We start from the raw sequence: 57,671 nt of genomic DNA, 5'->3' as shown, positions 1-57,671 counted from the left end.
GTAAATGTGTTGTAATACATCGTGACAGATGTACCAACAGCAGTTAATGTTACTGCACTTAAAATAGCAATTGTCGCAAGGGATTTTGCATTTCCTTTAATGCGGTATAACAACTGGGACGTTGTTATCATATTCATTCCATTATAAAAGGAAGATTTATTATTTCTTGTGCGTTTTAAAACGCCAACTGTAAAGAACATAAATAATAAATACGTACCAAGTACGGTTGCGAGTAAAATATAAAATGCAATCATCATGAAGTCTGCATATTTAATAGCTTTCGTAAACATAAGTGATAAAAAATACCCAGAACCAATTAAAAATACAGCGATAAATGCCATAACGATAGACCCTTTTGGCATTTGCTCTACTTCACGCTCAGCGCGGAATAGCTCAATGAGTTTAAATCGATAAATTAATCGATACCCTTGCAGCGATGTGTATAAAATAATCACAAAGAACACAACTGCTGTATTAATAATCGCCGCCAGCGGCACTTCAAAATGAACTTGTAAATCGAGCCCCATTAAACTTACTAGTAATTCAAGAAATAGCTTAGACAATAAGCTACCAATCACAATACCAATGATTAAAGACATTAACCCCATTAACATATTTTCATAAAACAGCATTTTTCCAATTTGGCGTTTCCGAATTCCTAGTAAAGAATATAACCCAACTTCTTTTTTTCGTTTACGTGTAAAGAAGCCGTTGGAATAAATAATAAATACCGCTACGAAAACAATGAGCATTACACTAGAGACTTGGAATGCCCCGCTAATTTTCTTTGATCCTTCTGCGGCTTTTTCTATTTGTGTGTTGTATTGAAGTGCTGCAAATGTAAAATAAATGACGATACTAAAAATCATCGACATAAAATATAAAGCATAATCCTTAAAGTTACGCTTTATATTGCGAAGGGCAAGACTAGATAACGTCATCTACTATACCTCCAGAAATGATAGACATTACGTCTAGTACTTCTTGGAAAAATTGCTTACGCGTTAATTCTCCTTTGTGCAGTTCTTTATATAACTCACCATCTTTAATGAAAATAACACGCTGACAATAACTTGCAGCAAATGCATCATGCGTGACCATTAAAATTGTCGCTTGATCATATTCATTTAATGCTTTCAAGCTCTCCAATAAGTCAGTTGCAGACTTAGAATCCAACGCACCTGTCGGCTCATCGCCAAAGATCATACTTGGATTTGTAACAATAGCGCGAGAAGCTGCGCAGCGCTGCTTCTGTCCGCCAGATACTTGGTATGGATATTGGTCTAAAATATGATCAATACCAAATTTTTTTGCGATTTCAAGAACACGGCGATCAATTTCACCTGCTTTTACTTTTGATAACGCTAGTGGAAGCGCAATATTTTCTTTCACTGTTAATGTATCTAATAAATTATAATCTTGGAAAATAAAACCTAAATGATCGCGGCGAAATAACGCTAGTTTATCATCATTCATTTTCACAATATCATTTCCATCAATTAAAATTTCACCGCTTGTTGCGTTATCAATGGTAGAAAGAACATTTAATAACGTTGTTTTCCCCGATCCAGACGGTCCCATAATTCCAACGAACTCGCCCTCTTTCACTTGTAAGTGAATTCCTTTTAACGCTTCATATTTATTTCCGCCGGTGTCATATACCTTTTTAATATTATTCGCTTCTAACATTGTCTTCATATACTATACTCCTCACTTTATCCTACCTCATCATTACTGTTGCCACGATCGAATTCCTCTACACAAACAGAACTGTTATGTAGGTCATAATATCTCTATAAAAACTATATTAGAATTTCTTTCACGAAGTACTTTGTTACTATAACACCGCCACTAATGCCCCACTATCTATTTCTCTTACATGAACATTACATTTATGTAAGATTAAAGAAAGCCGCTCTTCCATTTGGAAGAACGGCTTTTTCTAACCTTATGCTTGTTGCTTTGCTGGTCTCTCATATTTGCACTTTGAGGCTGATTAAATACAAAGTAAATTGCTTCCGCAACCGTATTTGGTTCTAAACCACTAGAAATTGATTCTTTTTCTTTATATTTTCATCTCTTTCTTATAAGCAAAATAAGAATATAACATGGTGATTACCACTCCAACCAAAACGACAGTCAGTACAATCGATGTTCTCCAAGCAGCAGGGGCAAAAACACTGATACACATGATAATCCCTAAAATAATAAATAATTTCCCGCTAAAACGATGTGTTTTGCGCCATACTTCTTCATTGCTTAATGTCCATGGAGTACGAATGCCAACAAAGAAATTCGGCTTACATTGTGGTAAATAGTTGCCTATCACTAAAAATAAAATACCAACAATCAATTCTGAAAAACGATTTATTGGTAAATCATAGCCTAATCCAGTTGCAATAACATCCATGTTCCCAATAAACAATACAACGAGGATACTATACGTGATCATATTAAAACCTTTCGAGAATTTTTTATAATTCTCTTTCTTCGGATCAATATTTGGAACAACATTGAGTAATATATAAGTTCCAATCATAATCCCAACCACCGATAACATTCCAGTTAATTTAGAAGAATAACCATCTGGAGTGCCGCCGCTCCAATGCGTAGCGATTGTATTAGGAAGGTGGGGCCAAGAGATAATCCAAGCAAATATTGTTATGCTAATAAGTATAATGGCAAAAATGTGTTTCTTCATTTCATTTCTTCCCTTCTACCATACTTTTATGATTTACCTTCTAATCCAGTTTCTCTTTTATAAATAGAATATGATTTTACCGTCGGAATAATAGCGCCTAATAACACAATACCCGTCCCAATACATATATTAATAGGATCTTTCAAAAGTGCTGCAGCATATATAAAGAAGCCTGTAATTACCATTGTTTTCGAAGCAAATCGATGGGTTTTGCGCCATACTTCTGCATTCTCTAATGTCCAAGACGTGCGAATCCCAATTAAATAATTTGGTTTCGTTTGCTGCATATAGTTCCCTAATATAATAGATAGCGTACCTAGTGCAAAATTGACCATTACGGAACCTTTCACATCATAGCCTACTGAATGAAGTATACCTAATATATTAGAGCCAAATATGGTGATGAAAATCATATAATTAATCTTTGAAAGAGCCTTAGCAAAGTATTTATACTCTCCCCTTGTTAAGTCAATTCTTCTTATCAAAATCCAGAAAATATAGAAAAATATCATACTCCCCATTGAAAAAGACATGGCACTTACTTTAGAAAAATATCCGTCTACTTCTCCTTCTACATTGTAATGCCTTGGAATTTGCTCTGGTAAATGCGGCCAAGCAATATACCATCCTATTGCAATTGTAAAAATTAAGAGCCATGGAACGATATGCTTCCTCACTTCCCATCTCCCCCTCTATCCGTAAACGTAAAAACCCAAGTTAATAAATCTTGAAACACAGTCGTGTTTAATGAATACACTACAAACTGGCCTCTTTTTTCATCTTGAATGAGATCTGCGTTTTTGAGTGCATTTAAGTGATGCGATATACTCGGCTTTGTCATATTAAAATGCTCTGCAATTTCTCCAGCTGTTAAGTCTCCTTCTTTTAAGAGATCTAAAATTTTGCGCCTTGTCGGATCTGCCAACGCTTTAAATGCTTGGTTCAATATCCTTCTTCCTTTCATCAATTAGACATTTAGATATTTATCTAAATGTTAAATTTATCTTTCGAATTTGTCAATTTTATCCACAGTGTATAATAGGCATGATTTTGACATAATGAAAACGGAGAAAACACATGTTACACTATACATATACAAAGTAAGAGGAGGAGTTTCCATATGTACAAAATTTTAATTGTAGAAGACGATCCGAATATTTCATCTTTACTACAATCCCACATTCAAAAATACGGTTACGAAGCAGTTGTTGCTGATAACTTTGATGATATTATGATTTCATTTAACAATGTAAAACCACACCTTGTTTTATTAGATGTAAATTTACCGAAGTTTGATGGTTTCTACTGGTGCCGTCAAATTCGTCACGAATCCACTTGCCCAATTGTTTTCATTTCAGCTCGCGCTGGTGAAATGGAGCAAATTATGGCGATTGAAAGCGGTGCTGATGATTATATTACAAAGCCATTCCACTATGATGTAGTAATGGCAAAGATTAAAGGGCAATTGCGCCGCATTTACGGTGACTATGCACCAAGTATGTCAGAACGTATTGTTGAAGTGGAAGGATTAAAACTATATCCCGAACGACCAGAGCTTCATTTTAGAAATGAGCAAGTATTACTAACAAAGAAAGAAGCAATTCTAGCAGAAATGCTCCTTTCAAAATATCCTCGTACAGCAAGCCGAGAAGACTTATTATCTGCACTTTGGGATGATGAAAGCTTTGTCGAGGAAAATACATTAAACGTAAATATTACGCGCCTTCGGAAAAAATTCACTGAACTTGGAATTGAAAATGCTATTGAAACAGTACGCGGTTTAGGTTATCGCTTTAACACAACTTGGAGTGAATAGATCATGAAGTTATTTTTACGTGATCACGTTAGTTTTTTACTTCTTTATATTGTAAACTTTGTCGTCATCTTCGCTTTGTATGATGCCGTTGATGGATTTCAAAACAATAAATTTTATTTTATTGTGCTAAGTATGTATCTATTCATCTGTTTTCTTACTTACCGCTACGTTCGGAATCGCAGATTGTATAAAAGATTAAGTGAACCACCTGAAAGAATGGAAGATGCATTCATCGAACGAGCAAATGCTCCTATGCCGCATGGCGTAAATGAACTTGTTCGTACACAATATCGTCTATTTCAGAAAGAATTGCAAACATATGAAGTCAAACAGCAAGAACATCAAATGTTTATTAATCAATGGGTTCATCAAATGAAGACACCTGTTTCTGTTATGCAGCTGATGGCACTTGAAATGGAAGACGAACACCTTATTCCAAAATTTAAAAAAGAACTAGAAAGATTAAATCAAGGGCTGGATATGGCATTATATATGGCCCGGTTAACGAACTTCCATGAAGATTTCCACGTGGAAACCATTTCATTAAAAGATGCGGTAACGAAAAATATAAACAGCTTAAAAGAACTGTTTATTAGAAGCGGTGTCTTTCCTGTTCTAGAAGTACATTCTGATTTAATGGTTGCTTCTGATGCAAAGTGGTTAAAATTTATTATTTATCAATTAATGACAAATGCTGTGCGCTATTCAGGAGAAAGAGGAAAAAAAGTATTTTTATCTGCTTCCCAAAGCGGAAAAGATATTGTTTTTGAAGTTCGGGATGAAGGTGTCGGTATTCCAGAAGAAGATATTCGCCGTGTGTTTGAACCGTTTTATACTGGAAAAAATGGGCGCGCATTTGGAGAATCTACTGGTATGGGGTTATATATTGTTAGCAAAATTTGTTCTTATTTAGGTCATTCTGTCAAACTAGACTCTGAAGTTGGAAAAGGGACAAGTATCAAAATTATTTTCCATAACGCCGTAATGAACAAAGCAAAAGAGTATGAAGGGTAACCCTCTTTTTCCCATTCATTCGTTCACTATATGTGCAAAAGTAATCACAGCATATGAAATTGTAATAAAGTGAAACTTCCATCAGTGGTCCTCCACCTATCTTCTGTAGAAAAGCGGAAGCGGCTCGCCCAAAGCAGAGAGGCGCTTTTGCCTCGTCTGAGGGAGCGAAACGACCGGAGATTCTAGCCGCAAGAGCTGGACAACGCTTCTCTCCCAATCTTGAAGTAAGGGTCTTACTGCCCGCGAATAGTGGGATGAAAGATAAGCATAGTTAGAAAGGTGATTTATATATGGACGAAGTACTACACATAAAAAATGTATCGAAAGTATATGAGGGAAAAGTCCCTCATACTGCTCTAAAAAATATTAATTTACATGTGGTTAAAGGCGAATTTGTTGCTATTATGGGTCCGTCAGGGAGCGGCAAATCAACTTTATTAAATGTCATTTCAACAATCGATTCTCCTACATCAGGAGAAGTATTTATGAATGGAAAACAACCGCATACGTTTCGCAATGAAAAATTAGCTGTGTTTCGCCGGCAAGAATTAGGATTTGTATTTCAAAGCTTTAATTTATTAGATACGTTAACAATTGGAGAAAACATCATTCTGCCATTAACGTTAGATAATGTCCCGCTTTCTGAAATGGATGAAAAACTAGATATAATTTCAAACAAACTCGGAATCAATCACATTTTAAATAAACGAATTTTTGAAATTTCAGGAGGACAAGCACAGCGTACAGCAATAGCCCGTGCTGTTATTCATCAACCAGCTCTATTGCTTGCTGATGAACCGACAGGAAACTTAGATTCTAAAGCAGCTATCGATGTAATGGAGCTATTTACAAAGTTAAATACAGAGGAACGAGCTACTATTTTAATGGTGACACATGACCCATTTGCAGCTAGTTATTGCAGTCGTGTTATTTTTATTAAAGATGGTGAACTTTACAATGAACTGCACCGCGGTCTACACCGTGAAAGGTTCTATCAAGAAATATTAGATGTATTAGCATTGCTAGGAGGAAGACGTGGATGAAGTTTTGGCAATTTGCATTTAGAAATGTCGTCCGTAATTCAAGAGCTTATTTTGCTTATTTTTTAAGTAGTTCTTTTTCCATTACGGTCTTCTTTTCATTTGCTGTGTATCGGTATCATCCGCGCCTGCAAAATATACAAAACTATAAAGATACCGGACCTCTTATGAATTTAGTTGGCTTTACCCAATTTGTAATTGTAATGTTTTCTTTTTTCTTTTTGTTGTACTCCGTCGGAGCGTTTTTAAAAGTACGTAATAAGCAGTTTGGCATTTTAACGATTTTAGGTATTTCAAACAGACAACTGAAACGACTTATTTTTTTAGAAAATATGCTGATTGGATTGCTTTCTATTTTTATAGGCATTCAGGTTGGTCTTGTGTTTTCTAACTTTTTCTTATTAATCACCTCAAAGATTTCAGGTGTTAACGGCCTTTATTTATATTGGCCATCAGAAGCAATTTGGACAACTATAACAATATTTCTCATCCTTTTTATTATTGTATCAGTCTTTACACCTGCTTTAATTCGAACAAGGAAAGTAACTCGCCTTCTAAAAGGAGGAACTCGTACAAAGAAGGAGAAACGGCCTTCCATTGTCATTTCAATTTTTAGTTTACTGTGTATACTTTCAGGCTATATTTTTGCTGCTTACCCACAAAGTTATATAACAACAAGAAGCTTAACAAATGGAAGTGGTATACTCATCATTTTAACTATTATTCCTCTTGTTACAGTTGGGACATACTTTTTCTTTTCGCAAGCTAGTTTCCTGTTCATTTGGATATTAAAAAAGAGACGACGCTTTTATATGAAGAAAACAAATATGCTTTGGATATCCGATTTGGCATCAAGAGTTCGTGTCAATATTAATATGCTTTTCATTGTAACCGTGTTATCTGCAATTGCTTTTACCATTATTACACCATTATACGCCCTTAATAAACACACAAAGGCTTCTATAATTGAGACATTTCCTTTTCCATTTACTTATGCATCTTACGAAGGAAATCCATTCGAAACGAAGCATATTACAACACTCGAAAATGAATTAATGAAAGACAAATTTACATATCAAAAACATAAATCAGTTGTATATAAAGATAAGGCAGCTAATGAAGATATTTGGATTATGAAACAAAGCGACTATAATATTCTTGCTAAATTTCTAAATCGTTCTCAAATTCAACTAGCTAACAACGAAACATATGTGCTTCCAAGATATTCGCCCGTAACATTAGAATTGTTAACAAACCCTTTTCTTAAACAAGAAAATATTACGTTACAATCTAATAAAAAACAATTTCATATAAAAGAAATAGCAAAGAAGCCACTTGCACCGCAACATGCTTGGGTATATCTTATCGTACTGTCGGATGAAGCTGTAAACAACGAAATTCCACACCTCGAACCAATTACGCTTTATAATTTCCAGGTGGATAATTGGGAAAATACGCTTCCGCTGACAAAACGCATTCTAAGTATGACCACTGTTGATGAACATAGTTTACATCCAAAGCAGGATCAGCAAGCAATGCAGGACAAGAAAAGCCCTTTTAATATTTATACAGCCAGCGATGAATTATATGCAGAGAAGCGATGGAATGTTGCTTACCTCTTCACCGGTACATTTCTTGGAATTATTTTCTTCATCGGAGCAGGAAGCGTTCTGTACTTCCGTATGTATACTGATTTGACGAGAGAAGCAGAAAAATATAAGACGATTACAAAAATTGGATTAATGAAGTCTGAAATGATACGTTCAGCAACAATTCAATTAGCAATACTATTTTTCGTTCCTTATACGATTGCTTCTATTCATACGATATTTGCAATTAAATTTATACAAAGTACACTCTCTTTCTCTTTAACAGCAGAAGCCATTTTAGTATTAAGCCTCTTTGGAATCGTCGAAGTCATTTTCTTTTTCCTAATTCGCTCATTTTACATTCAAAAGTTATCACAACATATTAAACTGTGAATAAAATAGCCTTGTGCTCTGCACAAGGCTATTTTCAATAGTTTTTAACTTATTAGCAGCAAAAACCACCATAACCGCCATAGCCAAAGCCGCCGCCGTAGCCACCGCCGTAGCCGTAGCCACCGCCACAGAAGCAGCTAGCACCAATGATGATTAATAAAATAAACAATACGATTAAAATCGCAAAGCCATTGCCGTGATGACGATGCCCATGTCCATGTCCATGTTCACAACTTTCACCCATTGCTCTTTTCCTCCTTTAATAAAAGTCCTTCATTTGTGGGATCCTTTCAATTGGATTCCATTTATCCTATGTTTCGAATGAGAATAAGAGCTTGTTTTTTTCAAAATCAGGCTTGTTCTCATATTGTATGTCATGATGTTCCAAATAAGATTGGTTTCATAATCGCTCCTGCATTACTTCCATCAGTGGGAGTCTTACTGCCCACGAATGGCGGGATAAAATAAAAAAAGCTAATCATCTACTTATGTAAATGATCAGCTTTTTACTCTTTTAAAAGGCTATATTTTTATTTTATTTTTAATTGTTTCAACAGCTCTTTAATTTCTGTTAATTCACCTTCTATACGGTGAAGATGACTTTGCATATCATCAATCTCCTGCTCAGCTTTATAATTGATCGCAAAGTCAATAACAGATTCATGTTTGTCACGTGCTGCTTGCCGGTTTTGGCTCATCATAATAACAGGAGCTTGAAATGCTGCTATAAAAGATAAACATAAGTTCAATAAAATGAATGGCGGCTCGTCAAAATGTGCTCCTTTTGTGATAGATAGGCTATTCCAAATAATCCATCCAGCAAGAAAACATGCAAACCAGATAATGAATCTCCAGCTACCCCCGAATTGGGCAATTTTATCAGCTATTCGGTCTGCCCATTTTGTACGCTGTGTGTAGTCACTGTCAAGTTGACGAAGAATTTCTGACTCGTAGCGATCTACAAGCCGATCAATACGCGTTAAATTTTCTTGGTTTAAGTCAATATCAAAACCTTGGATTTTCGTAGCTTCTTGTTTTTTTCCTGTAATTTGCTTCCAGATATTTTGTACCATTGTACAAACCTCCTCTCTTATAGAGGAAGTCATCTTTCCAAAGTTTATATAAAGCGGTAACTATTTTTACGTAGTAATCCGCTTCGGATATTCAGTTGTATGACTTCCTCTGACGCCGGTCCTATGTCCGGCTCTCCTATGCTAGGATTACTCATAAAACAGTTCCACCTCACTTTTTTCTTGAAATCCTTTCTCATTATATGCTATCTGATTCCCTATGACTATGTCATTATTTAGAAAATGCACTTTATTATCTTACATTTTTATAAAAATTTATCTCTCTATTTGCGGGCAGTAAGACCCCACCTCAAGATTAAGAGAGAAACAAGGAAGATAGGTAGGGGATAACCCCTGGCATGCGCCCGATTGGTAAGGGCTTTCCATCAGTGAGGGACCACTGATGGAAAATTTACTTTATATGAACAACATTTCATGCACATAACCCAAGTCACCAGTAACTTATATACTTCAATCCTGTTTTGTATCAGCGCTCTTATCATTGAATAAATGAAACATACATTGATGATAATCTGTTATTAATGTACTTAACTTCTCTTTATGCTTATCTTTAAGGTGTCTACCTAATTTCCAAGGTACTTTTTCTTTATATTTTAGGTCTTCCGTAGCATCTGCTTGCTGTATTTCTTTAAACTGCATATTCTCTTTGTTCATTATTAAAATTCTCCCTTATTATAAATTTCAAATGAACAAATTCTAATGTTACTGTATCCAAACAGCCCAATTCACACCTTTTGTAATATTTTTTGATAGATACTTATATGGTTTTTTCTTTTACTAAAATATTCTCATTTGAAAAGTAAAATCCCTTTGATATATCATATGCATGTATGTTTTATATAGCGCACTATTATCTAAAGTAAATGAAAAGATCCCCTTATTGCGGGTAGTACCAGCAAAGCTGTCACCACCCGCAATAAGGAAATATCAAGATCACAATAAGTATTTAATTTTAATACTTCAAACACACATACCCCCATCCTGTTTTAGATGGGGGTAAAATAAAGTTGTTATATTTTTTATAAAGGATGCTTTAACAATAAAGTCATTTAAAAACCTAAGTTTTCTTCCACAATCACGCCCGATTGCGGAAGAACGAAGGTATAAGATTAGATATCAAAAGCTTCTTTAGAAATTATTTTGCCAAAATACGCATTAACACTTCCACATCCGGCAACCCATACTCTTCATCCCCCTGTTCTTGAGTGAGAAGACTGATGACGATGGTAAAATACCAGGTAAGCAGCTTTCGTGGTTCTCCTGGGGAAAATTCACCAGATTTTTGCCCTTTAATGAAGACTGGGACCAGCAGATCGATTAGACCATTCGTAGGAAGATGTTCAAAGATCTGGGTAACCTTTTCTGGGACATCATCATCCTTACGAGCCCGCTCAATGAGCATAAAGGCATATTTACTATTTTCATCAAGCATATTTTCAGTTAAGTTTCTGATTTGTTCAAAGGGTGTTCCAGGCAAGTATTGAACATGCTCGAGTTCCCTTCTTGCTTCTTCCATCAATTCTTGTATGAGTGTGATGAACAATTCTTTTTTAGAATTGAAATAGCGGTAAATGAGTCCTTCGCTAATACTAGCTTCCTTAGCAATCAAGCTCATTTTTGTTCCTGTGTACCCTCGGCGGGCAAACACTTTAAGTGCTGCTTGCTTTATCTCTTCCCTGCGTTCGTCACGGATTTGATCAAGCTGCTGTCTGTTTAATGGAGACAATCGTTCCAACCTCCGAATCTTTGAAAAATATTATATTCATTGTACCATCAAACTGGTAAAATTATTGTTTCTACAATTAGGAGATAGACGCGGGTGCCAGAGGACATACTCTCTCGATCAACTCCTCAAGGAACTGATCGGCACGGGCAAAACAAGCAAGATGGCCTGCGTTCTTGATTAGAACAAATTCCTTGTAGGGAGCTTCAATCTCGTCGTAATATGCTTTAGCCAGCTCAGTAGGTGTTAAAATATCTTTATCTCCTTGAAAGATAAAGACTGGCACCTCAAATCGCAGTCCGAGTTTTTTTAAGTCAAAGGCCATTAATTCATCAAATAGCTGGTCAAGGGAAAAATTCATACCTTTAAAGATATCTATCATATCTTTAATTTTGTGTTCCGGGGATGAAAGCATTGAGGGCAAAAACAGGTCTGTAATCATGTTGGGAACATCTTTTATAGCTTTAACCTTCAATCGATTTATCATGTCGTAGTCTTTACGACTCCACTGGGATATATCCGAACCCATTTTTTCAAGCAATTGAACCCCCTTCGTATTACCTGCTGTACGAAGAGCGTTGACTGTTAACTCGTATAAAAGATCTTGTTTTTGTGGATTTGAGGCATTCTGATCTGTGCCGACATAGGCATAAAAAAGATCTGGTCTAAGCTTTGCCATCATGATACCAATCAGGCTGCCTACAGAGCTTCCGATGAGAATTACTTTTCGATGACCGAGTTTATCGCGCAAGTATTCTGCTACCTCTATCCCATCCTGCGCGAGACGGTCGAAAGTGATGGTTCCGCTGCCGTTTTTACCGTTCTTTCCGAAAGTCTTTCCTGCTCCACGCTGATCCCACTGAACGATAATAAAGTGCTTCTCCCAAGAACGCAGCAGCGGACTAAAGATGGAATAGGTCGAAGCCGGACCGCCATGAATCAATAACAAAACGGGGTTGTTCCGATTTTCGCCACGAATCATGATCCATTGATCGATACCGCCAATTTTAACGTAACAGCCTTCTACTATGCTGTTCGCTGTGCTGATTTGAAGTTCTTTGGCATTCTTGCTCTGATTACGCTTCCGCAGAACGATTTCCCGTAGGATATTTGTTTGGCTCATTTGAACATGCCCTCTTCCCTCTTTTGATGAATGAGTGAGTGACTCACTCATTATCATATTGAGGTATTTTATGGAAATAGTCAATAGTAAATTTTCATCAAAATATCTGATAAGATTTCTTTATAGATTCTTCACCACAGAAAATTTAATTCAACATTGTCCTTGCATGTTAGTATCCTTACTCCGTTAAATGACCCGATTGTGGAATAGAATGACTGGAATTTTTAACTTTATTATCAACAGTTAATATCAAAAGTTTATCGCTACTTTTTATATTGTAGTATGCATATTAAACTGTATTTTCAATATCTAAATAACAAATCTAATATGCATGAAAAAAGAGGACATATGCTCATATATTGAACATAATATCCTCTTATTAGTTTAGTCTATTTAAGGTATCCAAAGGAGAGCCTTTTTCTCTTTCAAAATCTTCATATCCGCTGCGCAAACAACCTGCCTTCTCGTAAAATATGGCGCTTCAGTTCGCTATTCGACAATGTATTCAAATGAACCGCATCTACTTTTCCTGCTCCGTCCAGCTCTTCCATCAGTTGAAACCAAAGCCACTGAAACTCACCTATTGAAATATTTGTTGTCTCAATGGCTATATCATAATCTGAAGAAGGAATTGCCTCTTTTCTTGCATGAGATCCGAAGATGTACGCCACTTTTACAAATGGTGTTTCCAATAAACGATTTTGTATATGACGCAGCTCCTTTTCATGCTTTTGCATATGCTCACCTCTCACATACAATGCATTGTTTCGTTATCTCTTCTAGTCTTGCCCGGTTTATGCTATACCCAAACCCAGCTTGCGCTGGAATTGTAATTTTTCCATTTTGCAGCGTTACTTCTGGCGAGATAATATCTTGTTCCCAATGCCTGTTCGAAGCTGAAATATCGCCTGGAATTGTGAAGTTTGGAAGAGATGCGAGCGCAATATTTTGTGCACGTGAAATTCCCATTTCTACCATGCCTCCGCACCAAACAGGCACACTGTGCTGCTGACAATAATCGTGAATGCAAATCGATTCTGTTAATCCGCCAACTCGCCCTGGCTTTATATTGATAATACGGCAGCTCCCAAGTGTAATCGCCACTCTTGCATCTTCTAAGCAATGAATACTTTCATCTAAACAAATCGGTGTTTCCATTTGCTTTTGCAAACGGGCATGATCAAGAAAATCGTTATCTGCTAGCGGCTGTTCGATCATCATTAAATCAAACTCATCCAATCTCTGCAATTGCTTCATATCATCTAACGTATACGCAGAATTCGCATCTACCATTAGTGGAATAGCAGGAAACGCTCTTCGTATTTCATGAAGCATCGCATAATCATTATCTGGTTTAATTTTCACTTTAAAACGTTTATACCCTTCCTCAGCATATGCTTCAATACGTTTTAGCATATTTGGAATTGTATCAAGGCCAATGACAACGCCAACCTCGATCTCTCGTTTTATACCGCCAAGCAGCGCGGCAAGCGATTGATTCTCGCGCTTTGCATACAAATCCCATAATGCACCCTCTATACCTGCTTTGGCCATATTATTACGTTTTATATGCTGAAAAAGAGATGTGATATCAGAAGGGTGCGAAATATCATGTTCAAATAGCACTGGCAACAAAAAATCTTGCAGCATATGAAACGCTGTTATCACTGTCTCTTCTGTATACCACGGCTCAGAAAAAGCAACCACTTCTCCCCATCCGTTTCGTCCTTCTTCATCTATTAGTTCAATTACAATACTTTCACGCTTTTCATACGTTCCGTAACTTGCAGCAAACGGAATAACGAGCGGCATTTCTGTTACGTAAAGTATTGCCTTTGTAATATGCATTTACATTTCCTCCAACAGTTGACGCAGTTCGCGGCGCAGTAATTTCTTTGAAGCATTGCGCGGCAGTTGAGAAAGAAAATGAATGCCTTTTGGCACTTTATACCGTGCGAGTTTATCTTCACAAAAAGCGAGTAGTTCTTCTGCTGTTACCTCTTCTGATTTTACAACGAATGCGACAGGAACTTGTCCCCATCTCTCATCACTTGCTCCAACGACTCCTACTTCCAAAACAGCGGGATGTGCAAGCAATACTTCCTCAATTTGTGCTGGATATATGTTCTCTCCGCCAGAAATAATTAAATCGCTGCGGCGATCTAGCACATAAAGAAAGCCATCTTCATCGAAATAACCAATATCACCAGTATGCAGCCATCCATCTTGCATGCTCTCTCTCGTTGCCTCTTCACGCTTAAAGTAACCACCCGTTACATTCGGTCCCTTCACAACAATTTCGCCGGCAGTTCCTACCGCAGCTTCTCTTCCATCTTGTTCAATGCGAAGCTGACATGGAAATAATGGTTTTCCAGCCGAGCCAACTTTCGTTAACATATAATCAGCAGCCAATGTACAAATTTGCGAAGATGTTTCTGTCATACCATAAGTTTGATACACTGGAATCCCTTTTGCGACACATGTTTCTAACAAAGGCCTTGGAGCTGGTCCCCCGCCAAGTAATACGCAGCGAAGAGACTGTGAATATGTCCCCTCTTGGAGCCTTTCTAATAAATCTGTCAGCATTTTAGATACGACCGAAATCATTGTTACTCCTCTTGTTTGCAGCGCTTCATGAATAAAATCCGGATCATACTTTGGAACAAGTAACACCCTCATACCGTACATCATATTCTTCATTAAAAGCGATAACCCGCCTACATGAAAAAACGGTAAACACGCTAACCAACAATCATCATCACGAAGACCTAAATTAAGTGAAGAACCAACAGCACTCCACCAATGATTCCCGTACGTAAGCATCACGCCTTTTGGTTTTCCTGTTGTACCTGACGTATAAATAATTGTCATTGTATCTTCCAAAGCAAATTCCTTCTGCACAGTCGCTGTTTGTTTTGGCAACGCTGCAACTTCTGTAAATAAGTATACGGGTACTCGCTCTGCCTCGAAATCTTCATCCGTAAGCAAACAAGAAACTTCTGCATCCTCCATTTGCCAAAGTAGCTCTTCTCTTGAAAGACGTGTATTCAGTAAAACGGCTACTGCCCCCATATAAGAAAGGGCATGAATCGTTATTATCATCTCCATACTATTTTTCATCAGAACAGCCACTTTTGCCCCTTTTTGCACTTGTAAACAAGCAAGATGTTCACAAAGTGAAAGAACTTTCTCATGAAGTTGTAAAAACGTATATGTACCTTCTTTCATTTCAATTGCGATGCGCTCCGGTGTTAAAAAAGCTCTTTGCATAAGCCAATTAGGCATTCTCTCCATATCATATTCTCCTTTCACAGAATAGAAGACTAACATAAGCTTCTTTTACTTCTGACCTATTTCTTTACTTGTAACTAGTGGTACTTTATTTCCATCTTATCTATCTCTGGCTTTTATATCAAATAGGAACTCTTCTTCTAGCTATGTTTCATATGCTGCAACAAATGATTCTACATTACTTTCTTGAATGGCGAGCAAATGCTTAATACATAAAGTAAAACTTTTTTATCCCCTACCTATCTTCTGTAGAAAAGCGGAAGCGGCTCGCCCAGAATCGCAGGACGTTGGAGCCCCCGACAGAGAGGCGCTTTTTTCCTCGTCCAAGGGGGCGAAACGACCGGAGATTCTAGCCGCTAGAGCTGGACAACGCCTCTCTCTGAATCCCAAGTTGAAAGTCTTACTGACCGTTAATTGGGAACGTATGTATAAAATTGTCGAAAAAAGAAAAAAAATCAGTTTTTTTGTTGTTTTTTTATGATTCTACTGTTATTATAAATGTAATCATATAGATGTTGGGAATGTTTCTCCTAAAATAGACTGAATTTTCAGACCTCTGCACCGACATTGTGTGATTGTAAGCTCCCTCCCCGTTTTATTTTATGCCCTGCAAAAAGAACCTTTTTAAGGTTCTTTTTGTAATTAGATTAAAAAAGAAAATTCTAAAATGATTTCTATAGATGAATTGAACTACTCCCACCTATCTCTTTATTAGTTCTATTCTCGTACATGTTTCCAATTTAATAACTTATTTTATCGGTATCCATACCTCTTCTTTTGCGTTTACATCGTCAGGACGATAATGATCATCCATAACTTCAAAATGCTCCCTTACATCTAAACTATAACTCGAATTCGGTAACCATTCTTGAAAAATATACTGGAAAGTACTCATATCAGATGCCATTCCTTGGTGGATAAAAACAGCATATAAGCCGCCTGTTAAGGTATGGCTGGATAATTCCGAAAAAGTCTCCGTTTCAAAATCTTCCACTTCAACAGCAGCCCACTTTTCATAAGCATAGTTTATATCATTCATATTTAAAGGAGTATGTAACGCCTTTATAGAAAAGAAACAAGAGTTACTTCTATGAGGAATACGATTTCTTAACGGCATAAATGTTTTCCATATTTCTCTTGTGACTTGGGAATCTGTTGCAAAAGTTGTTTCTCTCTTAATCCCAACAATTTTTTTGGATGGAATACTTATTATTTTAGGTTCCATTCTTTTATTTCCACTCCTCATTAATATTCACTATGAATTACTTCAGTTTAAATCTGAAATTCTATCTATGATATTAACAAAGTAGTTTTATCTTTTTCAAATTAAAACGAATACTGGTACTCAATCATCTATAATTCCCGTAAAATAATTGAAATACACTATGTATAGAGGTGAGATTATGAATTCTTCTTCGTTTTACTCTATTGTGATCATAGTTGCTGCGTTGGTCTTATGGCGTAGAACTAGGGCAATGTATCGTCCGATTAAAGGAAACGGCATCCGTCTTCTTTTACCCGTATTATTTCTATTATTACCTAGTTTTTTCATAATCCTGAATCCAAATGTACATGCTGCTGCCTGGGAATGGGTTTGTGCAGCTATCTTTGGGTTCCTTTTGTCAATTCCACTTATTTGGACCACTAACTATGAACTCCGATCCGATCAGCATATTTATGCTGTAAGAAACAAGAGCTTTATCATTGCCTTTCTCATCGTATTTATTATCCGATTTTTACTTCGTGATTATTTAAAATGGCTAGGTCCAGGGACAATAGCAGCACTATTTATAACTGTAGCGCTAGGATATATCTTACCTTGGAGAATTATTTCTTTCATCAAATTTCGTCAACTATACAAAAGTCGAATCCGAACTAACGACAACATTGACTTCCGATAACATTGATTATGTGAATGAAAAGTTCCTTCAGTTCTTCTGAAGGAACTTTTAAAGGTTTTGTGATACATTGGTTTTATATTAACAAAAGGTGCTTTCATATACAGAAAGCACCTTTTTAGTCTAAAATATTTTTTTTACAGAACACCAGAGCCATCTTCTCTACTTTACATTTACTTGAACGAAAGCGAGAGAATATCCCGAATAGCCTATATCGCTTCATTCCTCACTGATGGTTAGTTGAACCAATCGGGCTTTTACTGGCAGTTATCCCTTACCTACCGTCCAGCTTAGCTGGGCACGCAACAAAAAAAGCCAATCGACTATATAGTGGCGAATTAGCTCCTTCTCTTTAAATAGACTTTTTCAGTGCCCTTAGATTTATAGGATTCTTTTGTTCTTTTCACTTTATTAACGCAGTAACGATAGTTTTATAGATAAACTATCGTTAATTTCTAGTGATTTAAATTGTTCATGATTTTGGCGAATGGCTCCAATATTATTTACAAATTGTCCTTTCGCTTGTATTAATCGCTGCTTTTTTAATTGCAGAGCCACTAAGTGGCTCTGCTGCTGACTAATACTACTAAGTAAACTTGCTTTCTGACTAGTAAGTTGAGATAGTTCCATTAATATCCCCCCTGAATAACTGGTACTTTAATTTTTGTTGCATATCGATCTTTTACAAAATATCCTTCAAAAGGATTTAACCTCGTACTACTTAAATCTTTATTGGATACATCAAACACCATTTGTCCAGATGATTTTCTCAATAAGATAACGTTAGATTGTGCTTTGACTGCTTTAGAAGCTAAATCGTAGCGACTATCAATTGCATCCACATCACAACCAATGACAAAATGAATTCCCATATACGCACCATTTGTAATTAATTCAGATAAGCTAAATAATTCGGTGTCCCCTAAGCTACTAACAATGTCATTTAAGTCTGCAATTACGATAACAATTGGCTTGAACCTTTTAATAAAGTCTGCTGGATTCATTGTTTCATTAGAGGCTTCTTGCTCCTCTTTAAATGCAACTTCCCTTGACCTATAAGCATTTGCAACTTGTTTAATCGTTTTTTCTATTCCTACTTTTTCAGCTACATATAAAGCTGCTTTTTCTTTAAAGTTTGAAAACGTCTGTGCTCTTGTATCTACAAGACCGACATCATATCTCTCACTTTCAATTAATTGTTGCATAAATTGAGAAATTACATTTTCAATTTCTTCTTTTTTAATTCCCGCTACAACAACGTTAGAAGCTTCTACTAAATCTAATTCCATTGGTGTAACATTCTCAGTCTCGACTCCAAAGGAAAGTTTTCCAGTTTCAATAATTTCTCTCGTTTCTGGCCATGCAATAAATTCTTTGTATTCGAATACTTCTGGTACCATCGGAATAGGTTTCGGTTTTTTACCACTCCAATAAGCCTCCATTTCTCGGCCTTCAGCTTGTATATGCTGAATTAAGTTCAGCACATCTTCACCTTCCGCTGGCATACAAGTTTGGAATACTGTTGGATCTTCTATTTTCACTAAACCGCGGCCAGCGATTTCTTCAATTTTCAAGTCAGTACGCCCTACAATTGCTCTCGCTTCTGTTTCGTCTATCATGTAAAGAGCAATTTGCAATTTAATATTCGCATTTATTTGTACTCGTAATGCACTTTGGCGTGTAGCAGTTAACATGAGGTGAATACCTACTGCTGAGCCTTCGCGAACAACTTGGGTAATAAGGCGTTCGAAATCCTCTACAAATCCTGCATCTTTCACTGCATCATAATTATCTAACGTGATTAATATTGTCGGTAATATTTCATTACTAGCTCGTTCATACATTTCAAGACTAGCGACACCGTATTTACTTAATAATCGTTTTCTCTCTTTCAACGTCTCTTCTATACGACGAAGAAATTTCTCACATTTTTCTTCTTGGTCTAATGTCACCATGTCTGCTACATGAGGTAATGCTCTTAACGGCATTAATCCATTTGTACCAAAATCAAGCAAATACACATGCAAATGCTCTGGACTATGCTGACGCGCCGCATCCATAATGACTGATTGTACGAAAGTTGATTTTCCATAACCTGGACTTGAGAATACTGCAACGTGACCGTCTTTGCTTATGTCTAATGTGAGCGGCGTTTGCGCTTGTAGTTCAGGTTGGTCTAGTAAACCAACAGTTGCTTGTAATGGTTTCTTTTCCTGTTTCCACGCTTCTTTAAAATTCACTGGATGCAAGTCTTGCAGGAATATTTTCTCCGGAAGCGGTGGTAACCACGGTCTTGGTAATGCTTCAATTTGTTTTTCTTCTGCGTAATCATGGATATAATCAATTACTGCATCAAGTTCTGTCGGTACAGTAGCGATTTCTTTACTGCTGCTAAGTCCACTCAAATCCTCACTCAAAATCTCATATTGCCCTAAATCATTAATCGCATAAATCGTTGCGTCTAAATACTCTTGATCATCTTTATTCTCTATGTAATCAGCGCCGCTCCATGCGGATTGGAATAATTCATAGATTTCGTTATTTCCGACTTGTAAGTAGGCACGGCCTGGCAGCGTGATTTCTGCGGCGTCTGGTGTCTTTAAAATTTCGTTACTGTCGGATGTGTTTTGTACTTTTAGTGCTAATTTAAATTTCGAGTTACTCCAAATTTGATCATCGACAACCCCGCTTGGTTTTTGCGTTGCGAGGATTAAGTGAATTCCTAGAGAACGACCGATACGCGCTGTTGATACTAACTCTTTCATAAAGTCAGGCTGCTCTGCCTTTAGCTCTGCGAATTCATCACTAATTAAGAACAGGTGCGGCATTGGTTCTTTCGCTTTTCCTTGTTTGTATAGTTTTTGATATTGGTTAATATGGTTTACATCATGTTCCCCAAATAAGCGCTGGCGCTTTTGTAATTCTGCTTTAATCGATGCGAGGGCACGCATACTTTGTGCACCGTCTAAGTTCGTAATGGTTCCTAGCAAGTGCGGTAAGTCCTTGAATAAGTTCGCCATTCCGCCGCCCTTATAGTCAATAAGTAGAAATGCTACTTCATACGGATGGAAATTAACCGCAAGGGATAAAATGTATGATTGAATAATCTCTGACTTACCAGAACCTGTCGTACCTGCGACTAATCCGTGTGGTCCATGTGCTTTTTCATGTAAATTTAAATTTACAATATCTTCTTTACCGCGTAATCCGAGTGGTACAGCTAATGATTTGTGGGCTGCATTTTTTTCCCACCTTGCTGTAATGTTTAATTCTTGAATTTTCTCGACACCATACATTTCTAAGAAAGTTACACTTTCTGGAATACTATTTTTCAAGTTTTGTAGGTGGTTCAGCGGTGCTAATGCACGAGATACATCTTCTAAGTTAAAGTCTTTTGGAAAATGATCGAGTGCGAATTGATGGTTAACAAGTTCACCTCTTTCTAAGATGATATTCCCTTTCTTGGAATCTCTTATATCGATGACTGTCTTCACATGTTCTGGTAGACTTTGCATGACATCCTGTACGAAGACAAGTGATACCCCTAATTCTGTTGGATCTTCATTAAAAAATTCCATTACAATGTGATCTAAGATTAGTTTTTCATCTGTAATGAGTACAACATAGTGCGGGGCAAAATATAATTTTTCATTAGAAGAACCTTTTTCTTCTATTTTCATTTTGCGGTCCTTTAATATTTGATACAGACTGTTTAGTACTTGGTCACGGCTGCGTTCATGGTATACAAAACCACGTACGTTAATATCGCGTACACTTGCATGTGGCAGCCAGCGCATCCACTCCCATTTATTCTTTTCTTCTTCGGGGAACAATGTAATAAACTGCAAATCATAGTAACTATGAAATAATGAAGTTTGCATAACTAAAAGTTGCAGCTGTTCTAACACTAAAGAACGTTGTCCAATATATCCGACTGGTCCATTCATTAAATCTGTCACGACTGGAACATCTTGTAGTGAGAGGTATTGTTGTCTTAGTTCACGTGCTGCATCAATTAATTCATCTTTCTTTTGACTAAATTCTTCTTCATTAAATTGAATTTCAAAACTAGTGTTTTCCTGACCTGTTCCAACACGATATGTTAAGAAATCATGATGAAGCATCGTTTTTTCATATATGCGTGAGTTTACCTGCATAGCCATGTTGCGAATTTCTGCAACATCCGGATAATGATAGTGAAGTGCATGACGTTGCTTTTCAGTTTCTTCGTATAAATCTTTTGTCTTTTGTTTTAAATACTCCCTATAACTTTTGTCACGCTCTACAATATCAATTTTGTATTGCTTTACGCTTTTAATATACGATGTGACTGATATAGTTACTGTTGCTACAGTCATCGCTAATGAGGCTAATATATATAAGCCATTTGACATAAAGATTGACAATAGTACAGTGACCACGATCATAACAAGGGACGGAGCGATCATTCGTACTAAATGTTCTGTTGGTTTTGATGGTTCACTTGGTGGCTTTGCAATTGTCATTTTATCAACTGGTTCACGATAAATAATACGTGGTGAACGATGGTAATCTGGGTATTCATCGCGAAAATAACTATCTGCTTCAAGTAAACGAGGTAGTGTTGAGTGTACTTTGTCTTTAGCCGCTACAAATTGAATATCTTCATGTCCAATTTGGATTGTTACACCATCAAAAAATAATTGATCTCCGCTTTCTAAAATAGCACTACCTTCTAATTTTTGATGGTTATGAAAAACACGTCCTTCGTATACGTTAACTTTGAATGGTTCATCTAATAAGTCACGAATGAATACGATGTCTGCACCTGTTCCATCAATGATAATATCATCACCTTCACGTTCGCTAAGCGTGATGGAATACTTCGTCGCTATATCATATACAGCAACTTCTTCAACATATGTAATCCACATATGGAGAGATTTATGATTTTTCAGTTCAATTTTATTCTCCTTGTTAACATAGATGGTTTTATCTTCTATTTTCCATACATTATTCTCAAGGTCCCAATTCATCGTAAGCGATTCTTCTAAATCAAGATTCGTAATTGTATTTGACCACTCGTTCCCAATTGTCACAACGGGACGTTCAGATGGATTTAGGCGACATTTATACAATTTATCGCCATAGCTCACTGCTAGAAGTTGTTGCTTCATCCTTCTCCACTACTCCTTTGTTAGCTTCTATAGTAAAAAAATATGTGTACTGTTTCTCTTAAAGATAGTAAAACTCCCACCTAGCTTCTTTTCTTTACGTTTTGAGGTGAGAGTTTTACTACTCATTAGAGCAGGATACATGAAGTAAAAGAAGTTTCATTCTTTTAACGTTCTTATTTTGTTCCTTTGTTCGTATTAGATAAATCTTTTTCGTCAGATGTATCACTATATTTCTTTTTATACTCATCTAACTGTTGCTGATATGTTTTTAACTTCTCATCTCGATCTTTTCCCGACAATTTTGGATTATTTTTCACAGCCTCTATTTGTTTGATTAAGCCATACATGATTAATTGCGGATCATCAATGTGCTTTGCTATATCTAGTGATTTGTCAAAATCCCCTTTACCGTTATAAACCCAATACAGCAAATAGTTTTCATCACTCTTTAAACTTACATTCTTCATAATGGCTGATTTTTGCTGTTCGGATAATTTCTCACCCTTAACATAAGAATATGCCAACTCATATTTAGAAGCTAAAGGTAGTCCTTCAGAATCTTCATCTCTTAAATTACTAATGACTTGATCATAATCAGTAGCTAAAAAGTTTTTATTTGCTTCCAGCAATGTATTTTGATAAGGTACTTTCATAAATATGTAATACGCTAATGGTGCTACTAAAATAACCGTAGCTGCCGCAAAAGAATATGTCATATATTTGAACCTTTTAAAATTTTTCTTAGGAACAATTTGCATATTCTTTTCTGTTTTTATTTGTTCTTTTTCAAAGCTATCTTCAATAAATTTGATTAATCCGTCTAAACTGTCCATACTAACAACATTTTGCTCAAATGTTGTTTCTTTTACATTTTTCAAGACGCCACTATACAATTCATCGTAGCTATATTTTTTAGAAAACAATGCAATAATTAAACATTTATATTGTAATAAGAATTTTTCTTCTGTAATGGGGGTTGGGGGGACAATCTCTCGAATTCCACGATGAACAATAAAAGGTAAATAATTAGCATCAAATACTAGATTTTCAGGGTGTAAAAAGAACGTTATTCTTCTATGTAAATACTCTTTAAAACGAGCGACATTTCGAAGCAATCGTAATTTTTCATTTCTCTCTAAATCTTTTATATCGTCCCACTTCTTTAGTTTCTTACTAATTTCGTATGAAAAGACAAAAGCATCCTCCGTTTCTTCTACTGCTACCGGAACAAAGATTGCTGACTTCTCCATTAATAAATCAAATTGACGAAAATCTTTTACTTGAGTTTGTGACTGGGCAAGTTCTAATTTCCAAGTCCCTTCGCCTATTTCAAATCGATAATTCATTGAATCAATCTGAATCGTTTTCTCCACCATGTTCTTCTCCTTTTGATCGTATACATAAATTTCTATATATTAAGCTATTTATCCAAGTAGTTATAGTACTTGCAAAATATCTCCATCAGTTACTTCATAATCTATTAACCGATCATTGTCTGTTAGTAATAGCGACTTATTGACAACTTTTATAACATAATGTGACCCATCATGACTTTGAACCTTTAATGTTTCTATTAAATTCTTCAACAAGTATTTAATAGATTGATGATTAGGAATGCGTAAATCATACGTGTTCCCATTCCACTTACTAAAATCTACGGTGACATTAACATGTGTTTGAACAGCCATTTGTATTTCTCCTTATACCCAGGTTTTTCGGATAATGATATAAATACCACTGCAAATCAATATGATTCCCATAATGAGTAGCACTGTAATTGTTGTACTAACTGGTGTTCCATTTGTAGCTGCTTCACTCTCTGTTTCAATAGAACTCATTTTGACCACATAGTTTTTCTGGAATAAACTTTCTTTTGTATCTTTGACATCATCATTTGTTTTTGTATTAAGAAACAAGGATGCTCTTAATTCTTGCATTTCTTTCTTTTCTTTCTTTTGTTTTTCTGCAATTTCTTTTTCTACTTTTGAATTAAATAATTCTACTCCTGCCTTATCTAATTCCGTTTCTTGTTTCCCTTTATTCATTTTCTCTTCATCTGTTTGTTCTACTCGGTCTAATTTAAACTCCATTTTCCCATTATCATTGAGGTAGCTCTCTGCCGCGCTCCTCATCGGTAACGCGGCAAATGAGCAAAGGAAAAGAAACAATGATAAATTAACTAATACTTTCCGTGATTTGATCATCTAACCCTTGTTCCTCTCCTCTTCTTCTATGCCATACAAAAAGATTAATAATAAATCCTAAAATAGCTAAGCCAAGAATAAATCCAAAAATAGCAGGCTCACTATTTTTACCACTTATAAAATCATTTAAAAATGTTTCAATATATTGAAGTGGTGAGAATTTACGTATTTTTCCAAAGTACGACATTTTATCTATATTCATTCCTACTGCATTCGTTAAGAACAAATACATACTAAAAAACGTTAATAATACAAACATCCCAATCATTTTTACTTGACGTAATAAGTATGTGGAAATAAGAACTGTAGCAACCATGATCATTGTAATAGAACCAATCCACATTAAATTACGTATCTGATCAAATTCCAGTAAATGCCCTGAAATAATACCAATAGTTATCCCTTCTGCAATTGCAATTCCTAAAGTAATTGCAGTAATTGGTACATTTACAAGCATCGTAGATAATTCTTCTTCAAAGTCATCTTTTTGAATACGTCTTTTCTCTTGATGTGCGATTGCATAAGAAGTAAATAAAGCAACAATAAAGCATACCAATACCATTAAGTACGGTATAAACACATCTCCAGCTGTAATCGTACCGTCATTTTGCTTCTGAACTGGATTTGCTAAAAATTGATATAAGTTTTCATTTTGGCGCTCCCCAACACGGCTATTTTCCAATACTTTCATGAAGTTTTTAGAAAATTCCTTATCATCCGTCATTTTATCGCCTAAATCATCTAATAATGTATTAGCTTTTGATACAATCGTTACTCCGCTATCTTGAATGTCTTTTGCTTGATTATTAATTTGATCAAACGTTTTATACACTCCATCAGATGCTAGTAGATTACTTTTAGACTGCTCACTTAAAGACTGACTTTGTGCTAATACAGACTTAAATTCAGAATCTAATGCTAATACAGCTGTTTGTTCTCCTTCACGACTACTTGCCACTACTTTTTGTTCATTTATTAATTTCAAGCTATTTTCACGCCAGGCCGCTACATTTTTTAAATATTCACCTAAGTTAGTATTCATAATTTGCGCTTGCTCTGTTGTTTGTTTTAACGTCTCTGCCAAGTGATCTGAATTTTGATCGGCCTTATTTACTAACTGCATATATGTGTCTATTTTTTCTTTTAAATTACTCACTTCTGTTGTGACTTCTTTTTGAGTCTCATTTGCAACAAAATTTGCCATCACATCTAGTATATTCTGTTTATTTAAAATGTAATAAAGAGAGCCTGTTGTCGCATGATCGCTTAATTTTCCCTCTTCCAGCTTTCCTGCTAAATCTTCTGTTTTCATATCTAGACCATAATATAAATCATATAAACTTAACAATTGTTGATAGCTCTGTACAATTTTAACAGGTTCCTGAATTAGCGAATTAGTTGTACCCCGATATAAATACTCATCTTTATTATGCGAAATTTGATTATTTGTCTGTTCAATCGTTTTTACCTTAGTATTATCTTTATTGAGATTGCCTGGATTTGTACCGGCCCCTGCATTCGAATCACCTGGATTTGTACCAGTTCCCGTATTCGAATCACCCGGGTTTGTACCTGTCCCTGTATTCGAGTCACCTGGGTTTGTACCTGTCCCTGTATTCGAATCACCTGGGTTTGTACCTGTCCCTATATTCGAATCACCTGGGTTTGTACCAGTTTTCGGATCAGTAATTGTTATCTTTTCATCATTATGTTTTATATTCCACTGCCATGTTACTGGACTAAATACATCTATGTCTGCATTTATATCTAATAACTTAACATGTACGCGAACATCTAAATTCCCTTCTTCTCGAGCAGGTAAAGTGACCGTTCCACTCTTTAAATATTCTTCTGTATAGTCTTGGCCATTAATCGTTAACGCTTGCTGATTTGAATATAGCCCAAATCCACTAGGAAGATTTAACGTAAAAGTTTGATTAGCATCCATCCTTGGCACTTTTTTTATATCGCTAAATACGAGTTCTCTTCCCACAAGACCCTCTTTAATACTTTGAATCGTCTCTCCTAAAGGTATAGTATTAGTACCTTCATACTTAAATTGATTCTCTGCATTATATTTCTCAGTTACTCGAATCACATTTTTTAATTGTGTCTTTGTTTCATTAGGTAAAGCAACCTGATCGATATCCTCAACTTTCAAAGTTGGTAATTGGTTGATTAAACTTTCAATTTTCTTCTTAATTTGCTCATTAGGCTGTTGCATTAGTGAATTTACATATATTTCTTTTTGGTTATCATCAGAAATTGCCTTCTTTAATTTCTCACTAATCTTAGCTTGGATATCCGACTTTAATTTATCTGTTAAATCAGCATCAAAACTTCGGATTTTACTATTAATATCCGTTAAATATTCTTTAATAGATGCTGAATCTGATAAAATATTATTCTTATTATCTCCAGCGGTAAATTGCTCTGCTATCGCTTTATTTGCTAATTCTAAAGCCTCTAGTTGCTTTACTACATCATCTGTATTTAAATCTGTGTTAAACTGATTAAGTTGATTTGAAAAATTGTTTGCGATTACGCCATTTTCCATCTGATTTTTTTGAAAACCACTAAGGTTATTTTGATAAGATGAATTATATTTTGAAGTTTCATCAATATTTTGTTCGAATCCCTTTAAAACACCTTCAAATCCTTTGAACGTATCAACTGAAGCCCCTGTATAATCTTGTACAGTTTTAAACTGTTGCGTATAATTCACTAACGGGTTACGTATATCCGTTTTATACACATTCACATGATCTTGCTCTTTATTGATTATTGCTTGTATATTATCCTGTGCACCTTGTAATTTCCCAATGATACTTGCAAAATAAACATCTACTATGCGCCTGTTGAACTCTTCTAATATAGAAGAAGCAATATTTTCTGCTTCCGCTTTTAAATCTTTGTTACCAGTTGTATTAATTCTATAACTTAATGTTACCTTTTCAGGAGAATCAGAATTAATAGCAACCGCTTTCTTAGAAAAATCATTTGGAATAACAATCATCATGTTATAATTATTGTTTTTTAATCCACTCTCTGCTATTCCACGACTTACTACATACCATTGTTGTTTATCATTTTTATTAATGCTTTTTATAAATTGATCTCCAAACTCTATTTTTTTCCCTTCAAATATTGTTCCTTGATCCTCGTTTACTATGGCAACTGCCATTTTTTTAGTATTGTTTCCGTCTTCTTTCTTTAACTTTTGATTTAATGCTAAATAAGAAGTTCCTGTTGCTAACATAAGAGCTAAAGAAATAAACAACAAGATCTTCCATTGGAATTTTTTCACTACTTACCACTCCTGCGAATACGAAATATACTAAATAATTTTTATATTACTATTAGCATGCAGATTGTTTTTGGCTTTAAAATATATAGCTGATTAAATTTTCGACATATTTTTACTACGTTGCTCGTTGGTTATATTGACATAATTACAATGGAGAGAATAACTATTTCCACTGCTACAAGGGGCAATTCATAAATCGAAACTTTAATCAAGCTGCATATAAATCAGCCATACAACAATAGTTGCATGGCTCGTTTATCAATCTTCTTTAATTACCAAAAATACTAGTTCTTATTTTAAACCGAAGTTTTGTGACAACTGCGCATCATGCTCAGCAACAGCATCTGCAGTTTTAGAAAGTTGAGTGTTAATATCTTGTAATAATTGAGCGAAGTTGCGTACTTTTGGTGATAATTCATTAAATTGTCGATCAAAACCTTCGAAAGCACGACCTTCCCACTCACTTTTTAATTGATTTTGTAAACTTTCTAACTTTCTTAAAATACCATTGATTTCTTCAGAGCTTCTTCCATATAGCTGCGCCTTAGATTTAAGTTCATCAGGACTCATACGAATTTGTCCAGCCATTTAATATTCCTCCTATCAATATAATAAATTGCAAAATTAATATTTTTTTAATTTTACAGAATAAATTATAACAATATATGTAAAAGTTTTACAGGGTTATTTTGTAACTTTATGAAAATAAATAAATAAATAAGTAAATAATATTGTTTAATTAAACTAAACAATATTATAATATATATAATTTTATTAATTCACCATGACACTAAAATAACGTTCTTTCTATTTAAAAATCCAGGGTAAGAAACTGTAAAAAAAGAGACTTGATGAATTTTCATCAAGTCTCTTTTGTTCTTCCCGATCACTATCCAGCTACAGCGGCTAGAATGTTCGGTGGCTTCGCTTCTTCCTACGAGGCAAACTGCGCCTCTACGTCAGAAGCTCCATCCCCCTCACATTCTAAACGAGCCGCTTCCGCTTTTGATCCTATCCAGCTTCGCCTCCTAGCCCTTCACGTCTAAGAACCTTCCGCACGAGAAGACAGAAAGCGCCTTCTGTGCGAAAGAACCTTAGCCGTCAGGGCTGAACAGTCAGCTTCGCTTTTATCAAGGAAAACGAGGGAATTGTCCAAAGTCCGGACGGCGTTTTTCTTTAAACGCATCGCGGCCTTCTTTCGCTTCGTCTGTTGTGTAATATAATAATGTTGCATCCCCAGCTAGTTGCTGAATACCTGCAAGACCATCTGTATCTGCATTAAATGCAGCTTTTAAGAAACGAAGTGCCATTGGGCTGTTTGCTAAAATTTCTTCTGCCCATTTCACAGTTTCTTCTTCTAACTGTTCTAATGGTACAACTGTGTTAATTAAGCCCATATCAAGTGCTTCTTGCGCGTTGTATTGACGGCATAAGTACCAAATTTCACGTGCTTTCTTATGGCCAACCATACGAGCTAAATAGCCAGCACCGTATCCACCATCAAAACTACCTACTTTTGGACCTGTTTGGCCAAATACTGCGTTATCTGCTGCGATTGTTAAATCACATACGATGTGAAGAACATGTCCACCACCGATTGCATAACCTGCTACCATTGCGATAACTGGTTTTGGAATTGCGCGAATTAAACGTTGTAAGTCTAATACGTTTAGGCGCGGGATTTGGTCTTCCCCAACATATCCGCCATGACCGCGAACCTTTTGGTCACCGCCAGAACAGAATGCACGGCCACCTTCACCTGTTAAAATGATAACGCCAACATTTTGATCATCTCGTGCATGTGCAAAAGCATCGATTAACTCCATTACCGTTTTTGGACGGAATGCATTATGTACTTCAGGACGGTTAATCGAAATTTTTGCGATTCCATTGTATGTGGAGTAAATAATATCTTCATAATTGCCTTCTTTTACCCATTCAATCGTCATTTTGTCTCTACCTCCTTTTATGTTTTGCAAAAAGCCCCTTACTATTGTATCAAACTTTTGCGGTTGTTCCACATGAATTGCATGGCCTGCTCCAATAATTTGTACAAATTCAGCATGAGGGATATGTTTTTTCATCTTTTTTAAGATGTGAAAGAACTTTTCATCATATTCGCCGCTCATGAGTAAGACTGGCATTTGCAAGTGTTGCAATTCATGCCACCAAGATGGCTGTGCTCCTGTTCCCATGCCTCGCAAGCTATTCGCAAGGCCCTCAGGATTATTAGCTAATCTTTTTTCGCGTACGCGATCCTGTACATGAAGCGGTAACTTTTTTTGCGTGGCAAAGAGCGGAATGTTCTCCCACTTTTCAACAAAATCGGCTACCCCTTCTCTTTCAATGTTTTGGGCAAGTTGTTCATCCTTCTGCCTGCGCTCTTCACGTTCCGCTTCCGTTATGAGTCCCGCTGTACAGTTTTCTAACAAAAGAGACGAGACGCGCTCTGGATACAAACAAGCAAACGTAAGCGCAAGGCGTCCGCCCATAGAATATCCCAACACATGAGCTTTCTCAATTTGCAAATGATCGAGCAATGCAATAAGGTGCGCAGCTACCGTTTCGATATTATAATGCCGGATTTCCTTTGGACTTTCTGTTTTACCGTGTCCGATAAGATCCACTAAAATGACTTGAAATTGCTCGCTCCATGCAGGAACAAACGAACGCCATGTTTCCATGCTGCCTGTAAAACCATGAAGAACAAGAAGCGGCTCGCCGCTTCCGATTACTTCATATTCGTAAGAAACACCATGTACGTTTACTTTCATTTCTCTTCACCTTGCAACACTTCTGAAACAATGGCTGCTGCCTCTGCCATAATGTCACGATGAAGCTGTAAGTTCTCTTCACGGTCTGTTTGTATTTCAATGACATGCAGTCCATTTTCTCTCGTACCTTTGTACACTTCATTTCGAAACGCTTCCCATGTTTTTACGCGCTGGAATGAACCGTTATACATATTGACGACATGTTCATAATCAAGTCCGAGCGGCGTGCCAAATAAAGCTTCAAAATGTTCTTTCTGCTCATACTGCGGTAAAAATGAGAAAATACCGCCGCCATCATTGTTCACGACAACAATGGTTGCATTTAAATCATGCAGCTTTGCTGCTAACAACCCATTTAAATCATGGTAGAATGATAAATCTCCCACAACTAATACGAGCGGATCACGTGCTACACTCACCCCAAGCGCTGTCGAAACAATGCCGTCAATGCCGTTTACACCGCGATTTGCTAATACTTCAATATTTTTATCATTTGTGAAGAAAAACGTATCTGTATCACGAATTGGCATACTATTACTTACAAATAAAGTTGCATCATTTGGCAAAACATCTACAAGTTCTGTAATTACTTTTCCTTCAAATGCATGCTCATACGATTCAACTTGGACAAGTTTCTCTTTCGTTAAGGCATTCATTTGTTGCCACATACGAAGCCAGTCATGATTATTTTGCTGCTCGGTACCATTTACAAGCTGCTCACAAAATGTAGCGTCATTGGCATATACAACTTCTGTGGACATAAGCGCTGGATCACGCCAATTTCCAGATTCATCAACGACAATGTGTAATGCTTCCGTTTGCTTTTTTAAATATTGCGTAAGTGCTTTGGAAACTGGCATGCCGCCGAAGCGAATGATTACATCTGGCTTCCAACAATCACGAAGTTGTTCATTTCGTAAAAATGTATCATAGCAATCCACCACTGTCTCTTTATCGTGAAGACCGCTGCGAAGACCAGAAAGCGGATCTGCAAGGATCGGATAACCGTATGCTTTTGAAAAAGCCACGACAGCTTCTGCAATATTTGGATGACTATCATCACCACATACAATAAGCCCCTTTTTCATATGCGAAAGGCGCTCTCGTAAAGATGCTGCATATTCATCCGTCACTGCTATTTTCCCTTGATGGACGGTTGTTTCGTATTCTCCGCGGCCTTTTTCCCATAAATTTTCTAAAGAGAAATTCGGAATTAACGGCTCGCGAAGCGGAAAGTTTACATGAACGGGTCCTTTCGGTGTTTGTAATGCCGCTGCAACCCCTCGTCCTACTGTCATCCGTGCATATCGATACATTGGTTCTGCAGCTTCAGGAAGTGCCATTTCAATAAATTGTTTCACAAACGAACCGAATAAATGAAATTGATTCATTGCTTGCGGTGCACCAACATCTCGCAATTCATGCGGACGATCCGCTGTCAGTACAAGAAGCGGAACGCGTGAATGAAATGCTTCACATATAGCTGGATAATAGTTTGCTGCCGCTGTGCCTGATGTGCATAATAAGGCAACAGGGCGTTTTTTTGCCTTCGCAATGCCAAGAGCAAAAAAGGCCGCTGATCTTTCATCCACGTGTAAATATGTGCGGATTTGTTCATGCTGTGCCATTAATAAGGCAAGCGGCGTTGACCGCGAACCCGGGCTAATAACAACATCTTGCACATGCAGGCGCGCCAATTCATCAACAAACGCGCCTAAGTAATACGATAATGCTTCTATATGATTGCTCATCTAGATAGTCCCTCCAAAGCAGAAAGCATCGGCTTAAATTTCAACCTAGTTTCCTCATACTCTAAATGCGGCTTCGAATCAATAACAATGCCGCAGCCAGCAAATAACGAAGCTTGTTTACCAGACAATAATCCGCAGCGAAGCGCTACCGCAAACTCACCGTTTCCTTGCTCATCAACCCAGCCAATTGGCGCTCCGTATAAGCCTCGATCTAATAGTTCTACTTCACGAATCAATTTCAGCGCTTCTTCTCGAGGTGTTCCTCCAAGAGCTGGTGTTGGATGAAGTTCTTCAATCATCGATAATAAATCACCATTTCCATTTGCTTGTACTGGTGTGTATAGATGAAGTAAATTTTTTGTCTGCAATAATTGCGGTTCATATGGAATATCGACCGCTTCACAATGCCTTGTTAACACACTGCGAATCATGTTTACAACATAATCATGCTCTGCTAAATTTTTCTCATCATGCAAAAGTTCATATCCATTCTCTTTCGTTTCCTCTTCTGAAGCACCTCGTCCAATCGAACCGGCAAGACACATGGATGTATATGCTTCTCCCTCTTTACGAAGAAGCCTTTCTGGCGTTGCTCCTAAGAAGCACGTTCCTTTATAATCAAATGCAAATACATAACAATCCGGTTGTCCTATGCGAAGTGCTGCCAAAACAGAAGCCGAATCAACATCTTTATCCAAAACAAGTTGCATCTCGCGAGCTAACACGACTTTTTGGACAACTCCTCGCTTCATTTCTTCCTGCACTTGTTCAATTGCTCGTAACCATTTCTCCGGCTCTACCTCCACTTTCGAAAGAATGGTCACATTCTCTTCCACGAAGGAATGCTTGCTTTGCTGCAACAATTGCTCCTCAGCGTTTTGTAATTGCTCATAAATCTTTTCTGCACAATCGTTTCCGGAAACAAAACGGTTCACTGTTAACCATGCCTTTTTACTCTTTACCGTTAACAAAAAGGCTGGCAATTGCAGTGTTGTATCATGAAATGACTTCCATAAATCTGTTCTTTCTTTTCGTGGATCAAAGGCAAAACCACCAAATAAAAGCGGTCCTGTTCCAAATTCGTAAGTATCACGATGAATTACTGCTTCGTCTTTCAATTGCGCCCACTCTTGACGAGCATTTTGAAAGCGCTTATTAGAAGAATTTGCTATAGTAAAGGCAGAACCTACTCCAGCGAAGATAACGTGCTGCGATGGATCTGCAAAATAACATCTGTCTCTATATCCAAATTGTGTTCCTGCTGCATAAAAAAGGAGTGGATCAATCCATTCCACTTGCTTCACAAAACTAACGAGTACTTGCCCGTTAGCCGCGCGCTGAATCGCAGTAAGAATCACATCTTTTACATCATGTTGTTTCGTTTGAATCACACAGTCTCCCCCCTATGGGCGAAAAATAGTCATAAATACGCTTGATTTTAAGATACACCTCAAATGAAAGGTGTGTCAATGTTTAGCATTTCTGAGAAAATCCGAGCATATTCCTAGAAAATAAACGTTGACACTATATGATGCTTTTCCTACACTTAATTGTGTACTTTTTGTGTACCTGTTCCGCTCTAATGAGCAGTAAGAACTCATTTTTATTTTATATAACAAACAGATAGGAGGATTCCAAATGGAAGTAAAAGCTGAAACGAATTCCTCTTCCATGCAGCCAAAGCCAAGTAAACAAACAGGCTGGCGTATTTGGTGGAGCTTATGCCGCCCTCATACATTAACTGCCGCTTTTGTTCCCGTCTTTATTGGAACAACTTATGCTATGCAAGTTGAAGGTATGAACAAAATAAATCTTCCTCTTTTCCTTATCATGCTTCTTGCTTGCCTTCTCATACAGGCAGCAACAAACATGTTTAACGAATACTTTGATTATAAAAGAGGGCTAGATCATGAAGGATCCGTTGGGATTGGCGGTGCAATTGTTCGCGATGGTATTCAGCCGAAAACAGTCTTAAACTTAGGGTTTGGATTATTTGGTATCGCAATTTTATTAGGCGTTTACATTTGTATGAACTCCAGTTGGTGGCTTGCGGCAATCGGTCTCGTTTGTATGGCTGTTGCCTACTTATATACAGGCGGTCCAATTCCAATTGCCTATACACCTTTTGGAGAATTAACAGCAGGATTATTTATGGGTGTTATTATTATTGGGATTTCATTCTTTATTCAAACTGGAACTGTAACATCAGAAATTGTACTACTATCCATTCCAAACGCCATTTTAATCGGGGCTATTTTACTTTCTAATAACATTCGTGACTTAGATGGAGACAAAGAAAATGGTCGTAACACGTTAGCAATTATCGTTGGACGTGAAAACGCAGTTGGTGTTCTTGCCTCCATGTTTATCGTTTCCTATATTTGGACGATTGCATTAATCATTGTCGGAATCGTATCTCCATGGATGCTTATCGTTTTCCTAAGTGCACCAAAAGCATTTAAAGCAACAAAAGGATTTATCGGAAAAAGCATCCCGATGGAAATGGTACCTGCGATGGTTGCTACAGCAAAAACAAATACAATTTTTGGATTTTTAATGGGAATCGGGTTGTTACTTGGATATTTCCTATAAGAAAAGCGCAAGTGTGGAAGCACTTGCGTTTTTTTGTGGTGCATTCATGTTATATGTTTATCCCACATTAATGGGCAGTAAGATACAGTTTACTAAGAACAAGTTGCTATAGCCTTATAAATCAAGGGTTTACTCCAAACTATTGTGTTATTTTCATCCAACTTTATTTTAAATCACACATGATTGTTTTCATTAACTATCTTCCTTTAAATAATGGTTGGGTCTTTTCTAAAAATGATTTCGTTCCTTCTCTGAAGTCCTCGGTGGACGCTATCAAACCGAAATAATCTGCACCGAGAAGTGCGGACTCTTCTAAAGTTACATTACCTCCCCGATGAATTGCCTCCCAAGTCATTTTTACTGCGATAGGAGCCTGAGACAGAATTTCTAAGATAAGCGTTTCTGCTTCTGATAGTAATTTATCAGGTTCAACAATCCTATTAACCAGTCCTATTCTATAAGCTTCGTCTGCACTTATCGCGTTTCCAGTGAGCAATAGCTCTGTAGCACGCCCCTTACCTATAAGTCTGGGCAGTCTCGTAGTTCCTCCAAAACCGGCAACAGCTCCAATACGGACTTCGGGATGTCCTAATCTTGCATGATTAGCACAAACACGGAGCGCACATGATTCAGCTAACTCAAGTCCACCTCCTAGTGCGAAGCCGTTGATGGCAGCAACAACTACTTTCCCTAATGACTCAATTTTATTCGTAACTGTAACAGCTAACTGAGCTAAATCACGTACTTCTAACGGAGTGGCTTTATTGAGAAACTGAATGTCAGCACCTGCGGAAAACGCCTTTTCTCCGGCACCGATAATTATCACTGCTTTTACACTTGAATCAGTTTTAACCTTGTTCAAGACGGAAGAAAGTTGTTCAAGAACATCTCGGTTTAACGCATTTAGTGCTTCCGGTCTGTTTAGTGTAATTCTCGCAATACCATTTTCTTCAGTGTAGAGAACGACATTTTTATTTAACATCTTAATCCCTCCAATGGTTTAGTGTACCGACACAAAAGGTTACTTATTTTTGTCACTCCTTTTTATAGTATTAAAAGCAGACTTTGACTGAGATGCCACCACCGACTGAATGCTTACTCATGAAGTGAAACTTCCATGGAACACTTTTCAATATTAGATATCCTTACATAAAAACCCTCTTCAGAAAAAATATGTAAAGGAGAAAAACTTCGCAATTTTTTATGTCGCGACTTCATTTTAAACCTACAGTAAGTCCCCTGCTGACAGGAGTTTCGCTCTATATTATGTTGAACTGCCGATATATTGACGTATTATTTTTCATAATTCCTGCAATTGAGTTCATACTACTTAAAGAAACCGAATTGTAGGAAGGTGGATTTTATGCTAACTCCACAACAAATGGATCATTTTCAATCTGTACTACAAAAGCAAAAACAAGAACTTGAACAAACGCTGCAAAATCATGAACATCGGGGGCAAGCTTCGGAACGTGATTCAGTTGGCGAACTCTCTGCGTATGATAATCATCCCGGAGACATGGGAACGGAATTGTATGAACGTGAAAAAGACTTAGGATTAGTCGAATTTTGGCATAAACAACTTACAGATGTAAAACATGCTCTGGAAAAAATAGAAGCTGGCACATACGGGATTTGCGAAGTATCAGGTGAACCAATTCCACTTGAACGTTTAGAAGCAATGCCAACTGCAACAACTTGTATCGAACATACACATAATAAGCTGATTCTTGGCGCACGTCCTATTGAGGAAGAGCTAATCGAGCCTCCTTTTGGTAAATATGACATGGACAGTGCCGTTGGATATGATGCTGAAGATGCTTGGCAAGATGTTGCTTTATACGGAACATCCGAAACTCCTGCTGATTTGGAGCGCCGCGACTCTAAAAATTTTAATGAAATGTATGTGGATGCAGAGGAACCGCAAGGATATGTTGAAGACTTTGAAAACTTCATCGGAACAGATATATATGGGAAAAACGTACAAGTATACGCTACAGAAGAACATGAAGAATATGAACAAATGTTAGATGACTACGAAGAACGAACTTTTAAAAGAGAACTTTCTTCAGACGAATCAAGTTCAAGGCCATAAAGTGAAACTTCCATCGGAGTGCCTTTCTCTTCGATGGTTAGTTGAACCAATCGGGCTCTTACGGGCGTCTTCCCTAGCCTTTACTGCCCTTTAGAGCGAAAAAAAGAAACATTCCTTATTCAGGAATGTTTCTTATTGTTTTCATTACTTTTTAGTAACGTTAGCAGCTTGAGGTCCGCGGTTACCTTCAACGATTTCGAAAGAAACTTCTTGACCTTCTTCTAAAGTTTTGAAGCCTTCGCCTTGAATCGCAGAGAAATGTACGAATACATCTTCGCCACCTTCAACTTCGATGAAACCGAAACCTTTTTCGCCGTTAAACCATTTTACTTTTCCTGTTTGCATTGCATGTACCTCCTAAATAAAAAAGAAATCTATCTATTGGAAACTACATACAAAGGTCGAGATAAACACCATGATTTCCTCACAAGCTAATGCTTTGAAATAAACACGCTTTATTTCCGTACCACATTATGCAGCTCAATAGTTCTTTTACTATATCATGCCCGAAATAAAACGTCAAACAAAACAAAAATACTTTTTTTGAAAATTAACAAAACTTGTATTTTCTATTCAAAAAAGTTTGGTACAATATAAAGTGAAACTTCCATCGGAGTGCCTTTTCTCCGATGGTTAGTTGAACCAATCGGGCTCTTACGGGCAGTTTTCTTCCCTGATCTTCCCAAACCTTTACTGCCCGTTAGTGCGGGATATATGGATATACATATTTATACTTGAGGTGAAACCATGAAAGCACATGAAATCGAATACAAATTATACGGCGATGATATGCAATTTGTTGAAATTGAATTAGATCCGCAAGAAAGCGTAGTTGCTGAAGCCGGTGCTATGATGATGATGGAAGACAATATTGAAATGGAAACAGTATTTGGTGACGGTTCCGCACAAACAGGTGGATTTTTCGGCAAGCTTGTCGGCGCTGGGAAACGCCTTGTTACAGGTGAAAGCTTGTTTATGACTGTATTTACAAATACAGGATACGAAAAACGTCATGTCTCATTTGCCGCTCCATACCCAGGAAAAATTATTCCTGTTGATTTAACCGAATATCAAGGAAAGGTAATCTGTCAAAAGGATTCCTTTCTATGTGCTGCAAAAGGTGTTTCTGTCGGCATTGAATTTACAAAAAAACTTGGCAGTGGATTCTTCGGCGGCGAAGGATTTATTATGCAAAAACTTGAAGGTGACGGCCTTGCTTTCATGCATGCCGGCGGAACGGTTTATAAACGTGAGTTAAAACCAGGAGAACGATTACGAATTGATACAGGTTGTCTTGTTGCTATGACACAAGATGTTGACTACGATATTCAATTTGTTGGTAATGTAAAAAGTGCTATCTTTGGCGGCGAAGGCCTATTCTTCGCAACATTACAAGGACCGGGAACAGTCTGGGTTCAATCCTTAACATTAAGCCGCTTAGCACAACGCATTACTGGCCCAGGAGCAAAAAGTTCTGGAGAAGGCAGTATTCTCGGTGGACTCGGACGCATTCTTGATGGCGACGAGTAATCTTGTAAAAGAATGAAACATATATCCTCCTCATATATTTATATAAATCCATTTTGATTTTTCAACATGTAAGTCACTGCCATGCAGAGCAAAAAGTGACCTGCACTCGCTTGCTCTCTTTGTTTTCGTATGGCACGTGGCACAGAAAAGGGTTTGACCGCTTCTATGCATGGCCAGATGCTCTCGCCCATCTAAAAAAAGGGTTTTTACATCGTTTTTTCAATTTGCATTTATATAAAATTATATTTTCATGAGGAGGATTTTTCTATGCTAACTTCTGTATCCTTTCATAAGGATACCGCTGTATTGTTAGCTACATGCTGCGAATTAACATATGAGCAATATAAGCAAAACGGCATTTTCTCCATTCCCGAAGGTTTTCAATATATACAAGGCTTTCAAGCAAAAGCCATTCAAACAACAACATGGTTTGGATTTATTTTAGAATCAGAGGATCAAATTATTGTAGCCTTTCGCGGGACGCAATCCGACCGTGATTGGATGGCCGATTCGATGGTCCAACAAAAACCATATCCATTTACTGCAAATAGCGGCAATGTTCATAGTGGCTTTCTTTCTATTTATGAATCATGCCGAGACACAATAATGGACACCCTCGTTTCCTTACCTTCTCATAAAGCACTTTTCGTTACTGGACATAGTTTAGGAGGAGCTCTTGCTACCCTGCACATACTAGATGCCCGTGTAAACACTTCATTCTCTCATTATACTCTCTACAATTTCGCCTCCCCGAAAGTCGGAGATATTGCCTTTCGAAATTATTATAAGATGCAAGTGGCCAACAGTTTTCGTTTCGTAAATTTATTTGATGTTGTCCCACTTCTTCCCCCTCGTAAAGTAAAATTTGAAGAAAATGAATTGGAATATTCCCATATCCATCGCAGTATGACCTTTACGAAAAATATGAACTCAATTACAAAAAACCATCACATTACAACATATAAAACGTCAATTGCCGCTCTCTTTTAAAAGGAATAGATTGGAAATATTATTATAATATTCTATAATAATAAAGGAATAATTTTTTGATAAGGTGACCTAACATGGTAAAAGCTATCGCTACATTCTTTCTAGTTATGCTTGTTGTTTTTACAGGTTTCTTTACATTTTCGTACTTTGCTACAGCAGAATACGGTGGACACGGTATATTATATACACAGTTCTACCCTACTTCTGTTACAAAGTAAAACGACTTGGAATGTTTCCAAGTCGTTTTTTTCGTTTTCCTTTAATAACCTCGAAACTATTTAGAGGAAACTCTACCTTCTTTTACCGCGCTCGCATGCCTTCTGCGATCCTCCAAATTTCACGGCTGTACTGTAAGATTGTTCGGTCACTTGCGAAATGACCAGATTTTGCAATATTAACAGTACTCATTTCAAGCCATTTTTTTCGATTTTCATATGTTCTTCCAACTCTTTCTTGCACATCTGCATACGGTGCAAAATCCCGAAGAACAAAATATTCATCATTTTGAATAAGAAGGGAATCGAAAATTGCTTCAAACTCATCACCGGCATCCTCAAAAAAGCCATTTGTCAGCTGATTGACAACTTTTTGAATGCGTATATCATGATGATAATAATCGCTGGCATAATATCCACCATTTTGATAATAATGCAGTACTTCCTCTGCAGTTAAACCAAAAATAAAAATAGCATCATTTCCAACAGCTTCTTTTATTTCAACGTTAGCACCATCTAGCGTACCAACCGTTACCGCACCATTCATCATAAATTTCATATTTCCAGTTCCTGATGCTTCTTTACTTGCGGTTGAAATTTGTTCACTCACATCTGCCGCTGGAAAAATATCCTCAGCAAGCGAAACTCGATAGTTTTCTAGAAAAATAACTTTCATATATTGATTTACATACGGATCATCATTCACTTTTCGTGCTAATTCATTTATAAGTTTAATAATCTTTTTGGCATAATAATAACCCGGCGATGCCTTTGCACCAAAAATAAATGTGCGCGGATAAAAAGAAAAACTAGAATCTTCTTTTAAACGATTGTACAAATATAAAATATGCAGCACATTTAATAATTGCCGCTTGTATGCATGCAGCCGCTTTACTTGCACATCAAAAATAGAATACGGATCAACAACAATGCCCGTTTGCTTTTCAATTCGCTTCATTAACAATTCTTTCCGTACTTGTTTTACATTGTGAAGCACATCTTGAAATGCTGCATCATGCTTATAATTTCCTAAGACTTGCAGCTGATCTGGCTCCTTCATCCAATCTGTGCCAATTGTTTCACAAATTAATTTCGACAGCTGCGGATTTGCTTTTAATAACCAGCGTCGATGGGTAATTCCATTCGTCTTATTATTGAACTTCTCTGGATAAAACTCATAAAACAATCGCATTTCTCGCTGCTTTAATATTTCCGTATGAATGTTAGCAACACCGTTTACACTATGACTGCCAACAATCGCTAAATGCGCCATCTTCACAAGCCCATGAGCGATAATTGCCATATTTTCAATACGATCCCACTCATACGAATACCGCTCCCATAAATCACGACAAAAACGCTCATTAATTTCTTGGACAATCATATAAATACGTGGTAATAGTGGCTCAAAAATATGAATCGGCCACTTTTCTAACGCTTCAGATAAGGTTGTATGATTTGTATAAGAAATCGTATGTGTCGTAATGTACCACGCATCCTCCCAGCTCATCTTTTCTTCATCAAGCAAAATGCGCATTAATTCCGGAATTGCTAGGACAGGGTGCGTATCATTAATATGAATAGCAATTTTCTCATGCAGATTGCGCAGCGTGCCATTTCGTTCACGATGCAATCGAATGATATTTTGTAAGCTAGCAGACACAAGAAAATATTGCTGTTTCAAACGAAGGATTTTTCCTTCATCATGCGTATCATCTGGATATAAAAACTCCGATACTGCTTCCGTTTCCCGTTTATATTTCAATACGTCCTTGCAGTTTGGAGGAAATGGAACAGGCTCTGCACTCCACAGGCGCAGTGTATTCACAGTATTCGTCTGATATCCAACAACAGGTACATCATACGGCACAGCCATAATTGTCTCCGAATTTATATGTCGAAATTCAAGACGATCATTTGACTGAAATGTATCAACTTGTCCCCAAAAACTAACTTCCACAGCTTGATCATGCCTTCTTACTTCCCAAACATTCCCATGACGCAGCCATTGCTCCGGCAGCTCGATTTGATAACCATCCACAATTTTTTGATCAAACAAACCGTGCTTATAGCGAATGCCGCAGCCGTGTCCTGGCAAATTTAATGAAGCAAGAGAATCAAGAAAACAGGCCGCCAAACGACCAAGACCGCCATTTCCAAGTCCAGCATCCGCTTCAATTTCTTCAAGATCTTGCAAGTAAATCCCAAGCTCTTCTAATCCTCTCTCGCATACATCACGTATTCCCAAATTTAATATATTACTTCCTAATAAACGCCCTAATAAAAACTCAATCGATAAGTAATACATTTGCTTTTGATTGTCTGTTCGGTACCGTTCATTCGTCCCAATCCAGCGCTGACTAATATACTCACGCACCATATGCCCGAGCGTATTATATTGATCTTGCACAGTCGAATCTTTAAAACTTTTGCCATACATCGTTTCTAACTTTTCTAAAAAAGCGGCTTTAAAACTTTCTGTATTCGAGAACATTTCCCTCACCTCTTCCAAAGTGAAACTTCCAGCAGTGATTTTTCACTGCTGGATAACCCTTCCAATCAGGCTCTTACGGTCTGTTTTACCTCTCGAATCCCTCATACATGCGATCCGTTCAGTGAAACATATATCAATTATGCTTTCCTACTGACGGTTAACAGAAAGAATCGGTTGCTTATGATCGATCTCTTTTTGTTCCTCAGTAGATTGCGATTCCTCATTTGGATCAACCAAACTTTCATATAGCTCCTTATATTTACGCGCGGACTGCTTCCAGCTATAATCCTCTGTCATCGCACGTTTCACAAGGGATTGCCATACCTGTTTGTCATGATAATAGTACAATGCACGCTGCACCGTATGCAGCATATCGTGAGCATTGAAGTTCGTAAAACTAAAACCATTTCCTTCATTTGTAGCTTCATTGTACGATTGAACAGTATCATTTAAGCCGCCTGTTTCCCGCACAATTGGAATTGCTCCGTATGCAAGGGCAATTAACTGTCCAAGGCCGCATGGCTCAAATAAAGATGGCATTAGAAACAAGTCTGCGCCGGCATACACTTGATGTGCCAGCTCTTCATGAAATCCGATATACACTTTCACCTTATCTGGGTATTCATATGCCATGTGTTCAAAAAACTGTTCATATTCTTTATCACCCGATCCAAGTACGATAAACTGCACATCTTCTTGCATCATTTCATGAAAAACATGACGCACTAAATCTAATCCTTTTTGCTGCGTTAAACGTGTAACCATCGCAACAATAGGTGCATCTTCTTTTTCCGGCAATCCAAAATAACGCTGCAATGCACGTTTATTATCTCTTTTTTTATGAAGTGAATTCGCATCATAGGTTGCCGCTATCGTTTTATCATTCTTCGGATTGTACATACTATCGTCAATTCCATTTACAATCCCAACGAGTTTATCGTTATATTTACGCAATAAACCATCTAACTTCTCTCCGAAAAATGAATATTGAATTTCTTCTTTATATGTCGGACTTACCGCTGTAATCATATCAGAAGCGATAATTCCACCTTTCATGAAGTTGATGTTTCCGTAAAATTCAAGCTGTTCACTATGAAAATACTCACCACCAAGCTCCAATAAGTCATCCATAACGATGCGAGGAAACACGCCTTGAAACTGCAAGTTATGAATCGTAAAAACTGTCTTTATCTTTTCATATAATGGCTGATCACGATATTTTTCTCGCAATAAAAAATTCGCCATCGCTGTATGCCAGTCGTGGCAATGCAGAACATCCACTTCAAAATCTAAATGCGGAATACATTCTAATACAGCCTTTGAGAAGAACGAAAAACGTTCGCCATCATCATAATGACCATAGAGTGAATCACGTTTAAAATAATACTCATTGTCGATAAAGTAATACGTAATCCCTTCATGCTCCATCTTCAAAATACCGCAATATTGATTACGCCAGCCAAGCTGGACCGTAATCACTTTATGAAGCACACATTCTTTTCGTACATGCTCTGGAATTAAACTATAATATGGAAGCATAACGCGCACGTTCATCCCAAGTTTTTGTAATGCCTTTGGAAGTGCTCCGGCTACATCTGCTAATCCACCCGATTTAATAAATGGTACACATTCTGATACTGCAAATAAAATATTCACTGCGATTGTGTCTCTGCAGCAACAAGCATAGGCAAGCTATGCTTACCTATGCTATGCATGCAGATTCCTCCTCTCAATTTTCAAATATACATCTTAGTAAATCGTCATATTACTGCTTTGTATTTTTCCTTTCTCTACAACAAATGGAGAACGCGCTCCGCCTGTTAACGTCGTTCCATCTTCAACTTTTACATCCTTATCAATAATTACACCATCTAGTATACAATTCTCTCCAATTTGGCTCTTTTGCATAATAATACTGTTACGAACAATCGAACCTTTTCCAATCTTTACAGAACGAAAGACAACGCTATTTTCTATTTCTCCCTCAATAATGCTGCCATTCGCAATCATCGCATTATGTACACTCGCGTCTTTTCCGTACCTTGTTGGCGGCTCATCCTTTACTTTCGTAAAAATCGGCGCTTCTTTCTTAAACACTTGCTTCCAAATATGCGGCTGCAGCATTTCCAAACTATGTTTATAGTAACTTTCAATTGAATCTATTACCGCCACATAGCCAGTATGTTCATAACTTTCAATATGGAATGATGTGTTTCGTTTTTCTTTTACAACATCAAGTAAGCTATAATAGCCCATGTCTTGATACGTCTCAAATAACTGTAATAATAACTCCTTCTTTAATACATATGTCTGAAGTGACTTACCTTGGTGACATACTTCGGTAATATCTGCCCCTGTGTATAAGTGACGGTCTAATACAGCTTGGAAATCAAGTGCTGTTACAACATGACTGTTTGTAATCACAACATATTGCTCTTTACTACGTAAAAAGTAATCAATATGTCTGCTAAAATGAGCAAATGAACCAAACTCATCTTGATCGCATTGGCAATTTGGAGGAAATAAAAATAAGCCATCGCGTTTCCGATCTAAATCCCACTGTTTCCCAGAACCGAGATGATCCATGAGCGAACGATTTTTATGACTTGTGAAAATGGCTACACTATGAATATGAGAATTTACCATATTCGAAAGCATAAAATCAATTAAACGGTAACGTCCACCAAATGGCAATACCGCTAATGATCGATGATTTGTTACTTGCTGTAGTGATGGAAAACTCTCTGTTGCATTAATAATTCCTAACATTGATTCTCTCACTCATCTCATCCCCTTTTCGTTGCGCTCTATCAGGCAGTAAAATTATCATCGTAATCTTCCATAAAATCAAAGAAGATAGGAATAGAATCACTATCCATCAAAGCTTCGACTATTTCTACTAACTATGTGTGAAAAGATTAAGCTCCCCTTGCTAATCTTTAGTTTTACTTCATTTAATTTTCCTCTGCAATTAATACAACGTCTTCAATGTTTCTTTCTGGACGAATGATTGTTCCATCTTCAATAACCATTCCTGGTCCAACAATGGCACGCTCAATCACAACATTCTTCCCAATTCTGGCATCTGGCATAATAACTGAATCTACAATCTTGCTGCCTTCCTCTACAGTTACCCCTTGAAACAATACAGAATGCTGCACATCACCTTCTACAACACAACCTTCATTAATTAACGATTCTTCCACTTTTGCTGACGGTGCAATATATTGAGGCGGCTGGTTCGGGTTAACAGAACAAATTCGCCAATCACGATCATACAAATTGAGCGATGAATCTTCGCGAAGCAAATCCATATTTGCTTCCCATAAGCTCTTCACTGTTCCAACGTCTTTCCAATACCCGCTAAATGGATACGCAACAAGCTTTTTACCTTCATCCAATAAAAGAGGGATCACATCTTTTCCAAAATCATTACTAGACTCTGGATTTCTTGCATCCATTTCTAAATACTCTTTTAAAATAGCCCAATTAAAAATATAAATGCCCATTGAAGCTAGATTGCTTTTTGGAAACTGCGGTTTTTCTTCAAACTCAACAATTTCCATCGCTTCATTCGTATTCATAATGCCAAAGCGGCTCGCTTCATCCCACGGTACTTCAATAACAGAAATAGAGACATCTGCTTCTCGTTCCATGTGATGATCAAGCATTTTTGCATAATCCATCTTATAAATATGATCGCCGGATAAAATGAGAACATATTCCGGATCATACTGCTTTAAATAATTCAAATTTTGATAAATGGCACTTGCCGTTCCTTTATACCACTTCACCCCAGAAGACTCTGCATAAGGAGGAAGTACCGTAACACCTCCATTTACACGGTCTAAATCCCACGCATCTCCAATACCGATATAACTATGTAATTCTAATGGCTGATATTGTGTTAAAATCCCCACTGTTTCAATACCAGAATTCGCACAGTTACTTAATGTAAAATCAATAATGCGATACTTACCGCCAAATGGAACAGCTGGCTTGGCTAAATTTTTTGTCAAGGCGCTTAAACGACTACCTTTTCCCCCTGCTAATAACATTGCTACGCACGTCTGCTTTTGTACCATCTTGTTTACTACTCCCCTTTCGTGTTTTCACTGGCCGTAAAATTGAAATTCCAAATGGTGGTATTGTCATTTCGACATGAGCAAGCTGATTATGATAAGGTTCCATAACCGCTTTTAATCGCTTCTTATTGATTTGTCCCGAACCGCCGTATGCAGAACTATCACTATTTAAAATTTCGTTATAATAGCGAAATGCTGGTACGCCAACTTTATAATTTTCATACACAGCATTTGTAAAGTTACAAACGATAACGAGAACATCCTCTTCTCTCTCTCCTTGGCGAATAAACGAAAAAATACTTTGCTCACGGTTATCCGCATCAATCCACTGAAAGCCCTTATCTGTATGGTCAAGCTGCCAAAGCGGCTTAGATCGCTTATACAATGCTATGAGCTCCTTAAAATAATCATGCATACGATTATGCATTTCAAAATCATGTAGGCCCCAATCTAAATCTTCAAGGTCTTTCCATTCATCATATTGCCCAAACTCCCCGCCCATAAAGAGCAACTTCTTACCTGGATGTGTAAATAAATAGCCATACAATAAACGAAGCTGAGCAAACTTGGACCAATAATCACCCGGCATTTTATTTAATAGCGACTTTTTCCCGTGCACAACTTCATCATGTGATAACGGTAAAATAAAATTCTCAGAATACGCATAAAGCAGTGAAAATGTTACTTTATCATGAATATATTTCCGATACTCCGGCGCACATTCCATATATTTTAAAATGTCATTCATCCAGCCCATATTCCATTTATAATTAAAACCAAGTCCACCTTCATATGTCGGTGCAGTTACGAGCGGCCATGCTGTTGAATCTTCCGCAGTCATTAAGAAAGTTGGATCTTCCGCAAATACTGCTTCATTCAGCTGTTGCAGGAATAATACGGCATGTTCATTACTTTCCTGCCCCCCATTTCGCTCCCAATATAGCATGTTAGCAACTGCATCAACGCGAAAACCGTCGATATGATAATACTTCATCCAAAACAGGGCATTCGAAATGAGAAAATTTCGTACTTCTTGTTTTCCTAAATCAAAATTAACCGTTCCCCATACACGGTTTTCTTGTACATCAAGATCTCTATATTCATACGTTGGTTCTCCATCAAACAAGTAAAGTCCATGAGCATCTTTACAAAAATGCCCTGGTACCCAATCTAAAATGACACCGATCCCATATTTGTGACATTCATCGACAAAATACATAAAATCCTGCGGTGTTCCGTATCTACTTGTCGGTGCATAATATCCAGTCCCTTGATATCCCCACGAACGATCATAGGGGTGTTCAACAAGCGGCATAATTTCGATATGAGTAAATTGATGTTCTACTATATACGGAATAAGCTCATCTGCCATTTCCCTGTAAGAGTAAAAAGACTCATCTTCTTTCTTTTTCCACGAACCAAAGTGAAGCTCATAAATTGCTAACGGTTCATTATAAATTGGTTTTCGTTTCTTTTTTTGAAACCACTTTTGATCTTTCCATTTGTATCCCTTTATATCATAAACAACGGATGCCGTATTTGGTCTCACTTCAGCATATATTGCATATGGATCAGCTTTTAAAATTGTACGACCGTTTGAAGCTTCAATTGCATATTTGTACAATTCCAGCTGAGCTACATTTGGTATGAATAAAGACCAAATCCCATCCTCTGTCACTCGCACCATTTTATGAATTTGATTATTCCATTCATTAAAATCTCCTACAATACTTACAGCTTGTGCATGAGGAGCCCATACGGAAAAACGTGTTCCTTGCACCCCATCTTCCTTCGTTAGATGAGCACCCAGTATTTCGTAGCTATCGTAAAATTGCTCTTTATGAAACAATAGCATGTTTTCCTCGTTACAATTTGTTACAATCACTATGTTCACCTCACAAGATGACAGAATTTTAAATATGTTATTACTATTCTTCGGCAAATAGAAATATCCTTGCGATTTTCCAAAAAAATATACGTTTTTTCCGCGGAAATTCATGGTAATTCTATAAATTTTAGCTGAAAATATCGAATTTTGACGAATATTCATTGTAAGCGTTTTATTTTAGAATAATTTTTTAAATTAAAAAGAAGAGGAGTTTACAGTTATTCTGTTATTACTGTCTACTTAAAGTAAAACATAAAAAAAACCTTTCCGGCAAAAGGGGCTATACAGGGGGGGGCTGCCGGAAAGGGTTTTATACAATTTGGATTATAGTACTGGTGCCATAGTTTCTTTTAGCACTTTTACAGAATGATCAAATTTCAATTCTTCATCTGCATTCAATTCAAGCTCTACAACTTCTCGAATACCTTGACGGTTGATAACTGCTGGAACACCTACGTAAACGTCTTGTTGTCCGTATTGTCCTTCAAGGTATGCAGATACTGTCAATACGCTGTTTTCGTTGTTTAAAATCGCTTTAGTTACACGTAGTAGTGACATACCGATACCATAGTAAGTTGCACCTTTACGCTGAATAATATGATAAGCAGCATCGCGTACATTCACAAAGATTTCATCTAAATCGCTTTGATTGTATTTTTCACTGTTTGCTAAGATTGTTTCTAGTTTTTGTACACCAACAGTTGTATGGCTCCATACTGGAAGCTCTGTGTCACCATGCTCACCAATAATATATGCGTGAACGTTACGTGGATCCACATCTAAATATTCACCTAACATGTAACGGAAACGAGCAGAGTCTAAAGTTGTACCAGAACCAATTACACGTTCTTTTGGTAATCCAGATTCTTTCCAAGTTACATAAGTTAAAATATCAACTGGGTTAGTTGCGATTAAGAAGATACCATCAAATCCGCTATCCATGATGCCGCGAACGATTTGTTTAAAGATTTTTGTATTCTTCTCAACTAGATCTAAGCGAGTTTCACCTGGCTTTTGTGGCAATCCAGCAGTAATAACAACAAGATCTGCATCTTTACAATCTGCATAACTACCTTTCCAAACTTTTGTTGGAGCTGGAGCAAATGGAACAGCATGGCTTAAATCCATTGCTTCCCCTTCTGCTTTTGCTTCGTTTACGTCAACAAGAATAAACTCTTCAGCTACACCTTGGTTAATCATAGAATATGCATAGCTGCAACCTACAGCTCCTGTTCCTACTAATACTACGCGATTAATACCTTTTTTCATGGTAAAATCCCCTCTCTATCTTTCATTTCATTATTATCATTGTCATTTAAGTAAATAATTAAAATACTGATTTTATATTGTTTAACTTCCTTACACACATATTGTAGCACGTTTCTTTGTGAATACATTCACAATTTATGGCCTATTTGTGAACTTTTTCACAGATAGGATGACGTTATAACGGTACATGCGGAATCCATTTCAATCTACCATATACATATTCTAAATTCACATACTGTTTTCCTTCATATTTGTTAAGTATGCTTGATAAAAAGAAAAATAAGGATTCTTATCCGTACTATGAAGAAAGAACTCTAAAAACAACATTTCGATATTTTTTAGGCACATTCTTTTTTTTAACAATGTAAAAAAAGCGGTCAAAAATTGACCGCTTTTCTTATTTATTTACAGGCTTTTTCCAAATCCCAAGCATAACTGCTGTTACAACTGCTCCTATTACGATAGCTAATAAATAAAGTATCGGTTTATTCACAAGAGGGATAACGAACAAGCCACCGTGCGGTGCAGGAAGAGTAATATGAAACCCCATAGTCAGAGCACCTGCAATCGCAGACCCTATAACACAGCTTACAATTACACGTAATGGATCAGCTGCTGCAAATGGAATAGCACCCTCTGTAATAAAAGAAAGACCCATAATATAATTTGTAATACCAGATTTGCGCTCTGCCTCTGTAAATTTTCCTTTAAAGAAAGTTGTTGCTAATGCGACTCCAAGCGGCGGAACCATACCGCCAGCCATAACTGCAGCATGCGGTCCGAAATTATGTGCAGCAATTGCCGCTAATCCGAATGTAAAGGCAGCTTTGTTGATAGGCCCTCCCATATCCACGGCCATCATACCACCAAGAATGATACCTAATAAAATAGCATTTCCTCCGCTTAATCCATTTAACCAATGTGTTAAGCCTTTATTCATTGCTACTACAGGATCATTTACAACAAGAATCATAATCAAACCAGTAATCATAATACCAAACAATGGATACAAAAGAACAGGTTTAATTCCTTCAAGTTGTGCCGGTAATACTTGAAAAGCTTTTTTCAAGAGAACGATCACATAACCTGCCAGAAATCCTGCGATTAAACCACCGAGAAATCCAGCCCCAGCTTGTGCTGCTAAATAACCTCCAACCATACCAGGTGCAAAACCAGGCCGATCTGCGATACTACTTGCAATAAATCCTGCTAATACTGGAACGATAAAGAAAAATGCTCCGTTTCCGCCACCAATTGCCATTAATGTAGAAGCAATCGGCCCTTTTGCATGAATGCCGCCAAAAGCGAATGCCAGTGCGATTAAAATCCCGCCACCAACAACGAATGGAAGCATGTTGGATACACCATTCATTAAATGCTTATAAAATCCTGTGCGTTTTTCTTTTACTTCGCCCTTTACAGTTTCCCCTGTTCCTTGATAGATAGGTCCATCCTGTTTAAGCGCACGGTTAATAAGTTCCTCAGATTTACGAATTCCAGCTGCAACTGGTACCTCAATAACATGCTTTCCTTTAAAACGATCCATCTCAACTTGTTTATCTGCAGCAATAATAATTGCCACTGCATCATGAATCTCTTCTGCAGTCAATTCATTTTTTACTCCTGTAGAACCATTTGTTTCTACTTTTATATCAACACCCATTTCCTTTGCTTTTGACTTTAAAGCATCTGCTGCCATATACGTATGAGCAATTCCTGTAGGACAAGCAGTAACTGCTAAAATTTTCCCCTTTGAACTTGACTGTACAGTATTTTCTTCTTTATTTTCCTCTTTATTAACTTCTTTCTCTTTCGCATCAATAAGGTGCAGTAGCTCGTCTTCTGTTTGCGCTTTCATAAGTTTCCCGCGAAATTCCGCATCCATAAGTAATGTAGATAAGCGAGAAAGAGTTTCCAAATGAGCATTATTTGCTCCTTCACTTGCTGCAATCATAAAGAATAAATGAGCTGGTTGACCATCGAGAGATTCATAGTCTATACCGCTATCTGATTTCGCAAAACAAATAGCAGGTGTCTTAACCGCAGCCGTTTTTGCATGAGGAATTGCAATCCCTTCTCCAATGCCAGTAGTACTTTGTGCTTCACGAGTTAAAATTGCCTCTTTAAATTGAATCTCATCATGTAATCGGCCTGCTTGTGCAAGCTTACTTACCATTTCATCAATCGTTTCTTGCTTAGAAGATGCTTGTAATTGTAGAAGAATTGTGTCTTTTTTTAGTAATTCTGTAATTTTCATATAGATCCTTCTCTCCTATAAAGTGAAACTTCCATCAGTAAAGATTTTCTTCATTTCCCCTATCTTCTTCGCTTCGCTCTCAATCTTAAGATGGGTGGCTTACTGCCCGTTAATGTAGGATAAAGATTGTACTTCTACTTGCAACAATAGTTCCTCAATTTTTTCTTTTTCAGCAAGATCAGAAGAAAATGCTGTTGCGCTTCCAGTAGCAACGCCAAATCGAAATGCTTCTTTTAAATCTCCAGTTTTTTCATATGTTCCTAGAAAACCGGCCACAAGCGAATCACCAGCTCCAACAGAATTTACAACTTGCCCTTTCGGCACATTAGCAAAATATGCATGCTCCTTCGCAAGAAAGAGTGCACCATCCCCAGCCATTGATACAACAACATGCTCTGCGCCCATTTCAAGAAGCTTCTTACCATATAATGCCGCATCTTGAATACTTTGAATTTCTACACCAAATAGTTCGCCTAACTCGTGATGGTTTGGCTTTATAAAGAATGGACGGTGCTTTACAACATCAATCAATGCCTTTCCGCTCGCATCAACAGCTACTTTCACGCCGCGCGCACTGCATTCCTTTGTGATTTCTTTATATAACGATTCTGGTAAAGACGGTGGAATACTTCCTGCCAATAATAGAACATCACCTTCTTGTAAATTGCCTATTTGCTGTATTAAACGTCCTAATTGTTCACTTAAAATAACAGGACCTCTTCCATTTATTTCAGTTTCTTGTCCTGTTTTTAATTTAATGTTAATCCGCGAATCACCATCTACTTCAATAAAATCGGTTGCAATACCCTCTTCTTCTAATTTTTCTTGAATAAAGCGACCAGTAAATCCCCCTATGAATCCAAGCGCTTTTGAAGTAACATCAATTCTTTTTAGAACACGGGATACATTAATTCCTTTTCCGCCTGGATACTTCACTTCTTTTTCCATACGATTTAGCGAATGTAGTGCAAAATTATTTACTTGCACTACATAATCTACAGAAGGATTCAATGTTACAGTGTAAATCATACTGTCACGACCTTTATTAATGTTTTTTTAGCATAAGGAGCTACTTCGTTTTCTCCAATATTAGTTGTAATAATATTTGCTGCTTCGAGCTCTTCAATTTTCGCAAATGATATCTCTGAAAATTTACTGCCATCCGCCAGAACATAACACGAGTTAGCAAGTTGTAGAGCTGTTTTCTTCAGCAAAGCTTCCTCAGGGTCTGGCGTTGTATAACCGTAAACAGGATGAACAGCATTTGCCCCTAAAAAACAAAAATCAAACCGATAGCGAAGTAAGCTTTCAAGGGCAGCGCTTCCAATTAACGCTCTTGTATTGCTTTTCATCATGCCGCCAAGTAAATAAGCTCGAATATTGGCTTGAAATAATGCCTCAATATGCATAAGTCCATTTGTCACGACAGTTATATCTTTTCCTTGCAAAAATGGAATCATTTCAAACGTCGTACTTCCCGCATCTAAATAAATACAATGCCCGTCTTCCACAAGAGATGCTGCATATTGACCAATCAGCTTTTTTTCTTGAAGATTTTTGAAGGATTTTTCATTCATGCTCGGTTCTTTTCCTTTTGATTGTAACGGTGAAGCTCCGCCATGAACACGCTTTATATAGTTTTTCTCTTCTAAATAAATCAAATCTCTTCGAATCGTCGATTCCGAAGAGTTAGTTGCAGCAACTAACTCTTGAAGCTTTACAATTCCCTTATTTTTCACCAAATCCAAAATAATTTGGTGACGCTCAGGTGTTAACATGCCGCCACCTCCTTCTTACACTCATCATAACGAAAACCCTTTCAAAAATCAATCAAAAACATTCAAAAACAATCAAAAACATTATAAACAAACCAAAAACAATCACAAAACTTTAACATTACACTTAACAGTCCTCATATGCCTACTTATTCCGCATTAACAGGAAGTAAGCCCCCCACTGACGGAAGTTTCACTTTATTAATACTGGATTATGTATGTTAGGAAAAAAGGTAATTGCAATGGATGAACAACAATGGAAAAGTCAAAAAAGAACGATCACTTGCATTGATACAGTTGTAAGAAGGGGCTTTGCAATCGCACCTAAAATTGGTACACGAGGTAACCAACATTCCTCTATATCAACACAAAGATTATATTTCTTGCATGGAGCATTCAAGTGTATTCTGTGCCAGAATTCAACAAATATTTGTTTGGAGACTTTTTAGGAAAGATTACTAATGTATTTTGTGATTGTTTCATAATTGCTTGAATTTTAATTTTGATGTGGGAACTACAAATAATTGCTAAATCAGCAAATTATAGAATGGAGGAATTTCAATAACAAAAAAAGAGATAGCATCACATGCTATCTCTTTTCGTATGACCCGTACGGGATTCGAACCCGTGTTACCGCCGTGAAAGGGCGGTGTCTTAACCACTTGACCAACGGGCCAATTTCTGGCAGAGAAGAAGGGATTCGAACCCTCGCACCGCGTAAGCGATCTACTCCCTTAGCAGGGGAGCCCCTTGAGCCACTTGGGTACTTCTCTATATATGGCTCCGCAGGTAGGACTCGAACCTACGACCGATCGGTTAACAGCCGATAGCTCTACCACTGAGCTACTGCGGAATATGGTGGGCCTAAATGGACTCGAACCATCGACCTCACGCTTATCAGGCGTGCGCTCTAACCAGCTGAGCTATAGGCCCATATAAAAAGCGGGTGAAGAGAATCGAACTCTCGACCAGAGCTTGGAAGGCTCTTGTTTTACCACTAAACTACACCCGCATAAAAATGGTGAGCCATGAAGGACTCGAACCTTCGACCCTCTGATTAAAAGTCAGATGCTCTACCAACTGAGCTAATGGCTCATTTTGAAATGGTGCCGGCTAGAGGACTTGAACCCCCAACCTACTGATTACAAGTCAGTTGCTCTACCAATTGAGCTAAGCCGGCTTGCTTATTTCAAAATGGTGGCTCGGGACGGAATCGAACCGCCGACACGAGGATTTTCAGTCCTCTGCTCTACCGACTGAGCTACCGAGCCTTTATGTAAATGGCGGTCCCGACCGGGGTCGAACCGGCGATCTCCTGCGTGACAGGCAGGCATGTTAACCACTACACCACGGGACCATTGGTTGCGGGGACAGGATTTGAACCTGCGACCTTCGGGTTATGAGCCCGACGAGCTACCAGACTGCTCCACCCCGCGACGATATAATATTTTTTTAAAAAATGGAGGAGGTAGAGGGATTCGAACCCCCGCGCGACTCTCGCCGCCTGTCGGTTTTCAAGACCGATCCCTTCAGCCAGACTTGGGTATACCTCCATATATATAAAACTTGAGTGGTGGACCTTGTAGGACTCGAACCTACGACCGGACGGTTATGAGCCGTCTGCTCTAACCAGCTGAGCTAAAGGTCCTTTATGGTAGCGGCGGAGGGGATCGAACCCCCGACCTCACGGGTATGAACCGTACGCTCTAGCCAGCTGAGCTACACCGCCATAAAAGATAGATATAAGTGGAGCCTAGCGGGATCGAACCGCTGACCTCCTGCGTGCAAGGCAGGCGCTCTCCCAGCTGAGCTAAGGCCCCATAATATCGGGAAGACAGGATTCGAACCTGCGACCCCCTGGTCCCAAACCAGGTGCTCTACCAAGCTGAGCCACTTCCCGTTAATAAGCGCGCCCGAGAGGACTCGAACCCCTAACCTTTTGATCCGTAGTCAAACGCTCTATCCAATTGAGCTACGGGCGCATATGGTGCCGAGGGCGGGGGTCGAACCCGCACGGTGGTCACCCACCGCAGGATTTTAAGTCCTGTGCGTCTGCCTGTTCCGCCACCCCGGCATGTCATATTGAAAATTGGAGCGGAAGACGGGATTCGAACCCGCGACCCCAACCTTGGCAAGGTTGTATTCTACCACTGAACTACTTCCGCAAGACATATATGACTTATTTAATTAAAAGTGCGGGTGAAGGGAGTCGAACCCCCACGCCAAAGGCGCCAGATCCTAAGTCTGGTGCGTCTGCCAATTCCGCCACACCCGCATATTATTTTTTTAAAATGGGGCGACTGATGGGAATCGAACCCACGAGTGTCGGAGCCACAATCCGATGCGTTAACCACTTCGCCACAGCCGCCATGATCCTGGTGCCGGCTAGAGGACTTGAACCCCCAACCTACTGATTACAAGTCAGTTGCTCTACCAATTGAGCTAAGCCGGCATATATATGGTGGAGGATGACGGGATCGAACCGCCGACCCCCTGCTTGTAAGGCAGGTGCTCTCCCAGCTGAGCTAATCCTCCATTTGCCTGGCAACGTCCTACTCTCACAGGGACAAAGTCCCAACTACCATCGGCGCTAGAGAGCTTAACTTCCGTGTTCGGTATGGGAACGGGTGTGACCTCTCTGCCATCATTACCAGACTATATTCATTTGAGACAATCATTATTATACTTAATTCACTAAAAGAAGTCAACAAGTTTTTTTATATTCTCTCAAAACTAGATAACATCAATGCAGTATTCATATTATATGGTTAAGTCCTCGATCTATTAGTATTCGTCAGCTCCACATGTCACCATGCTTCCACCTCGAACCTATCAACCTGATCATCTTTCAGGGATCTTACTAGCTTACGCTATGGGAAATCTCATCTTGAGGGGGGCTTCATGCTTAGATGCTTTCAGCACTTATCCCTTCCGCACATAGCTACCCAGCTATGCCCTTGGCAGAACAACTGGTACACCAGCGGTGCGTCCATCCCGGTCCTCTCGTACTAAGGACAGCTCCTCTCAAATTTCCTACGCCCACGACGGATAGGGACCGAACTGTCTCACGACGTTCTGAACCCAGCTCGCGTACCGCTTTAATGGGCGAACAGCCCAACCCTTGGGACCGACTACAGCCCCAGGATGCGATGAGCCGACATCGAGGTGCCAAACCTCCCCGTCGATGTGGACTCTTGGGGGAGATAAGCCTGTTATCCCCGGGGTAGCTTTTATCCGTTGAGCGATGGCCCTTCCATGCGGAACCACCGGATCACTAAGCCCGACTTTCGTCCCTGCTCGACTTGTAGGTCTCGCAGTCAAGCTCCCTTATGCCTTTGCACTCTACGAATGATTTCCAACCATTCTGAGGGAACCTTTGGGCGCCTCCGTTACTTTTTAGGAGGCGACCGCCCCAGTCAAACTGCCCACCTGACACTGTCTCCCGGGTCGATAAGACCCGTAGGTTAGAATTTCAATACAGCCAGGGCGGTATCCCACCAGCGCCTCCACCGAAGCTAGCGCTCCGGCTTCAAAGGCTCCCGCCTATCCTGTACAAGCTGTACCAAAATTCAATATCAGGCTACAGTAAAGCTCCACGGGGTCTTTCCGT

General features: G+C 37.9%; 44 protein-coding genes, 22 tRNA genes, 2 rRNA genes and 2 pseudogenes (2 of these 70 cut by a window edge). 10 read left to right on the top strand and 60 right to left on the bottom strand.

The features are described from left to right. The 5 genes from AB1279_RS03395 to AB1279_RS03375 form a co-directional block, all read right to left on the bottom strand. On the bottom strand, window positions 1-941 hold the beginning of the coding sequence (locus AB1279_RS03395; RefSeq protein ID WP_429757816.1) for an FtsX-like permease family protein. Its footprint begins 1,003 nt before the window's first position; the window shows 941 of its 1,944 coding nt (coding positions 1-941); the start codon lies at window positions 939-941; its stop codon lies off the left edge, out of view. After that, window positions 928-1,698, bottom strand: coding sequence for an ABC transporter ATP-binding protein (locus tag AB1279_RS03390; RefSeq protein ID WP_429753367.1), 771 nt, complete (start codon window positions 1,696-1,698; stop codon window positions 928-930). The genes AB1279_RS03395 and AB1279_RS03390 overlap by 14 nt, the downstream gene beginning before the upstream one ends. A 367-nt stretch (window positions 1,699-2,065) precedes the next feature. After that, on the bottom strand, window positions 2,066-2,701 hold the full coding sequence (locus AB1279_RS03385; protein ID WP_429757815.1) for an SdpI family protein: 636 nt from the start codon (window positions 2,699-2,701) through the stop codon (window positions 2,066-2,068). Between the two features lie 26 nt (window positions 2,702-2,727). Beyond that, complete coding sequence (locus AB1279_RS03380; protein WP_429757814.1) at window positions 2,728-3,378, bottom strand: SdpI family protein; 651 nt, start codon at window positions 3,376-3,378, stop codon at window positions 2,728-2,730. Beyond that, a complete protein-coding gene (locus AB1279_RS03375; RefSeq protein ID WP_429757813.1) occupies window positions 3,375-3,647 on the bottom strand; it encodes an autorepressor SdpR family transcription factor in 273 nt (90 codons plus the stop codon). Before AB1279_RS03375 ends, AB1279_RS03380 begins: the two co-directional genes overlap by 4 nt. Window positions 3,648-3,821: 174 nt before the next feature. Between AB1279_RS03375 and AB1279_RS03370 the strand changes: the two genes are divergently transcribed. The 4 genes from AB1279_RS03370 (at window position 3,822) to AB1279_RS03355 (ending at window position 8,553) form a co-directional block, all read left to right on the top strand. Next, window positions 3,822-4,517 (top strand): response regulator transcription factor, encoded by a 696-nt coding sequence (locus AB1279_RS03370; protein ID WP_429753363.1) that lies wholly within the window; start codon window positions 3,822-3,824, stop codon window positions 4,515-4,517. 3 nt (window positions 4,518-4,520) lie between these two features. Then, complete coding sequence (locus tag AB1279_RS03365) at window positions 4,521-5,531, top strand: sensor histidine kinase (protein ID WP_429753362.1); 1,011 nt, start codon at window positions 4,521-4,523, stop codon at window positions 5,529-5,531. 290 nt (window positions 5,532-5,821) lie between these two features. Continuing rightward, window positions 5,822-6,574 carry an ABC transporter ATP-binding protein gene (locus tag AB1279_RS03360; RefSeq protein WP_429757812.1) on the top strand — a complete coding sequence of 251 codons (753 nt, stop codon included), beginning with the start codon at window positions 5,822-5,824 and terminating at the stop codon, window positions 6,572-6,574. Further along, window positions 6,571-8,553 carry an FtsX-like permease family protein gene (locus AB1279_RS03355; protein ID WP_429757811.1) on the top strand — a complete coding sequence of 661 codons (1,983 nt, stop codon included), beginning with the start codon at window positions 6,571-6,573 and terminating at the stop codon, window positions 8,551-8,553. Before AB1279_RS03360 ends, AB1279_RS03355 begins: the two co-directional genes overlap by 4 nt. Before the next feature lie 52 nt (window positions 8,554-8,605). Here AB1279_RS03355 and AB1279_RS03350 read toward each other — a convergent pair whose 3' ends face one another. The 9 genes from AB1279_RS03350 to AB1279_RS03310 all read right to left on the bottom strand — a co-directional run bounded on the left by AB1279_RS03350 (window position 8,606) and on the right by AB1279_RS03310 (window position 17,006). Then, window positions 8,606-8,797, bottom strand: a complete 192-nt coding sequence (locus tag AB1279_RS03350; protein ID WP_429757810.1) for a YjcZ family sporulation protein — start codon at window positions 8,795-8,797, stop codon at window positions 8,606-8,608. Window positions 8,798-9,083: 286 nt separating this feature from the next. Continuing rightward, window positions 9,084-9,626 (bottom strand): DUF1003 domain-containing protein, encoded by a 543-nt coding sequence (locus AB1279_RS03345; RefSeq protein ID WP_429757809.1) that lies wholly within the window; start codon window positions 9,624-9,626, stop codon window positions 9,084-9,086. A gap of 468 nt (window positions 9,627-10,094) precedes the next feature. Beyond that, window positions 10,095-10,298, bottom strand: a complete 204-nt coding sequence (locus AB1279_RS03340; RefSeq protein ID WP_429753357.1) for a hypothetical protein — start codon at window positions 10,296-10,298, stop codon at window positions 10,095-10,097. Window positions 10,299-10,779: 481 nt separating this feature from the next. Continuing rightward, window positions 10,780-11,370, bottom strand: a complete 591-nt coding sequence (locus AB1279_RS03335; protein ID WP_429757808.1) for a TetR/AcrR family transcriptional regulator — start codon at window positions 11,368-11,370, stop codon at window positions 10,780-10,782. Between the two features lie 76 nt (window positions 11,371-11,446). Beyond that, window positions 11,447-12,490, bottom strand: coding sequence for an alpha/beta fold hydrolase (locus tag AB1279_RS03330; RefSeq protein WP_429757807.1), 1,044 nt, complete (start codon window positions 12,488-12,490; stop codon window positions 11,447-11,449). Window positions 12,491-12,924: 434 nt separating this feature from the next. Continuing rightward, window positions 12,925-13,227: a nucleotidyltransferase family protein gene (locus AB1279_RS03325; RefSeq protein ID WP_429753356.1), complete on the bottom strand. Its 303-nt coding sequence runs from the start codon at window positions 13,225-13,227 to the stop codon at window positions 12,925-12,927. Window positions 13,228-13,231: 4 nt separating this feature from the next. Next, window positions 13,232-14,338, bottom strand: coding sequence for an o-succinylbenzoate synthase (gene menC / locus AB1279_RS03320; protein WP_429757806.1), 1,107 nt, complete (start codon window positions 14,336-14,338; stop codon window positions 13,232-13,234). Continuing rightward, window positions 14,339-15,784, bottom strand: coding sequence for an o-succinylbenzoate--CoA ligase (locus AB1279_RS03315; protein WP_429757805.1), 1,446 nt, complete (start codon window positions 15,782-15,784; stop codon window positions 14,339-14,341). 745 nt (window positions 15,785-16,529) lie between these two features. After that, the gene (locus AB1279_RS03310) at window positions 16,530-17,006 is read right to left on the bottom strand and encodes a GyrI-like domain-containing protein (protein WP_429757804.1); all 477 of its coding nucleotides are present in this window, start codon (window positions 17,004-17,006) and stop codon (window positions 16,530-16,532) included. Between the two features lie 178 nt (window positions 17,007-17,184). On the opposite strand from AB1279_RS03310, the gene AB1279_RS03305 reads away from it, so the two are divergent. Further along, on the top strand, window positions 17,185-17,682 hold the full coding sequence (locus AB1279_RS03305; RefSeq protein ID WP_429757803.1) for a CcdC protein domain-containing protein: 498 nt from the start codon (window positions 17,185-17,187) through the stop codon (window positions 17,680-17,682). Window positions 17,683-18,120: 438 nt separating this feature from the next. Here AB1279_RS03305 and AB1279_RS03300 read toward each other — a convergent pair. The 11 genes and pseudogenes from AB1279_RS03300 to AB1279_RS03250 form a co-directional block, all read right to left on the bottom strand. Beyond that, window positions 18,121-18,309: pseudogene (locus AB1279_RS03300) on the bottom strand (YwqH-like family protein); the annotation flags it as partial. Then, the gene (essC, locus tag AB1279_RS03295) at window positions 18,309-22,835 is read right to left on the bottom strand and encodes a type VII secretion protein EssC (protein WP_429757802.1); all 4,527 of its coding nucleotides are present in this window, start codon (window positions 22,833-22,835) and stop codon (window positions 18,309-18,311) included. The gene essC and the pseudogene AB1279_RS03300, both read right to left, overlap by 1 nt. Window positions 22,836-23,008: 173 nt before the next feature. After that, window positions 23,009-24,211: a type VII secretion protein EssB gene (gene essB, locus AB1279_RS03290; RefSeq protein ID WP_429753350.1), complete on the bottom strand. Its 1,203-nt coding sequence runs from the start codon at window positions 24,209-24,211 to the stop codon at window positions 23,009-23,011. A 60-nt stretch (window positions 24,212-24,271) separates the two neighbouring features. Next, window positions 24,272-24,523, bottom strand: coding sequence for an EsaB/YukD family protein (locus AB1279_RS03285; protein WP_429753349.1), 252 nt, complete (start codon window positions 24,521-24,523; stop codon window positions 24,272-24,274). A 12-nt stretch (window positions 24,524-24,535) separates the two neighbouring features. After that, window positions 24,536-25,039: a type VII secretion protein EssA gene (essA, locus tag AB1279_RS03280; protein WP_429757801.1), complete on the bottom strand. Its 504-nt coding sequence runs from the start codon at window positions 25,037-25,039 to the stop codon at window positions 24,536-24,538. Beyond that, the gene (esaA, locus tag AB1279_RS03275) at window positions 25,011-28,346 is read right to left on the bottom strand and encodes a type VII secretion protein EsaA (RefSeq protein WP_429757800.1); all 3,336 of its coding nucleotides are present in this window, start codon (window positions 28,344-28,346) and stop codon (window positions 25,011-25,013) included. Before esaA ends, essA begins: the two co-directional genes overlap by 29 nt. A gap of 291 nt (window positions 28,347-28,637) precedes the next feature. After that, a complete protein-coding gene (locus tag AB1279_RS03270; protein ID WP_429753346.1) occupies window positions 28,638-28,934 on the bottom strand; it encodes a WXG100 family type VII secretion target in 297 nt (98 codons plus the stop codon). 542 nt (window positions 28,935-29,476) lie between these two features. Continuing rightward, on the bottom strand, window positions 29,477-30,295 hold the full coding sequence (menB, locus tag AB1279_RS03265; protein WP_336484269.1) for a 1,4-dihydroxy-2-naphthoyl-CoA synthase: 819 nt from the start codon (window positions 30,293-30,295) through the stop codon (window positions 29,477-29,479). Between the two features lie 36 nt (window positions 30,296-30,331). After that, window positions 30,332-31,120, bottom strand: a pseudogene (menH, locus tag AB1279_RS03260) (2-succinyl-6-hydroxy-2,4-cyclohexadiene-1-carboxylate synthase); the annotation flags it as partial. Next, window positions 31,117-32,871 (bottom strand): 2-succinyl-5-enolpyruvyl-6-hydroxy-3-cyclohexene-1-carboxylic-acid synthase, encoded by a 1,755-nt coding sequence (gene menD, locus AB1279_RS03255; RefSeq protein ID WP_429757799.1) that lies wholly within the window; start codon window positions 32,869-32,871, stop codon window positions 31,117-31,119. The pseudogene menH and the gene menD, both read right to left, overlap by 4 nt. Then, entirely contained in the window at window positions 32,868-34,262 is a 1,395-nt protein-coding gene (locus tag AB1279_RS03250; RefSeq protein ID WP_429757798.1) for an isochorismate synthase, read from the bottom strand. Before AB1279_RS03250 ends, menD begins: the two co-directional genes overlap by 4 nt. 247 nt (window positions 34,263-34,509) lie before the next feature. Between AB1279_RS03250 and AB1279_RS03245 the strand changes: the two genes are divergently transcribed. Further along, on the top strand, window positions 34,510-35,463 hold the full coding sequence (locus AB1279_RS03245) for a 1,4-dihydroxy-2-naphthoate polyprenyltransferase (RefSeq protein WP_429757797.1): 954 nt from the start codon (window positions 34,510-34,512) through the stop codon (window positions 35,461-35,463). A gap of 196 nt (window positions 35,464-35,659) precedes the next feature. Here the strand turns inward: AB1279_RS03245 and AB1279_RS03240 are convergent, their stop codons facing one another. Beyond that, window positions 35,660-36,445, bottom strand: coding sequence for an enoyl-CoA hydratase/isomerase family protein (locus AB1279_RS03240; RefSeq protein WP_429757796.1), 786 nt, complete (start codon window positions 36,443-36,445; stop codon window positions 35,660-35,662). Between the two features lie 381 nt (window positions 36,446-36,826). Between AB1279_RS03240 and AB1279_RS03235 the strand changes: the two genes are divergently transcribed. Further along, a complete protein-coding gene (locus AB1279_RS03235; protein WP_429757795.1) occupies window positions 36,827-37,558 on the top strand; it encodes a yteA family sporulation protein in 732 nt (243 codons plus the stop codon). A 144-nt stretch (window positions 37,559-37,702) separates the two neighbouring features. On the opposite strand, the gene cspD is transcribed toward AB1279_RS03235, so the two are convergent. Continuing rightward, window positions 37,703-37,903, bottom strand: coding sequence for a cold-shock protein CspD (gene cspD / locus AB1279_RS03230; RefSeq protein WP_035432508.1), 201 nt, complete (start codon window positions 37,901-37,903; stop codon window positions 37,703-37,705). A 402-nt stretch (window positions 37,904-38,305) separates the two neighbouring features. On the opposite strand from cspD, the gene AB1279_RS03225 reads away from it, so the two are divergent. From AB1279_RS03225 to AB1279_RS03215, 3 genes are all read left to right on the top strand, one after another. Further along, window positions 38,306-39,088 (top strand): TIGR00266 family protein, encoded by a 783-nt coding sequence (locus AB1279_RS03225; RefSeq protein WP_429753341.1) that lies wholly within the window; start codon window positions 38,306-38,308, stop codon window positions 39,086-39,088. A gap of 267 nt (window positions 39,089-39,355) precedes the next feature. Then, window positions 39,356-40,078: a lipase family protein gene (locus AB1279_RS03220; protein ID WP_429757794.1), complete on the top strand. Its 723-nt coding sequence runs from the start codon at window positions 39,356-39,358 to the stop codon at window positions 40,076-40,078. 74 nt (window positions 40,079-40,152) lie between these two features. Then, on the top strand, window positions 40,153-40,296 hold the full coding sequence (locus AB1279_RS03215) for a hypothetical protein (RefSeq protein WP_336484253.1): 144 nt from the start codon (window positions 40,153-40,155) through the stop codon (window positions 40,294-40,296). Between the two features lie 82 nt (window positions 40,297-40,378). Here the strand turns inward: AB1279_RS03215 and AB1279_RS03210 are convergent, their stop codons facing one another. The 33 genes from AB1279_RS03210 to AB1279_RS03050 all read right to left on the bottom strand — a co-directional run. Beyond that, window positions 40,379-42,787, bottom strand: coding sequence for a glycogen/starch/alpha-glucan phosphorylase (locus AB1279_RS03210; RefSeq protein WP_429757793.1), 2,409 nt, complete (start codon window positions 42,785-42,787; stop codon window positions 40,379-40,381). A gap of 147 nt (window positions 42,788-42,934) precedes the next feature. After that, window positions 42,935-44,443 carry a glycogen synthase GlgA gene (gene glgA, locus AB1279_RS03205; RefSeq protein ID WP_429757792.1) on the bottom strand — a complete coding sequence of 503 codons (1,509 nt, stop codon included), beginning with the start codon at window positions 44,441-44,443 and terminating at the stop codon, window positions 42,935-42,937. Window positions 44,444-44,536: 93 nt separating this feature from the next. Further along, window positions 44,537-45,568: a sugar phosphate nucleotidyltransferase gene (locus tag AB1279_RS03200; protein ID WP_429757791.1), complete on the bottom strand. Its 1,032-nt coding sequence runs from the start codon at window positions 45,566-45,568 to the stop codon at window positions 44,537-44,539. Between the two features lie 173 nt (window positions 45,569-45,741). Then, window positions 45,742-46,872, bottom strand: coding sequence for a glucose-1-phosphate adenylyltransferase (locus AB1279_RS03195; RefSeq protein ID WP_429753337.1), 1,131 nt, complete (start codon window positions 46,870-46,872; stop codon window positions 45,742-45,744). Continuing rightward, window positions 46,820-48,757, bottom strand: a complete 1,938-nt coding sequence (glgB, locus tag AB1279_RS03190; RefSeq protein ID WP_429757790.1) for a 1,4-alpha-glucan branching protein GlgB — start codon at window positions 48,755-48,757, stop codon at window positions 46,820-46,822. Before glgB ends, AB1279_RS03195 begins: the two co-directional genes overlap by 53 nt. Window positions 48,758-49,084: 327 nt before the next feature. Next, window positions 49,085-50,029, bottom strand: a complete 945-nt coding sequence (locus AB1279_RS03185; protein WP_429757789.1) for an L-lactate dehydrogenase — start codon at window positions 50,027-50,029, stop codon at window positions 49,085-49,087. A 397-nt stretch (window positions 50,030-50,426) separates the two neighbouring features. Then, a complete protein-coding gene (locus AB1279_RS03180; RefSeq protein WP_429757788.1) occupies window positions 50,427-52,286 on the bottom strand; it encodes a PTS fructose transporter subunit IIABC in 1,860 nt (619 codons plus the stop codon). Window positions 52,287-52,385: 99 nt separating this feature from the next. After that, window positions 52,386-53,315, bottom strand: a complete 930-nt coding sequence (gene pfkB / locus AB1279_RS03175) for a 1-phosphofructokinase (protein WP_429757787.1) — start codon at window positions 53,313-53,315, stop codon at window positions 52,386-52,388. After that, window positions 53,312-54,064: a DeoR/GlpR family DNA-binding transcription regulator gene (locus tag AB1279_RS03170; RefSeq protein WP_429753332.1), complete on the bottom strand. Its 753-nt coding sequence runs from the start codon at window positions 54,062-54,064 to the stop codon at window positions 53,312-53,314. The genes pfkB and AB1279_RS03170 overlap by 4 nt, the downstream gene beginning before the upstream one ends. 601 nt (window positions 54,065-54,665) lie before the next feature. Beyond that, window positions 54,666-54,737: transfer RNA gene (locus AB1279_RS03165), tRNA-Glu, on the bottom strand. Between the two features lie 6 nt (window positions 54,738-54,743). Continuing rightward, a tRNA-Ser gene (locus AB1279_RS03160) sits at window positions 54,744-54,834 on the bottom strand. A gap of 5 nt (window positions 54,835-54,839) precedes the next feature. After that, a tRNA-Asn gene (locus AB1279_RS03155) sits at window positions 54,840-54,914 on the bottom strand. 3 nt (window positions 54,915-54,917) lie between these two features. Next, window positions 54,918-54,994, bottom strand: a tRNA-Ile gene (locus AB1279_RS03150). 8 nt (window positions 54,995-55,002) lie between these two features. Then, window positions 55,003-55,073, bottom strand: a tRNA-Gly gene (locus AB1279_RS03145). 7 nt (window positions 55,074-55,080) lie between these two features. Continuing rightward, window positions 55,081-55,156: transfer RNA gene (locus AB1279_RS03140), tRNA-Lys, on the bottom strand. A 9-nt stretch (window positions 55,157-55,165) separates the two neighbouring features. Next, window positions 55,166-55,241 (bottom strand) — tRNA-Thr (locus AB1279_RS03135). 15 nt (window positions 55,242-55,256) lie between these two features. After that, window positions 55,257-55,332, bottom strand: a tRNA-Phe gene (locus tag AB1279_RS03130). Between the two features lie 10 nt (window positions 55,333-55,342). Further along, window positions 55,343-55,418, bottom strand: a tRNA-Asp gene (locus tag AB1279_RS03125). Window positions 55,419-55,420: 2 nt separating this feature from the next. Next, window positions 55,421-55,497, bottom strand: a tRNA-Met gene (locus tag AB1279_RS03120). 24 nt (window positions 55,498-55,521) lie between these two features. Then, window positions 55,522-55,614, bottom strand: a tRNA-Ser gene (locus AB1279_RS03115). An 18-nt stretch (window positions 55,615-55,632) separates the two neighbouring features. After that, window positions 55,633-55,709, bottom strand: a tRNA-Ile gene (locus AB1279_RS03110). A 4-nt stretch (window positions 55,710-55,713) separates the two neighbouring features. After that, window positions 55,714-55,790, bottom strand: a tRNA-Met gene (locus AB1279_RS03105). An 18-nt stretch (window positions 55,791-55,808) separates the two neighbouring features. Further along, window positions 55,809-55,881 (bottom strand) — tRNA-Ala (locus AB1279_RS03100). A 6-nt stretch (window positions 55,882-55,887) separates the two neighbouring features. Continuing rightward, window positions 55,888-55,961 (bottom strand) — tRNA-Pro (locus AB1279_RS03095). 8 nt (window positions 55,962-55,969) lie between these two features. Further along, a tRNA-Arg gene (locus tag AB1279_RS03090) sits at window positions 55,970-56,043 on the bottom strand. A 3-nt stretch (window positions 56,044-56,046) separates the two neighbouring features. Further along, window positions 56,047-56,135: transfer RNA gene (locus AB1279_RS03085), tRNA-Leu, on the bottom strand. Between the two features lie 16 nt (window positions 56,136-56,151). Further along, a tRNA-Gly gene (locus AB1279_RS03080) sits at window positions 56,152-56,226 on the bottom strand. Between the two features lie 29 nt (window positions 56,227-56,255). Next, window positions 56,256-56,336 (bottom strand) — tRNA-Leu (locus AB1279_RS03075). 17 nt (window positions 56,337-56,353) lie between these two features. Beyond that, window positions 56,354-56,429, bottom strand: a tRNA-His gene (locus AB1279_RS03070). An 8-nt stretch (window positions 56,430-56,437) separates the two neighbouring features. Then, window positions 56,438-56,513, bottom strand: a tRNA-Thr gene (locus tag AB1279_RS03065). 7 nt (window positions 56,514-56,520) lie between these two features. Beyond that, window positions 56,521-56,596, bottom strand: a tRNA-Val gene (locus AB1279_RS03060). A 4-nt stretch (window positions 56,597-56,600) separates the two neighbouring features. Next, window positions 56,601-56,716: ribosomal RNA gene (gene rrf, locus AB1279_RS03055) — 5S ribosomal RNA — on the bottom strand. 109 nt (window positions 56,717-56,825) lie between these two features. After that, window positions 56,826-57,671 (bottom strand): 23S ribosomal RNA (locus AB1279_RS03050) (it continues 2,076 nt past the right edge of the window).

Origin of the sequence: Bacillus sp. S14(2024) (assembly GCF_050473785.1) — a bacterium.
Taxonomy (GTDB): Bacteria; Bacillota; Bacilli; order Bacillales; family Bacillaceae_G; genus Bacillus_A; species Bacillus_A yunxiaonensis.
Note: the sequence above shows the minus strand (reverse complement) of the source record. Positions and strands in the feature narration are given on the sequence as shown.

Coding starts and splice junctions, on each gene's coding strand:
- AB1279_RS03390 (WP_429753367.1), bottom strand. CDS start 1,698: ATGAAGACAATGTTAGAAGCGAATAATATTAAAAAGGTATATGACACC.
- AB1279_RS03385 (WP_429757815.1), bottom strand. CDS start 2,701: ATGAAGAAACACATTTTTGCCATTATACTTATTAGCATAACAATATTT.
- AB1279_RS03370 (WP_429753363.1), top strand. CDS start 3,822: ATGTACAAAATTTTAATTGTAGAAGACGATCCGAATATTTCATCTTTA.
- AB1279_RS03365 (WP_429753362.1), top strand. CDS start 4,521: ATGAAGTTATTTTTACGTGATCACGTTAGTTTTTTACTTCTTTATATT.
- AB1279_RS03360 (WP_429757812.1), top strand. CDS start 5,822: ATGGACGAAGTACTACACATAAAAAATGTATCGAAAGTATATGAGGGA.
- AB1279_RS03355 (WP_429757811.1), top strand. CDS start 6,571: ATGAAGTTTTGGCAATTTGCATTTAGAAATGTCGTCCGTAATTCAAGA.
- AB1279_RS03350 (WP_429757810.1), bottom strand. CDS start 8,797: ATGGGTGAAAGTTGTGAACATGGACATGGACATGGGCATCGTCATCAC.
- AB1279_RS03345 (WP_429757809.1), bottom strand. CDS start 9,626: ATGGTACAAAATATCTGGAAGCAAATTACAGGAAAAAAACAAGAAGCT.
- AB1279_RS03340 (WP_429753357.1), bottom strand. CDS start 10,298: ATGAACAAAGAGAATATGCAGTTTAAAGAAATACAGCAAGCAGATGCT.
- AB1279_RS03330 (WP_429757807.1), bottom strand. CDS start 12,490: ATGAGCCAAACAAATATCCTACGGGAAATCGTTCTGCGGAAGCGTAAT.
- AB1279_RS03325 (WP_429753356.1), bottom strand. CDS start 13,227: ATGCAAAAGCATGAAAAGGAGCTGCGTCATATACAAAATCGTTTATTG.
- menC (WP_429757806.1), bottom strand. CDS start 14,338: ATGCATATTACAAAGGCAATACTTTACGTAACAGAAATGCCGCTCGTT.
- AB1279_RS03315 (WP_429757805.1), bottom strand. CDS start 15,784: ATGGAGAGAATGCCTAATTGGCTTATGCAAAGAGCTTTTTTAACACCG.
- AB1279_RS03310 (WP_429757804.1), bottom strand. CDS start 17,006: ATGGAACCTAAAATAATAAGTATTCCATCCAAAAAAATTGTTGGGATT.
- AB1279_RS03305 (WP_429757803.1), top strand. CDS start 17,185: ATGAATTCTTCTTCGTTTTACTCTATTGTGATCATAGTTGCTGCGTTG.
- essC (WP_429757802.1), bottom strand. CDS start 22,835: ATGAAGCAACAACTTCTAGCAGTGAGCTATGGCGATAAATTGTATAAA.
- essB (WP_429753350.1), bottom strand. CDS start 24,211: ATGGTGGAGAAAACGATTCAGATTGATTCAATGAATTATCGATTTGAA.
- AB1279_RS03285 (WP_429753349.1), bottom strand. CDS start 24,523: ATGGCTGTTCAAACACATGTTAATGTCACCGTAGATTTTAGTAAGTGG.
- essA (WP_429757801.1), bottom strand. CDS start 25,039: ATGATCAAATCACGGAAAGTATTAGTTAATTTATCATTGTTTCTTTTC.
- AB1279_RS03270 (WP_429753346.1), bottom strand. CDS start 28,934: ATGGCTGGACAAATTCGTATGAGTCCTGATGAACTTAAATCTAAGGCG.
- menB (WP_336484269.1), bottom strand. CDS start 30,295: ATGACGATTGAATGGGTAAAAGAAGGCAATTATGAAGATATTATTTAC.
- menD (WP_429757799.1), bottom strand. CDS start 32,871: ATGAGCAATCATATAGAAGCATTATCGTATTACTTAGGCGCGTTTGTT.
- AB1279_RS03245 (WP_429757797.1), top strand. CDS start 34,510: ATGGAAGTAAAAGCTGAAACGAATTCCTCTTCCATGCAGCCAAAGCCA.
- AB1279_RS03240 (WP_429757796.1), bottom strand. CDS start 36,445: ATGTTAAATAAAAATGTCGTTCTCTACACTGAAGAAAATGGTATTGCG.
- AB1279_RS03235 (WP_429757795.1), top strand. CDS start 36,827: ATGCTAACTCCACAACAAATGGATCATTTTCAATCTGTACTACAAAAG.
- cspD (WP_035432508.1), bottom strand. CDS start 37,903: ATGCAAACAGGAAAAGTAAAATGGTTTAACGGCGAAAAAGGTTTCGGT.
- AB1279_RS03225 (WP_429753341.1), top strand. CDS start 38,306: ATGAAAGCACATGAAATCGAATACAAATTATACGGCGATGATATGCAA.
- AB1279_RS03220 (WP_429757794.1), top strand. CDS start 39,356: ATGCTAACTTCTGTATCCTTTCATAAGGATACCGCTGTATTGTTAGCT.
- AB1279_RS03215 (WP_336484253.1), top strand. CDS start 40,153: ATGGTAAAAGCTATCGCTACATTCTTTCTAGTTATGCTTGTTGTTTTT.
- AB1279_RS03210 (WP_429757793.1), bottom strand. CDS start 42,787: ATGTTCTCGAATACAGAAAGTTTTAAAGCCGCTTTTTTAGAAAAGTTA.
- AB1279_RS03195 (WP_429753337.1), bottom strand. CDS start 46,872: ATGGTACAAAAGCAGACGTGCGTAGCAATGTTATTAGCAGGGGGAAAA.
- AB1279_RS03185 (WP_429757789.1), bottom strand. CDS start 50,029: ATGAAAAAAGGTATTAATCGCGTAGTATTAGTAGGAACAGGAGCTGTA.
- AB1279_RS03180 (WP_429757788.1), bottom strand. CDS start 52,286: ATGAAAATTACAGAATTACTAAAAAAAGACACAATTCTTCTACAATTA.
- pfkB (WP_429757787.1), bottom strand. CDS start 53,315: ATGATTTACACTGTAACATTGAATCCTTCTGTAGATTATGTAGTGCAA.
- AB1279_RS03170 (WP_429753332.1), bottom strand. CDS start 54,064: ATGTTAACACCTGAGCGTCACCAAATTATTTTGGATTTGGTGAAAAAT.